General features: G+C 42.3%; 55 protein-coding genes, 1 tRNA gene and 2 pseudogenes (1 of these 58 running past the window's edge). 26 read left to right on the plus strand and 32 right to left on the minus strand.

Features of this window, described 5'->3' with window-relative positions:
• Positions 1-229: 229 nt before the first annotated feature.
• From ACM0OY_RS21540 to ACM0OY_RS21560, 5 genes are all read right to left on the minus strand, one after another.
• A complete protein-coding gene (locus ACM0OY_RS21540; protein WP_414570884.1) occupies positions 230-538 on the minus strand; it encodes a KGK domain-containing protein in 309 nt (102 codons plus the stop codon).
• Between the two features lie 162 nt (positions 539-700).
• A complete protein-coding gene (gene ccsB / locus ACM0OY_RS21545) occupies positions 701-1,762 on the minus strand; it encodes a c-type cytochrome biogenesis protein CcsB (protein WP_414570885.1) in 1,062 nt (353 codons plus the stop codon).
• Between the two features lie 302 nt (positions 1,763-2,064).
• On the minus strand, positions 2,065-3,780 hold the full coding sequence (locus ACM0OY_RS21550; protein WP_414570886.1) for a DUF3352 domain-containing protein: 1,716 nt from the start codon (positions 3,778-3,780) through the stop codon (positions 2,065-2,067).
• A 650-nt stretch (positions 3,781-4,430) separates the two neighbouring features.
• Positions 4,431-5,060 (minus strand): chorismate lyase, encoded by a 630-nt coding sequence (locus ACM0OY_RS21555; RefSeq protein WP_414570887.1) that lies wholly within the window; start codon positions 5,058-5,060, stop codon positions 4,431-4,433.
• A gap of 170 nt (positions 5,061-5,230) precedes the next feature.
• Positions 5,231-5,311, minus strand: a tRNA-Leu gene (locus ACM0OY_RS21560).
• Between the two features lie 438 nt (positions 5,312-5,749).
• Between ACM0OY_RS21560 and accC the strand changes: the two genes are divergently transcribed.
• Positions 5,750-7,093, plus strand: a complete 1,344-nt coding sequence (gene accC, locus ACM0OY_RS21565) for an acetyl-CoA carboxylase biotin carboxylase subunit (RefSeq protein ID WP_414570888.1) — start codon at positions 5,750-5,752, stop codon at positions 7,091-7,093.
• A 126-nt stretch (positions 7,094-7,219) separates the two neighbouring features.
• Here the strand turns inward: accC and ACM0OY_RS21570 are convergent, their stop codons facing one another.
• Positions 7,220-7,513, minus strand: a complete 294-nt coding sequence (locus ACM0OY_RS21570; protein WP_414570889.1) for a YggT family protein — start codon at positions 7,511-7,513, stop codon at positions 7,220-7,222.
• A 240-nt stretch (positions 7,514-7,753) separates the two neighbouring features.
• Between ACM0OY_RS21570 and psbX the strand changes: the two genes are divergently transcribed.
• The 4 genes from psbX (at position 7,754) to ACM0OY_RS21590 (ending at position 10,353) form a co-directional block, all read left to right on the plus strand.
• Entirely contained in the window at positions 7,754-7,873 is a 120-nt protein-coding gene (gene psbX / locus ACM0OY_RS21575) for a photosystem II reaction center protein PsbX (protein WP_414570890.1), read from the plus strand.
• Positions 7,874-8,122: 249 nt separating this feature from the next.
• Positions 8,123-9,046 carry a Ycf66 family protein gene (locus ACM0OY_RS21580; RefSeq protein ID WP_414570891.1) on the plus strand — a complete coding sequence of 308 codons (924 nt, stop codon included), beginning with the start codon at positions 8,123-8,125 and terminating at the stop codon, positions 9,044-9,046.
• A gap of 46 nt (positions 9,047-9,092) precedes the next feature.
• A complete protein-coding gene (locus tag ACM0OY_RS21585) occupies positions 9,093-9,650 on the plus strand; it encodes a TolB family protein (protein ID WP_414570892.1) in 558 nt (185 codons plus the stop codon).
• A gap of 178 nt (positions 9,651-9,828) precedes the next feature.
• Positions 9,829-10,353: a TolB family protein gene (locus ACM0OY_RS21590; protein ID WP_414570893.1), complete on the plus strand. Its 525-nt coding sequence runs from the start codon at positions 9,829-9,831 to the stop codon at positions 10,351-10,353.
• 105 nt (positions 10,354-10,458) lie between these two features.
• Here ACM0OY_RS21590 and ACM0OY_RS21595 read toward each other — a convergent pair whose 3' ends face one another.
• Positions 10,459-11,466: a succinate dehydrogenase/fumarate reductase iron-sulfur subunit gene (locus ACM0OY_RS21595; protein ID WP_414570943.1), complete on the minus strand. Its 1,008-nt coding sequence runs from the start codon at positions 11,464-11,466 to the stop codon at positions 10,459-10,461.
• Positions 11,467-13,005: 1,539 nt separating this feature from the next.
• Here ACM0OY_RS21595 and ACM0OY_RS21600 point away from each other — a divergent pair.
• Positions 13,006-13,449: an AbrB family transcriptional regulator gene (locus ACM0OY_RS21600; protein ID WP_096534519.1), complete on the plus strand. Its 444-nt coding sequence runs from the start codon at positions 13,006-13,008 to the stop codon at positions 13,447-13,449.
• 252 nt (positions 13,450-13,701) lie between these two features.
• Complete coding sequence (locus ACM0OY_RS21605) at positions 13,702-14,508, plus strand: lysostaphin resistance A-like protein (protein ID WP_414570944.1); 807 nt, start codon at positions 13,702-13,704, stop codon at positions 14,506-14,508.
• A 144-nt stretch (positions 14,509-14,652) separates the two neighbouring features.
• Here the strand turns inward: ACM0OY_RS21605 and ACM0OY_RS21610 are convergent, their stop codons facing one another.
• The gene (locus ACM0OY_RS21610; protein ID WP_414570894.1) at positions 14,653-15,780 is read right to left on the minus strand and encodes a succinylglutamate desuccinylase/aspartoacylase domain-containing protein; all 1,128 of its coding nucleotides are present in this window, start codon (positions 15,778-15,780) and stop codon (positions 14,653-14,655) included.
• A gap of 82 nt (positions 15,781-15,862) precedes the next feature.
• Between ACM0OY_RS21610 and ACM0OY_RS21615 the strand changes: the two genes are divergently transcribed.
• The 3 genes and pseudogenes from ACM0OY_RS21615 to ACM0OY_RS21625 all read left to right on the plus strand — a co-directional run.
• On the plus strand, positions 15,863-16,132 hold the full coding sequence (locus tag ACM0OY_RS21615; protein ID WP_414570895.1) for a hypothetical protein: 270 nt from the start codon (positions 15,863-15,865) through the stop codon (positions 16,130-16,132).
• 672 nt (positions 16,133-16,804) lie between these two features.
• Positions 16,805-17,011 (plus strand): hypothetical protein, encoded by a 207-nt coding sequence (locus tag ACM0OY_RS21620; protein ID WP_414570896.1) that lies wholly within the window; start codon positions 16,805-16,807, stop codon positions 17,009-17,011.
• Positions 16,974-17,210 (plus strand): annotated as a pseudogene (locus tag ACM0OY_RS21625) (hypothetical protein); the annotation flags it as partial. The gene ACM0OY_RS21620 and the pseudogene ACM0OY_RS21625, both read left to right, overlap by 38 nt.
• Positions 17,211-17,244: 34 nt before the next feature.
• Here the strand turns inward: ACM0OY_RS21625 and ACM0OY_RS21630 are convergent.
• The 5 genes from ACM0OY_RS21630 to ACM0OY_RS21650 form a co-directional block, all read right to left on the minus strand.
• Complete coding sequence (locus ACM0OY_RS21630) at positions 17,245-17,883, minus strand: histidine phosphatase family protein (RefSeq protein ID WP_414570897.1); 639 nt, start codon at positions 17,881-17,883, stop codon at positions 17,245-17,247.
• A 337-nt stretch (positions 17,884-18,220) separates the two neighbouring features.
• Complete coding sequence (locus ACM0OY_RS21635) at positions 18,221-18,742, minus strand: hypothetical protein (RefSeq protein ID WP_414570898.1); 522 nt, start codon at positions 18,740-18,742, stop codon at positions 18,221-18,223.
• A 106-nt stretch (positions 18,743-18,848) separates the two neighbouring features.
• Entirely contained in the window at positions 18,849-19,289 is a 441-nt protein-coding gene (locus tag ACM0OY_RS21640; protein ID WP_414570899.1) for a hypothetical protein, read from the minus strand.
• 311 nt (positions 19,290-19,600) lie between these two features.
• Positions 19,601-19,783, minus strand: a complete 183-nt coding sequence (locus ACM0OY_RS21645; protein WP_414570900.1) for a CsbD family protein — start codon at positions 19,781-19,783, stop codon at positions 19,601-19,603.
• Positions 19,784-20,127: 344 nt separating this feature from the next.
• Positions 20,128-20,595 carry a hypothetical protein gene (locus ACM0OY_RS21650; RefSeq protein ID WP_414570901.1) on the minus strand — a complete coding sequence of 156 codons (468 nt, stop codon included), beginning with the start codon at positions 20,593-20,595 and terminating at the stop codon, positions 20,128-20,130.
• 248 nt (positions 20,596-20,843) lie between these two features.
• Between ACM0OY_RS21650 and uvrB the strand changes: the two genes are divergently transcribed.
• On the plus strand, positions 20,844-22,841 hold the full coding sequence (uvrB, locus tag ACM0OY_RS21655; RefSeq protein ID WP_414570902.1) for an excinuclease ABC subunit UvrB: 1,998 nt from the start codon (positions 20,844-20,846) through the stop codon (positions 22,839-22,841).
• Between the two features lie 79 nt (positions 22,842-22,920).
• The gene (locus tag ACM0OY_RS21660) at positions 22,921-23,502 is read left to right on the plus strand and encodes a Uma2 family endonuclease (RefSeq protein ID WP_414570945.1); all 582 of its coding nucleotides are present in this window, start codon (positions 22,921-22,923) and stop codon (positions 23,500-23,502) included.
• A gap of 225 nt (positions 23,503-23,727) precedes the next feature.
• Here ACM0OY_RS21660 and ACM0OY_RS21665 read toward each other — a convergent pair whose 3' ends face one another.
• Both ACM0OY_RS21665 and ACM0OY_RS21670 read right to left on the minus strand, forming a co-directional pair.
• Complete coding sequence (locus ACM0OY_RS21665; protein ID WP_414570903.1) at positions 23,728-23,883, minus strand: hypothetical protein; 156 nt, start codon at positions 23,881-23,883, stop codon at positions 23,728-23,730.
• A 1-nt stretch (position 23,884) separates the two neighbouring features.
• A complete protein-coding gene (locus ACM0OY_RS21670) occupies positions 23,885-24,505 on the minus strand; it encodes a tetratricopeptide repeat protein (RefSeq protein WP_414570904.1) in 621 nt (206 codons plus the stop codon).
• Positions 24,506-24,547: 42 nt separating this feature from the next.
• Between ACM0OY_RS21670 and ACM0OY_RS21675 the strand changes: the two genes are divergently transcribed.
• The 4 genes from ACM0OY_RS21675 to ACM0OY_RS21690 all read left to right on the plus strand — a co-directional run bounded on the left by ACM0OY_RS21675 (position 24,548) and on the right by ACM0OY_RS21690 (position 26,681).
• Entirely contained in the window at positions 24,548-24,697 is a 150-nt protein-coding gene (locus ACM0OY_RS21675) for a hypothetical protein (protein ID WP_414570905.1), read from the plus strand.
• Positions 24,667-24,852: a hypothetical protein gene (locus ACM0OY_RS21680; RefSeq protein WP_414570946.1), complete on the plus strand. Its 186-nt coding sequence runs from the start codon at positions 24,667-24,669 to the stop codon at positions 24,850-24,852. Before ACM0OY_RS21675 ends, ACM0OY_RS21680 begins: the two co-directional genes overlap by 31 nt.
• Before the next feature lie 36 nt (positions 24,853-24,888).
• Positions 24,889-25,605, plus strand: a complete 717-nt coding sequence (locus tag ACM0OY_RS21685) for a rhomboid family intramembrane serine protease (protein ID WP_414570906.1) — start codon at positions 24,889-24,891, stop codon at positions 25,603-25,605.
• 404 nt (positions 25,606-26,009) lie between these two features.
• Entirely contained in the window at positions 26,010-26,681 is a 672-nt protein-coding gene (locus ACM0OY_RS21690; RefSeq protein WP_414570907.1) for a rhomboid family intramembrane serine protease, read from the plus strand.
• A 116-nt stretch (positions 26,682-26,797) separates the two neighbouring features.
• On the opposite strand, the gene ACM0OY_RS21695 is transcribed toward ACM0OY_RS21690, so the two are convergent.
• The 5 genes from ACM0OY_RS21695 to ACM0OY_RS21715 form a co-directional block, all read right to left on the minus strand.
• A complete protein-coding gene (locus ACM0OY_RS21695; RefSeq protein ID WP_414570908.1) occupies positions 26,798-28,966 on the minus strand; it encodes a GumC family protein in 2,169 nt (722 codons plus the stop codon).
• Between the two features lie 167 nt (positions 28,967-29,133).
• Positions 29,134-30,483 (minus strand): polysaccharide biosynthesis/export family protein, encoded by a 1,350-nt coding sequence (locus tag ACM0OY_RS21700; RefSeq protein ID WP_414570909.1) that lies wholly within the window; start codon positions 30,481-30,483, stop codon positions 29,134-29,136.
• A 236-nt stretch (positions 30,484-30,719) separates the two neighbouring features.
• The gene (locus ACM0OY_RS21705; protein WP_414570910.1) at positions 30,720-31,445 is read right to left on the minus strand and encodes a cyanoexosortase B system-associated protein; all 726 of its coding nucleotides are present in this window, start codon (positions 31,443-31,445) and stop codon (positions 30,720-30,722) included.
• Positions 31,446-31,584: 139 nt separating this feature from the next.
• Entirely contained in the window at positions 31,585-32,472 is an 888-nt protein-coding gene (gene crtB, locus ACM0OY_RS21710; protein ID WP_414570911.1) for a cyanoexosortase B, read from the minus strand.
• Positions 32,473-32,605: 133 nt separating this feature from the next.
• Positions 32,606-33,778, minus strand: coding sequence for a DegT/DnrJ/EryC1/StrS family aminotransferase (locus ACM0OY_RS21715; RefSeq protein WP_414570912.1), 1,173 nt, complete (start codon positions 33,776-33,778; stop codon positions 32,606-32,608).
• 857 nt (positions 33,779-34,635) lie between these two features.
• On the opposite strand from ACM0OY_RS21715, the gene ACM0OY_RS21720 reads away from it, so the two are divergent.
• Together ACM0OY_RS21720 and ACM0OY_RS21725 are read left to right on the plus strand one after the other, a co-directional pair.
• Entirely contained in the window at positions 34,636-36,183 is a 1,548-nt protein-coding gene (locus ACM0OY_RS21720; protein WP_414570913.1) for a histidine kinase dimerization/phospho-acceptor domain-containing protein, read from the plus strand.
• Between the two features lie 265 nt (positions 36,184-36,448).
• Complete coding sequence (locus tag ACM0OY_RS21725; protein WP_414570914.1) at positions 36,449-37,867, plus strand: IctB family putative bicarbonate transporter; 1,419 nt, start codon at positions 36,449-36,451, stop codon at positions 37,865-37,867.
• A 374-nt stretch (positions 37,868-38,241) separates the two neighbouring features.
• Here ACM0OY_RS21725 and ACM0OY_RS21730 read toward each other — a convergent pair whose 3' ends face one another.
• Positions 38,242-38,520, minus strand: coding sequence for a WGxxGxxG family protein (locus ACM0OY_RS21730; RefSeq protein ID WP_414570915.1), 279 nt, complete (start codon positions 38,518-38,520; stop codon positions 38,242-38,244).
• 179 nt (positions 38,521-38,699) lie between these two features.
• Positions 38,700-39,167 carry an SsrA-binding protein SmpB gene (gene smpB, locus ACM0OY_RS21735; protein ID WP_414570916.1) on the minus strand — a complete coding sequence of 156 codons (468 nt, stop codon included), beginning with the start codon at positions 39,165-39,167 and terminating at the stop codon, positions 38,700-38,702.
• Positions 39,168-40,032: 865 nt separating this feature from the next.
• Here smpB and ACM0OY_RS21740 point away from each other — a divergent pair.
• Positions 40,033-40,716 carry a response regulator transcription factor gene (locus ACM0OY_RS21740; protein ID WP_414570917.1) on the plus strand — a complete coding sequence of 228 codons (684 nt, stop codon included), beginning with the start codon at positions 40,033-40,035 and terminating at the stop codon, positions 40,714-40,716.
• 80 nt (positions 40,717-40,796) lie between these two features.
• On the opposite strand, the gene ACM0OY_RS21745 is transcribed toward ACM0OY_RS21740, so the two are convergent.
• From ACM0OY_RS21745 to murC, 4 genes are all read right to left on the minus strand, one after another.
• Entirely contained in the window at positions 40,797-41,282 is a 486-nt protein-coding gene (locus ACM0OY_RS21745; protein WP_414570947.1) for a low molecular weight protein-tyrosine-phosphatase, read from the minus strand.
• A gap of 205 nt (positions 41,283-41,487) precedes the next feature.
• Positions 41,488-41,838: a YbaB/EbfC family nucleoid-associated protein gene (locus ACM0OY_RS21750; RefSeq protein WP_073644781.1), complete on the minus strand. Its 351-nt coding sequence runs from the start codon at positions 41,836-41,838 to the stop codon at positions 41,488-41,490.
• Between the two features lie 217 nt (positions 41,839-42,055).
• A complete protein-coding gene (murB, locus tag ACM0OY_RS21755) occupies positions 42,056-43,057 on the minus strand; it encodes a UDP-N-acetylmuramate dehydrogenase (RefSeq protein ID WP_414570918.1) in 1,002 nt (333 codons plus the stop codon).
• 122 nt (positions 43,058-43,179) lie between these two features.
• On the minus strand, positions 43,180-44,640 hold the full coding sequence (murC, locus tag ACM0OY_RS21760) for a UDP-N-acetylmuramate--L-alanine ligase (RefSeq protein ID WP_414570919.1): 1,461 nt from the start codon (positions 44,638-44,640) through the stop codon (positions 43,180-43,182).
• Between the two features lie 405 nt (positions 44,641-45,045).
• On the opposite strand from murC, the gene nadD reads away from it, so the two are divergent.
• The gene (nadD, locus tag ACM0OY_RS21765; RefSeq protein ID WP_414570920.1) at positions 45,046-45,663 is read left to right on the plus strand and encodes a nicotinate (nicotinamide) nucleotide adenylyltransferase; all 618 of its coding nucleotides are present in this window, start codon (positions 45,046-45,048) and stop codon (positions 45,661-45,663) included.
• A gap of 126 nt (positions 45,664-45,789) precedes the next feature.
• Entirely contained in the window at positions 45,790-46,803 is a 1,014-nt protein-coding gene (locus ACM0OY_RS21770) for a type I glyceraldehyde-3-phosphate dehydrogenase (protein WP_414570921.1), read from the plus strand.
• A 52-nt stretch (positions 46,804-46,855) separates the two neighbouring features.
• Here the strand turns inward: ACM0OY_RS21770 and thiL are convergent, their stop codons facing one another.
• Positions 46,856-47,971: a thiamine-phosphate kinase gene (gene thiL / locus ACM0OY_RS21775; protein ID WP_414570922.1), complete on the minus strand. Its 1,116-nt coding sequence runs from the start codon at positions 47,969-47,971 to the stop codon at positions 46,856-46,858.
• Positions 47,972-48,298: 327 nt separating this feature from the next.
• Between thiL and ACM0OY_RS21780 the strand changes: the two are divergent.
• Positions 48,299-48,871 (plus strand): annotated as a pseudogene (locus ACM0OY_RS21780) (Uma2 family endonuclease).
• A gap of 126 nt (positions 48,872-48,997) precedes the next feature.
• On the opposite strand, the gene ACM0OY_RS21785 reads toward ACM0OY_RS21780, so the two are convergent.
• Positions 48,998-50,104 (minus strand): peptidylprolyl isomerase, encoded by a 1,107-nt coding sequence (locus tag ACM0OY_RS21785; protein ID WP_414570948.1) that lies wholly within the window; start codon positions 50,102-50,104, stop codon positions 48,998-49,000.
• A gap of 304 nt (positions 50,105-50,408) precedes the next feature.
• On the opposite strand from ACM0OY_RS21785, the gene efp reads away from it, so the two are divergent.
• The 3 genes from efp to ACM0OY_RS21800 all read left to right on the plus strand — a co-directional run bounded on the left by efp (position 50,409) and on the right by ACM0OY_RS21800 (position 52,045).
• The gene (gene efp, locus ACM0OY_RS21790; protein ID WP_414570923.1) at positions 50,409-50,966 is read left to right on the plus strand and encodes an elongation factor P; all 558 of its coding nucleotides are present in this window, start codon (positions 50,409-50,411) and stop codon (positions 50,964-50,966) included.
• A 109-nt stretch (positions 50,967-51,075) separates the two neighbouring features.
• Positions 51,076-51,633: an acetyl-CoA carboxylase biotin carboxyl carrier protein gene (accB, locus tag ACM0OY_RS21795; RefSeq protein ID WP_414570924.1), complete on the plus strand. Its 558-nt coding sequence runs from the start codon at positions 51,076-51,078 to the stop codon at positions 51,631-51,633.
• A 64-nt stretch (positions 51,634-51,697) separates the two neighbouring features.
• On the plus strand, positions 51,698-52,045 hold the full coding sequence (locus tag ACM0OY_RS21800; RefSeq protein ID WP_414570925.1) for an ArsR/SmtB family transcription factor: 348 nt from the start codon (positions 51,698-51,700) through the stop codon (positions 52,043-52,045).
• Positions 52,046-52,123: 78 nt separating this feature from the next.
• On the opposite strand, the gene ACM0OY_RS21805 is transcribed toward ACM0OY_RS21800, so the two are convergent.
• Both ACM0OY_RS21805 and ACM0OY_RS21810 read right to left on the minus strand, forming a co-directional pair.
• Positions 52,124-52,735 (minus strand): GerMN domain-containing protein, encoded by a 612-nt coding sequence (locus ACM0OY_RS21805; protein WP_414570926.1) that lies wholly within the window; start codon positions 52,733-52,735, stop codon positions 52,124-52,126.
• Positions 52,736-53,033: 298 nt separating this feature from the next.
• Entirely contained in the window at positions 53,034-54,854 is a 1,821-nt protein-coding gene (locus tag ACM0OY_RS21810) for a proline--tRNA ligase (protein WP_414570927.1), read from the minus strand.
• Positions 54,855-55,073: 219 nt separating this feature from the next.
• On the opposite strand from ACM0OY_RS21810, the gene ACM0OY_RS21815 reads away from it, so the two are divergent.
• The gene (locus ACM0OY_RS21815; protein WP_414570928.1) at positions 55,074-56,465 is read left to right on the plus strand and encodes a 1-acyl-sn-glycerol-3-phosphate acyltransferase; all 1,392 of its coding nucleotides are present in this window, start codon (positions 55,074-55,076) and stop codon (positions 56,463-56,465) included.
• Between the two features lie 37 nt (positions 56,466-56,502).
• Here ACM0OY_RS21815 and ACM0OY_RS21820 read toward each other — a convergent pair whose 3' ends face one another.
• Together ACM0OY_RS21820 and ACM0OY_RS21825 are read right to left on the minus strand one after the other, a co-directional pair.
• Positions 56,503-57,249, minus strand: coding sequence for a Uma2 family endonuclease (locus tag ACM0OY_RS21820; protein ID WP_414570929.1), 747 nt, complete (start codon positions 57,247-57,249; stop codon positions 56,503-56,505).
• Positions 57,250-57,429: 180 nt separating this feature from the next.
• Positions 57,430-57,521: the 3' end of a Uma2 family endonuclease gene (locus ACM0OY_RS21825; RefSeq protein WP_414570930.1), read on the minus strand. It continues 484 nt past the right edge of the window; only the last 92 of its 576 coding nucleotides appear in the window; the start codon falls outside the window, past its right edge; the stop codon is at positions 57,430-57,432.

Genomic DNA, 57,521 nt, shown 5'->3' on the forward strand with positions numbered 1-57,521 from the left:
TCCTAGCTTCCATGCTTTCAAAATGTCCTAACCTGTGTGACTACGGCTATAAAAGCTGATGAATCGTAATTTGGCATGATGAATTGACCGTTCTTCAGTTATTAGTACATCTTTATTTTATTAATTAATTTTGATACGAACTCAGCACATCCTATTTTTATTTGTAAACATCAAGAGGCAAAGAAACCCGACTTATTTAATAAATCGGGGATCTTTTGCTCATTGGGTATTAGTTTTCCACTTGTTTGAGCTTTTGAAAAATTTCATCAAGTGGTGATTCAGAACCCTCAGGACAAAATTCTAAAGCAAGTCTGACTTTTCCTTTTTTCCATCCCTGAGTACTAAATTGCAAAACCTCGCAATTTAATCCTTGAGTATACAAATTTACTTCATCTGTATCTTCTGCTCCAATATATTCCTTAATTGCTGTAATCAAATCACGAACTTTAAAAGTTTTAGCAATATTTAGCTTATTAAAAGTGTCTGGTTCTATAGACACAACCTCATCGTGATTTAGTGTCTCAAATCCATCTTCCATAAAAATCTCCTATCACTAAATCTATACTTTCCAAAGATTTAGCAGTTCATCCGAAATAAAATAATGATTTTATGGATTTAGTGGTTGTAATAAGTTACGAGTTACAAGTGCTAAGTGATGAGTAAAAAATACTTAACACTTAGCACTATTTTGGTGAGGTTCTTAGAAAAACCAACCGTAAGAATGTAATCCTTTACCCAAAAGATTTACACCGAGATAGCAAACCCAAACAACGACAAAGCCGGTGGCGGCTAGAATTGCCGGACGACGACCTTGCCAACCGCGAGTAATTCTGGCGTGGAGGTAGGCTGCAAAAACTAACCAGGTGATTAATGCCCAAGTTTCTTTGGGGTCCCAACTCCAGTAAGAACCCCAAGCTTCGTTAGCCCAAACACCACCGGCAATAATGCCAATTGTCAGCAGGGGAAATCCTAGTCCGATAATTCGATAGCTGATATTGTCGAGAGTTTCGGCAAGGCTAAGGCGCTGCGGTGAAAGAGGTTCGGCAGATGCTACGGTTTGAGCTTCAGAAGTAGTTACTAAATTCAAAACAGCGGTGTTAGCGTTACCGTTGCCGTTGCTACTACTTTCAAAACGAGCAAAGCCGTTATTTTCGGCAGAAGGGGCTGGTGGTTGAGAAACTAGTTCAGATGCTTTGTGCAAGCGGTAGCCGTTGCTGCGATAACCACCTGTACCGACCGAACTGCCTTGTAGTTGGATGTTTTGACCGCGAGTGACGATTAAGAAAGCGATCGCTAATAATGCACCCACCATCAAAGCAGAATAACTCAACATCATGACGCTGACATGCATCATCAGCCAATTTGACTTCAAGGCAGGTACTAGGGGTTCCGACAGTTGCATCTGAGATGGTAATGTCAGGGTAGCAAAAGCCACAATTGCCATTGCCACTGGAGCTGTAGCAACTCCAACTAAGCGGCTACGGCTGCTATTTTCAGCAATTAGATGAACTGTAGTAATTCCCCAAGTTAAGAAAAACAGAGATTCATACAAATTGCTCAGGGGAAAATAACCAGCTTCTATCCATCGTGCCCCTAATAGTGTAGCTATACACAAATTAGCGATCGCCATCCCAGCTGTCCCCAAAGCGGCTAGATAAGGCAGATTCGGAAAAGCCGCACCTCCCCAATACACCAGCATTGTCAGGAATAATACGGCAAAGGAAGCATTGTCCAGCCAGTTCTGGAGTACAACCAGATTCATAAAGTCTTCTCTCCGTGGATTCTTTAAAATATCGATTCTGACTGTTCTGATCCTATCTGCTTAAATGGCAATGGGGAATGGGGAATGTGGAATAGGGCATGAAGTATGGGACATTGTGGGTGTGGGAGGAGTGGAAAGCTTTTTTATAAGGGAACCCCAAAAAATAAATTATTCCAATTTCTGGACTCAACACAACTGTTTTTCTCCCCTGCCCCCTGCTCCCTGCCCACACAATGATGGAATATTTTTTTACTTGGAAGTCCCTAATCTCCCCCATTCCCCACTCCCCATTCCCCACTCCCCTATCTATTCACTTTTTTGAGTGCTATAAAAATGTCGTAACGGTTACTACGACTGTCGCTGACAGCAGATGTCATACCAATTGAGCGCGTTGCACCTAGCAAACTTTGTTGATTAGGGATCAGAGTTGGTAAGGGAAAATTTTTCGCAGTTCGTTCCACATCCAGGAAAAATTGACCATTTGTCGGATTGGGTTCTGTGGGAACTGTTTGCTGAAAAGGAAGAGTATTAGCTAGTGTGTTATTTGGTTTGGGAACAATTTTATCAGTGATGGGAGCGCCCACTACAAAGAAAGCGATATCTCCATCTAACCAGCCGTGGGTGGCGGTTAAAGTACCATAAGGTGATACCCAGTTAACAACGGGTTGACCTGCAACTTTCCCCGGTTGGACTTGGAACTGATATTGATTTGCCATCACTTCATCCAGCTGACTCATAGTTGCTTGGGCTGATTTGCGTAGGCTTTGCCCGCCGTAGGCATCGCTTGTCTGTACCATGAACAGTAAACCAGCACGAAAATTATCTGGTGAACCTTCTTTTGGCGTATTAGGTATTACTGATAACGAAAACTCACCTTTCATCCAACTGAGCAAATCTTTATCTAAATCGAGATCGGTAAGAGATTTTACACCACCTCGGAGTTGTTCTGGTGCGATGGGTGAGAAGGGATTTCCCTGAGATGTTAAAACATATTCTCCCCACAACCGCTGTAAGTTTCCACCAGAAAGCATCATTAAGGTTTCTGCTGGTACACGACTTTGCATTTTCCCGGCTTTGTTTTCTACCGCCAGCACGCGTTGACTATTAGGATTGAGCCAAGAAACTCCTTTTAAGCGGATTCCTTCTGGCTCTAAAATCATTGTTGCCGCTAAACCTTGGTTATTTTGCAGTTGGGCTAAAACTTGAGCTGGTAAAGGACGGTTTGGAGAAGCCGCGGCTATTTTGGCTGCTGTTGGTACATTGACGTAAAACTGGGCAAAGGGTTGTTTATTGGCGATTTTCGGGAAATTTTCCGCAAAGCCGCCTGTGGTTGCTAGGGATGTTTGACTTTTATAGGCATCAATCGCTCTTTCTGTGGCTTTCGGACTATCAGTTATCACTAAGAAACGCCCATCTAGCAAGGCGGCTGAAAAATTTTCTCCTGGTTGTCCCTGATTTTGTTTGATGGCGATTCCTTGATAAGTGCGGTCAACCCATTTGCCTTGTTTGAGGCTTTTGGGTTGTGCGAAGATGCTTTTGGCTATTTCTGGGTTTTTTACTGGCAATACCATTACCATCGACTGCTGATCCCCAGTTACATCTTCATTGGTGGTAACTGGTTTGGGTGCAGATTTACTCACTGTTTTTGGTGCGAGAATCGCAATTGTAACGTTATTGCCTACCCAAGGGGCAATATCTTTCTGGAAATCGTAACCATTATTAGTGAGAAAGCGATCGCGCAACTGTACTAAATTTTTATCTAGTTCTGCTTGGGTTTCTTTTGTCCCAAACTCCCGTAATTTCTGCCATTGCTGGGGATCTGTTGTTAAGGAAACCGCAAACAGAGCATCACTAGGAATAATATTTGCACCTACTAGCAAATCGTTCCAAGATGGTTGTCTTTGCAACCAATATGCTGCACTCCCCGCAGCAATTAATAACCCAGCAGACGATAGCGTCAGCGCCAGAGACGGTTTCTTATTTTTCTTCATGGGAACAGACACAAGAGGCGGTGCCATTGAAACCTAATACCTCATACTTGCCAACTCATTACTTGCTTGATTGGTTCAGTCAACCAAAAAGTTTCTCGTTATTTAGGGTAGCTAAGTGCATAAATTTTTCCACCCTAAATATTGATAATATTTCCGTAATCAATTTTGCTACTGTTTCAAAAGCGCTGTTTTAGTAGTTAGTTACCTTTTTTAACACGCTTTGTTGAATTTCGCAGGACACTTCCTTTGAACGGATGCCTCTGCGGAAAGTCTTCGATAGTCCAATCTGTGATTTCAGGCACTTCGAGGATATAACTAAGTTGCCAAAGCTGCAAGTCATCAGCAACCTACACTACCTTATACTTACAGAACTACTATCTGTTGTCTTAACTTTATCTAACTTAGAATAATTCAGTATTCAGGATTTTATATTGCTTACCAATCGTTGAACTCACATATATTGTTAAATTATAATTTTTCTTAGCTTGTATTATTTAGAGCCAAAATGTTGTTATTTTTGCTGAGAACCAACAGCTAATTTCTTAAATCAAAAGCTAAATAATTGGAATTTAATCACGCTTTTGGCGTTAAATAATCTCCAAATTAGCAGTATTTTAGTAGAGACACAAAATTCTGCGTTTCTACCATAATTTGCCCAAATCCTCGCTTTTTCGCCACTATACCTCACCATTCACAGTACTCAGCTGCATAGGCCCCAAATATTTGGTTAAATAAGGCGAAAAAACTTCATAAATCAAGGTAAGTGGCTCTCCATGATGCCAAAACAAGTAGTGGCGACCCCAAAAAGGCCCGGTTACGTTAAAACCTGACTGTAGCGCCGGAGAGTAACCGTAATAAATTCCTCGCACATCCCGATACAACTCTGTGCGGAGACGAGCTAAACTCGCCCAAATTGGTAATGAGCGATTTTGCAAATACTCATCCACATGGCTGGCTTCCCACCACGAAGTAGCATAGGCTAATCGCTGACCAGAAGCGGTACGCAGCCACACTTGTCGCCGTAGTCGCGGCCCTGGCACAGCTTGGATTAAGTCAGGGGCATTATCCAAGTCCATACCAATTAATGACATATCAATGACATCTACTTCTGTAGGCTCACCTGTAAGCAATTCTAAGTGACGTGTTGGCGAACCGTCCCCCAAAAGTAGTAGTTGCCAAGCTGGTGCAAGCTGAGTGTGAGGCAAACTTCGTTGAATTACTTCCTCCCCTCCTTGCCAAATCGGAGTTAGGCGATGCCAAGACCCTGGCAATGTTAAGTTGTTCGTTGGCGTAAAAGTAATAGTCAATGTTTTTTACAAAACTTCACCTATTTCTATAAAAGCATAAAAAACCATAGAGTCATTAGTGATTAGTCATTAGTCTTTTGCTAATACCCCATACCCATATAGGTTTAAGGGTCAACAGTCTCAGGTGTTTCGACCCTTTGACTATTGACCCTTGACTAATAACCAAAAAATGCGGATGGCGAGACTCGAACTCGCAAGGCAAAGCCACACGCACCTCAAGCGTGCGCGTATACCAATTCCGCCACATCCGCGTAGGTTGTCTAAATATAGACTATAGCATAAGAAAATAATTATAGTAAGGTGAGTTCTCAGTTGCAGTTCGGCAAAATTTCAGTGTGCGGTTTTATAAATTTCCTCAAGGCGGTATCAGGCTGACAGAAATGTCGCAGATGCACAAGTGATATTAAAAGGGTTAGAGCTACTGTAAGAGGCACAATGGGGGACAAAAGCTGTCGTTTAAAGGGTGATGCCTTTTGAGCGAAAAAACTAATTTGGGAAACTGGCCAAGATTGGCAACAACAATGTTGTTAATCTAGTTAAGCTCCATAGAGACAGCAAGCCCAATTCTTGACTTTGGTGAAGATGAAGGTTGGGAATCTCCTGTCATAATTTGAAATAACGCCAAAGCGTTGTTGCACATCAGATGGGAGAAAATGTCAATCTACTGGTACTAATATCGAAACTCCAAAATGAAGTTTGACAAAATATTAATTGCCAATCGGGGAGAAATCGCCCTTCGCATTCTCCGCGCCTGTGAAGAAATGGGAATTGCGACAGTTGCGGTTCACTCCAGTGTTGACCGTAATGCTCTCCACGTTCAACTTGCTGATGAAGCGGTTTGCATTGGCGAACCTGCTAGCAGTAAAAGTTATTTGAATATTCCCAATATCATTGCTGCTGCATTGACCCGCAATGCAACTGCCATTCATCCAGGTTATGGATTTTTAGCAGAAAACGCCAAATTTGCAGAAATCTGTGCTGCCCATGACATTGCTTTTATCGGCCCAACTCCTGAAGCTATCAGGTTGATGGGGGATAAATCCACTGCCAAAGAAACCATGCAAAAAGCTGGAGTTCCGACAGTACCGGGTAGTAATGGCTTGGTAGAATCCGAGCAAGAAGGATTACAATTCGCTAAGGATATCGGCTATCCGGTGATGATTAAAGCCACAGCAGGTGGCGGTGGCCGGGGTATGCGCCTGGTGCGTTCTGAAGACGAATTTGTCAAACTTTTTCTAGCAGCCCAAGGGGAAGCAGGAGCAGCTTTTGGTAATTCTGGCGTTTACATAGAAAAATTTATTGAACGTCCTCGGCACATTGAATTTCAAGTTTTGGCAGATAACTACGGTAATGTCATCCACTTAGGTGAACGAGATTGCTCAATTCAGCGGCGAAATCAAAAGCTACTAGAAGAAGCTCCTAGTCCGGCTCTCGATTCAGACCTGCGTGAGAAAATGGGACAAGCTGCTGTCAAAGCTGCCCAATTTATTAACTACACTGGGGCAGGCACTATCGAGTTTCTCTTGGATAAATCCGGTAAGTTTTACTTTATGGAAATGAACACCCGGATTCAAGTCGAACATCCTGTAACAGAGATGATTACTGGAGTAGATTTGGTTGTGGAACAAATCCGCATTGCCCAAGGGGAAAGACTCAAACTTACCCAAGACCAAGTAGTTTTGCGTGGTCATGCCATCGAATGCCGGATTAACGCTGAAGACCCAGATCATGATTTTCGCCCATCTCCGGGACGGATCAGCGGCTATCTCCCCCCTGGAGGCCCCGGTGTTCGCATTGATTCCCACGTCTACACAGATTACCAAATTCCCCCTTATTACGATTCCTTGATTGGCAAGTTAATTGTTTGGGGACCAGATCGCCCTACTGCTATTAACCGCATGAAACGCGCATTACGAGAATGTGCCATTACGGGATTACCTACCACCATTGGGTTTCATCAAAAAATCATGGAAACTCCACAGTTTTTGCAGGGTAATGTGTATACAAATTTTGTGCAGGAGATGAACGGCTAGGGGAGTGGGGATTGGGGACTGGGGACATGAGAAGATGAGAGAGAATAATAACTCATAACTCCTGACTCAGCACTCAGCATGAGCTAACAGCCCCGCTTTTGCTAACAGCACTCCCAATGCCCAGATCTAACTCACATGAGCCAGCATAGTTAATAATCCTTGCTGGCCTAAGAGAATTTCTCGCACCAGGCTAAAAATACCAACCCAAATAATGGGGGTAATGTCCACTCCGCCGATGGGTGGCACGAGTTTTCGTAAAGGGATTAAAAATGGTTCAGTGGGCCAAGCTATTAGATTAAAGGGCAAACGATTCAGATCGACTTGGGGATACCAAGTGAGAATAATGCGAAATATAAATAAAAATGTCATCAGCCCTAACACCGGGCCAAGAATCCAAGCAGTCAGGTCAACACCAGTCATCGGTTTAAGCAACTATCTGTGAATAAACAAAACACTTGGGCGATCGTCAGCAAATTTGAAGCTTTGTAAAGCACTCTCATTACAATTTTATTTCAATAGAGAGGAACTCAGCACTGAATTTAGTAAGCACTGCTTGAGAAAGAGCAATCATCAAGTTTGACAGTTCCTGCCCAAACGCTTCTCAAGAAACTACTACACCATTAAAATTAGGATGAAGTGTGTAAAAAAAGGTTGAGAAGTATGACGCCCGCTTTAGCAAATTTTCTTTGGAGTCTCTTTTGGGGTGGTGTAGCTATTGTGATCCCCATTACAGTAGCTTTGATCTTCATTAGCCAAAAAGATAAAATTCAGCGTTCATAATGCTTTGGACTGTCGAATAGACTTTCACAAGCGATGGTTTCTCAGCTATCTACTTAAATAATTGCACCACAAGCAGCAGTTTTAGCTGCTCGGGCACTTGTAGCTGAGAAAAACATTTTTCTTACTTTTCGGTGAACAGCTTCAGAGCTTCTGTGCCAGAGGCTTTGAAGCTTCAATATATGATGACTAATTAGAGTAGTGATTTTAATTGTGAGTCGCTAACATAGATTTGATATTGGGAAAACAGCAATGATAAATTTTGGGCTGAACTCAGCCAGTATTCTGGCTCAGGTAAATTTTGGGGCAAACTCAGCCAGTATTCTAGGAATTTTCCTGGCTGTGGCTGGGGCAGCACTGTATTTTCTCCGCACTGTACGTCCGGAACTGTCACGAGATCAAGATATCTTTTTTGCGGCAGTTGGTTTGCTATGCGGCTTCATTCTCATCTTCCAAGGATGGCGGTTAGACCCGATTCTCCAATTTGGTCAACTGCTTTTAGTCGGCACGACTGTGTTTTTTGCGGTTGAAAGTATTCGACTCAGAAGTATAGCTACCCAGCAAGCTAAACGCAACACTCCTATTGTGGATGATGAGCGAGAGGTAAGCGGAAATTATCAGTACAAGCGCAGTCGCAAGAACTATGAAGCTCAGATGGATGCAGATTTAGAGCCGCTGCCTTATGAAGACGAAGAGGAACGCCCCGTGCGTGCCCGAATTCGCGGTAGCAGAGATGAGATTTCAACTCGTGATGACTACTACGAGGATCAACCCCCCCGTCGTTCAGAACGTCGCAACAGCAACAACACTAATGAAAGGCAGAGTCCAAGCGATAGAACGCGGCGGCGTAGTTCCGGGCGTCCAGCGAGTCGTCCTTCTCAAAGCTTTGAAGATGAAAATTGGGGTTCTTCATCCAAGGAAGTTGATGATTGGGAGAGTTCCAGTGGGGAAGCGAGAAAACCCTCTCGCCGCAGTAATAACGGGACTGGGCGACCAGAAAGCCGCGAAGATGATGTAGCTCCCAGACCAAGAAGGCGTCGTCCACCCACTGATTCGGCTCCTCGAAGACCCCGCGAAGACGATGACGCGATCCCAACTGAATATGTACCATACAACCCCATTGAAAAGCCTAATGAGGGGCCAGATAATTCAACGGATTTTGATGACGATGTTTAAAACAGCTGGTGTGAGGTAGATTTAGGGGCAATGGAAAACACTTGAGGTGAAAAAATTTACGCCTAGATTCTGGCTCCAAAGACCAATTCATTGGAGCCTGGTTTTTGGTTTTACAAGTTTGCTTATATCTTGTGGTTCTAACGATATTCCTATTGGGCCTACTTCCCTCAACAGTCGCTACACTGAGGAGCAACCTGCTTTGAGCGGAAATGGGCGCTTTTTAGCGTTTGTATCTAATCGTAATGGCAATCAGCAGCTACTGGTGTACGATTTGGAAAGGCAAATATTTATTCCCACACCCGGTATAAACCGACAGGAAACCATTGCTGAAAGTCCTAGCTTGAGCTACACCGGACGTTACATCGCTTATATTACTAGTGACCAAGGTAGACCAGTAGTAGCGCTTTACGATCGCGCTACGCAACAGTCGCAAATCCTCACGCCAATCTATCGCGGTTGGGTCAGAAAGCCCAATATTAGCCCAGATGGCCGTTATCTTGTCTTTGAAAGCGCCAGCCGTGGTCAGTGGGATATTGAAGTCCTAGACCGGGGGCCGAATGTAGAGTTAGATATTCCAAATGGTGCAACTGTAACGCCTCCGTAGAGAGTGGAGCAGAGGGGCAGGGGAGGCAGGGGAAGCAGGGGGAGAATAATAACTCCTCAGTTAACAGTCAAGGCTTCGACTCCGCTCAGCCTTGACCCTTCGACTCCGCTCAGCCTTGACCCTTCGACTCCGCTCAGGGTCAACAATCAGCACTCTCAAAGCCTCATGCCCAATTATTATGAAACGAATTCTTTTTATACCTGTATTTATATGCTTAAGTTTATTGACTGGGTGTTTTGGCTACCCTCGGATTTTGAATTATCCTTTTGATTCGGGGGGGCGCAGTCTCAATAGTCTCGCTTCGGAATTAGATCCGCAAATATCTGGAAGATACATTGTTTTTGTTACCGACCGACGGGGTAGCCAAGATGTTTATATGTTTGATACGCTAACTCGTGATTTGGTTGATTTACCAGGTTTAAATTCATTTGATGCGATCGCCAATCATCCCAGCGTTTCCCAAGATGGTCGTTTTGTTGTGTTCGCAGCTAGTCGCCAAGGGCGATCGGCTATTTTTCTCTACGATCGAGATACACGCCAATCACGTAATTTGACTTCTAACTTGCAAGCAGAAGTCCGCAACCCGACAATTAGTGCTGATGGTAATCGAATTGCTTTTGAGTCCAGTAACAACGGGCAGTGGGATGTTTTAGTATACGACCGTTATGGACGACCGTTGAATATACCTCAGGAACCGCGTTAGAGATGGGGACTGGGAAAAGGCAGGGGGCAGGGGGCAGGGGGCAAGGGGGAAAATGAAACATTACCTCTTTCCCCTCTGCTCCCTTCTTCCTGCTCGCCTGCCTTCTCATCTCCCCACTGCCTCTTCTTCCTGCACAGATTCAATGAGCGATCGCACTTGTTGTGTCCCCTGAGAAGCTTCAAATGATAAGGGGAATTTCCCTCGAGATAACATTCGCAGTCCTAAAGGTGCAAGGCTGAGTAGTCCTTTGAGGTCGCGAAAATAATTACCGACTACTTGTAAACCAAATTGACGCTCATCAATCCAACCACCTTGTTTGACTAAATCGACTAATACTTTGCGGTGGCGAATTGAGCGACTGTCACTGGCTTGTTTTTCGCTGAGAATTTCTTGTTTAATTTTGGTGATTTGTTCTAGTGGTGCAACTTCCATTGGACAAACGCTATCGCAGTACAAACAACGCGTACAACCCCACACACCTTTAGTACCTTCGTTGTAACTTGCTAAGCGATTTTCGGTATCGCTATCTCGTGAGTCTGCTACCATGCGGTAAGCTTTGGCAAGGGCATGGGGACCAAAGAAATCTGGATTCACTTCGCGGGCATTGCACTCAGAGTAACAGGCACCGCACATAATACAGTTGCCAGTTTGATCGAGGCGCGATCGCTCTTCTGGTGTTTGCAAAAATTCTCTTTCTGGTACTTGTCGTGCTGCCGTACTTACATAAGGAGCAACTGCTTCTAAATTGTTCCAGAAACTGCTCATATCTACAACCAAATCCTTAATCACGGGCATATTGCCGAGAGGGGCGATGGTGATTTCACCAATGGCATTTACTTTGCTTTCGGATGATGGTATTTGTTGTAATCTGGCGAGTTCACTGCCAATATTTTCCTTACAAGCTAAAGCCGAACGCCCATTAATTCGCATAGCACAACTACCACAAATTGTATTGCGGCAGTTTTTGCGAAATGCCAAAGTCCCATCTTGCTCCCACTTAATATGATTGAGGCAATCGAGGATTGTATTACCAGGTTGAGCCTCCACAATATAGGTTTGTACAACAGGGGAGGAATTTTGTTGCTGTCGAATCACCTTAAAAATAACTTCCATTGCTTCTAACCAAAATTTTAAAATTGCTTTACCAGCCTCAAAAATCATCAGTCAAGGCAGGTACTCGTCAAAAGTGAGCCATATTCTTTTTACCCTGAATTCTAAGTCTGATGTTAATAAGCTGACGATAAAAGAGCAACTGATTCTAGTTTAAGGATAACCATTAAAGTTTTACTTGTAGCACTGCTGTAGGGCAGTCCTAAATGAATTGTAAACAAATCTACTGCCTATTCTCTACTCCCTATTCCCTGCCTGCACGAGTAGTTTATAAATCAAATAGGATTGCTATAGAACAGATTTACGCCTACTTTTGAGCTAAAACACCAAAATTGTCATTCCAGCTTTGCATTTAATTTACCTGTTTGCAAGTGTCAAGCAAAGGTGGTTTGCCTGAAGAGTGACTCTTGTTCATCTCCTACGTAGCGATAATATCCAAATTAAATGTATGTCAAGTTGTGTTAAAGCAACTAGCTATCAAAATCCGTTAAGCAGTGGCAAAGGCAGAATCTTTTGATTATATAGAAGTGTGAAAGCGCACGATCAACATATGCTGGGAAAATCGCAGGCTAAGCATATGTTAAGAGATTTATTCTTCCCATAGACAGACGTGCAGAATCCTCTGACCACTTTTTACTTGACGGTAATAAACCCAGAAAAATTTTTCTGGACTTTCAAATAAAAGTTCTTGTACCGGGAAACCTAGATACGCGAGAGTTTTGCTTTTTGCTTCCTCTGAATCAAAAAATCTTGGATTTCAGTCATTGGTCAAAACTACTCGTCTAAATTAGATAAATTTTTATAAAAGCCATTGGACAATGCTCACGCTTGCAATCAAGGGTTAGAAAAATCGTCACTGGTTTTTTCTCGCTGAAGTCCAGTGATTTAAATAAAAATTTACCAGCAAGTTTAATTCAAAATTAAACAAGTATTTTGCTATTATTAGTCCATGCTAGTATTTAATATAAAATTACGAAGTCACAAAACCAGAATCAATAGCCGTATCAGCGCGGCTAATACTGCTTTGTTGATTCGTAATGTAGAGACAAGAAAATTCGCGTCTCTACTCGCAGGACAAAAGGGTGTATACCCATAGGACTCTATTGAAATACTATGCTGTCATCAGCTGGAGAGGATAAGTAGAGAAATTTCTACAACTCAAAAGCAAGAAAGGCAAGCACTGAAAGTGAAAAACCTGCAATTTTTTGGGTCTACGACACATTTGTAGTAGAACCTACCCAATTTGTAAAGGTGGCTGAAAATTACACCCCTACAGTAGCGCCAAAAGAGAAAATAGTTTCCTTTTTAATGGCGAATAATGGTTAAAAATACCGTAAAATCACCAAAATAAATCTCTTTGGTAACTATGACCTCTAATAGGTTGTGAACAACCATAATAGAAGTGCTTTTGGCTCCGTTCAGCAGGAATTCACCCGTTACACTAGAGTCCTAAGTAGCTTTATGCAAATGCTAAAAAGCCGAATACTGGCATGAAACTACATCGTTTATCAGTTTGGAGAGAGTAAGGAAAAATTGAGCATAATGAGTGAAACTGCAACCGCGCCATTAACCGGAAAAGCGTTACTTGCTAAAGTAAAAGAACTTTCCACTTTACCACGCCGAGAAAGAGCTAAGCAGTGCGGCTATTACACTGTTACTAAGAATAATCAGGTTCGCGTCAATCTCACAGATTTTTATGATGCTTTGCTATCAGCTAGGGGAATTCCTCTTAGTCCTGAAGCACCAAAAGATGGTCGCGGTCGTGAACCGACGTATCGCGTTAGCGTCCATCAAAATGGTCAAATTGTCATTGGTGCTACATACACCAAAGCAATGGGCTTAAAGCCTGGAGATGAGTTTGAAATTAGGTTGGGATACAAGCATATTCACCTGATTCAACTTGGTGAAAGTGATAAAAAACTAACCTCACCAGATATAGACGACGTTGACGACGAATCAGACGAAGATTTAGACGAAGAAGAGTAAATAAAGCTGGTGGTAGGGATAAGTTTCAGGTGAATACTTGATAACTTTTCCTTACCGCGACAGCTAACTGGTAGCCCTGTTGAGAGAATTTTGTCGAGGTAAAAAATACGATTAGACCCCTTGCCGGAGTCAGTAAGTTTGGTAGAGTCTTGATTAATTAACAGGAAATCTATAGTGCAAGAAGTCTATCGTGTTTTTTTGTTTGTGTTGACAAATTTTTTTGAGCTTTCGGTCAACGCCTTACTGGGATTTATGGAAAATGCACCTGCACTAGTTGTAGTGATGGTGTTCCTAATTTGCTGGGTAGGGTGTTGGTTACCAGTGGTAACAATATCAGGGATATTGCTCAATTGGCAACCTAGCAAATTTTTGCAGCCAGAGCAAAAAATGCCGTTGTTGGTGTCACTTTACCTATTAGCTCCCCTAATTCTCTGGGGAGTTAGTTTGTTAGTGAATAGGTCTTTCTTAGATTACGGACTTGTTGTCAATCTTTCGATTCTAAATTCTTTAGCACTAGGTTTCGGCTTAGGAGTGCTGAGCCTAGCTATTGTATTTAGTGGGCAATTTGCGTTAGGTTGGTCTTCTTTTCAAAACTCGAATATTAAGTTACTACTACCCATCTTGCTACCGATTTTCTTTATAGCTTTGTTAGTTGGTGGGATAGAAGAGTTAGTTTTTCGGGGTTTTTTGTTGACTGAATTATTGCAGGATTATCCGGTTTGGTTAGCAGCAATAATCTCTAGCTTGATTTTTGCCTTCTTACATCTGGTTTGGGAGCAACGCGAAACTGTACCTCAACTCCCTGGATTGTGGCTGATGGGAATGGTATTGGTATTGGCGCGGTTTGCCTCTAGCGGTAATTTGGGTTTAGCTTGGGGATTGCACGCCGGATGGGTATGGGCGATCGCTACTATAGACACAGCAGAACTAATTACTTACACAGGTAAAGTCTCTGACTGGTTCACAGGTAAGAACAAAAAACCTCTAGCCGGCTTTGCAGGAATTATTTGTGTAGTGGGAACTGGAATAATTGTCTGGTTGCTGGCTAAGTATTTTTGACTAGATGTATGAAATAATAAAGACGCGATAAATAATAAAGACGCGATAAATAATAAAGACGCGATAAATAATAAAGACGCGATAAATCGCGTCTCTACAAGGGAATGATTATTGTACAGACGGCGATTTATCGCGTCTCTTGTCTTAACTAATAACTCCTAATACAAATTCACCTTCATTCACAGATTGATTAGTTGCAACATCATAAACTAATCCATCTTGTTGAGCGCAGACATCAATTAGAGTAGGTAACTTACCTTCTTTATTAAAACTGAGAATTTGATACAGTTTTTCTCCAGCTTTGACAGTGCTACCTAGTTCGATTCTTTCTTGAATCATACCACCAGCGATCGCATAATATTTCTTCCTGTTGCGGCTGCATACAAAATTCATTTCATGACTTTTTGTTTCAGATGAGCGATGGGAAATTTGCAGTACACCTTTTTGTGCTAAATAGTTTTTCATTCCCCGTACACCTTTGGCAACTGAATTAGAGTTGATTTGCATTCCCGCCCCTAATTCCAGTGTCCAAGCTTCGATATCAAACTTGATTTCTCTACCAAACTCTTGAAAACAAGCTTCCAGTGCTAACCAAGGTTTGATAAAAGCTTCATCAAAAGCATCACCATCATATTTATCGAGTAAGATTCCGAAATCAAGTAGGAAGCATTTGGCACTTTCTTCTCGATTTCGGAAGTAATAAACGTAGTCTAAAGCTTGATTGGTAGAGCTATGCAAATCAATTAAATAATCTGCGTCTAAACTGAGACTTTGTAATTTGTAGCGAAAAAGCTCAGTATAGGGCACAGCACTAGGAGAGTTAATTTTTTCTAAAATTTTTGCGAATTGTTGCTTAATTATAGTTAGATAATTTTGTCGAACGACCTCTAGATCATTATGAAGTTGAGATTTAGTAAAAGCTACTAAATCATCAGCTTCTTTCTCGTAATCCCAAAATATGCGATTCCAGTCTTTAGCTTCGTAAAGGCAGTAACGCCCAGGAGAAAAATGGTGAGCGCGTTCATTTGTTCCTATTGGATTACAAACAGGAACAAGCCAGATTTCCCCACTTAAATTTGTATGATTGATTGTTAATAAAAACTCAATTAACTGGTGAATAACGGCATTGCCAGCGATTTCTGCACCGTGCAAATTAGATTGAATGTAAACCTTTTTACCAGGTTCAGCGCCGATGAATTTGTAAACTTGTAAAAAAAGGCGATCGCCCGAAGCCATTTGACGTAAAGGAATAGTCTCAATAACTGGCAGCATAAAATAATTCGCTGATAATTTGAGTACATTATCGCTGTATCTGTACTGAATTAAAACTCAATCTTCCTCTGAGTGCCTCTGCGTGAATTACCCAAATAAGCTAGCATCAAGTTACCCAGTAACCAGCACAGCAGGAATGGCAACAAATTGGTTGCGAATCACCCATCAAAGCGAAACAATCCAACTTTCTTGGCAACGCGGATATGAAAATCGTCGCTTAGCCCCAGCAGTGTCCTTTCAACAACTCTTCGATGAAGAAAATGCGGCTGAATTGCGCTGGTATTTGGAAGATTATTTAAGTGAATCACAAAATTGCTGCTGTTTATCACCAACTGGGCAGCGTAGCAGATAACACTATGCAAGCTGACGCAAGCTGACAAACTGAAGGATAAAATCCAATACGCTTGGTATTAAGCACAAAAGTAGTAGCGCGGCAAGCTTAATTTATTGGGTTGAGTAATCACATAACAGTTTCATTTTGGATTTTCTAGGTTGTTTAAACCCAACGTTTTAAGCTTGCCGCGCTACTACATCAGTTTTAGTTTTTAGCCTTAACTTAACCGTATTGAGATAAAATCGACGCACATGGTAACAAGCACGATATTTTTTAGAGTGCTTTCCATTCATCTTTACTGATTTGTGCTTGTTTTAATATTTTTGCTACTAAACCTTTGCTAATGTCTCCTTTGTGCTGATTAGGAATGATTAATTCCAGGTCATCCTTAAGTTTTGTTTAAGTGTTGTTAGCGATCGCATAAGCTTTTGTCAAAATATTGTAACTCCAAGGCTTAATTTTGTAACTGTAAGGCTTATTGCTATAACTTTAAGTCTTAATCTCGTAACTTTAAGTCTTAATCTCGTAACTTTAAGCCTTAATCTCGTAACTTTAAGCCTTAATGTCGTAACCTTAAGGCTTAATGTTGTAATGTTGGTGACGACAAGACATTCACTTATAACTGCAATCGTTGATTCAAGAACTAATAAATTCTCCCTAGGCTAGGTAATTTTCTAGGAGATGGCTATTATGGTAAATCTCAATACTTCCAATAATGCCGGCAATGATTTTATGGGTGCAGTTCCCATGAAAGTTAAACTAACAAATGCCATAGACGAAGCACTTGTGAGTCGAGGAATGCTTAACCCCAATATGTTGCGGGTATATGAAACCGAAGCACTGGTGCATACTGTGTTTACGGGGCAAAATCACGGAATATACCAAAAACCCTGGTAGCGCTTCTTTGTTTAATAGTGTTATTGGTTCACTGGTGATTGTTACTGCTGCACATGGAATACCGATTGATGGAGCGTAGGCGTAGCCCGTCGTAGACATCGCCACAATCGTCGTATTATATATTCTAAAAATCGGCATCAACGTTTTATGCAAATACACCGAACCAGAAACTCAGAACCAACAAAACGATAATAAATAACTTTTCCCCCATTCTCCTCGTCCCCGCCTCCTCTTCACGTTCCTGGCAAATTTCGCAAACGTTCATCTAAATGAGTACGGTCTGCCAAAAATTTTAACAACGGCCCGTGTGAGCTAAATTCTACTACGCTGACCGACCCCACAGGACATCCCAAACGAAAGCGGAAACGTCCAACATCAATTCCTAGTAAATTACACAGAATAATTCTGATAGTTGCTTTGTGGGAAACTACTAAAACATTGCCACTACTGTAATTTTGCTTGATTTCTTCAATTACTTGCATGGCGCGAGAAGCAATTGTAACTGCCATTTCTCCACCATTTGGCGCATTCCAAGCCGGATCTGCTGACCAGCGAATATAATCATCGTGATATTCACGACTAATTACTTCTGGGGTTTTTCCTTCCCAGATGCCATAATTAATTTCCTTCAAACCATCCCTAAGTTGTGGTTCCATCCCTAGAGCTTGATATAAAGGTTTTGCGGTCTCCACAGTTCGCCGCATTGGACTACAAAAGATTTCTGTCCAAGCTGTGGAACTGTATGCAGCGGCAAAGGCTTTTGCCATTTCCAAGCCTTCTGGGGTAAGTTCTGAGTCTATAGAACCACAAAAGGAATTATTACGACTACATTCTGTCTGTCCGTGACGAAGAAAATAAAGAGTTAGGCTCATGGTATATTCTCATGGATTATAAATTCAAGAGCGCTAACAATCACATGTAATTGAAGATAGTTAATGCCTGTGGTATATTACTATCATTTTTGATTGATAGAGCAAAATTTACTAGCCAGAATAGAGAAGAGAATTAGGCAAAAAAGAAAGGTGAGCTATGCCCACCATACTTTGTTACGCAACACAACAAATTACTCTCTTCCCGCCATAAGATTACCTATCCTATTTCTTCCTTTGCGATCTTTGCATCCTACCCTGCGGGAAGCCGCTCTGAGTTTATGCGGTTCGTTAAAAAATTAGGTATTCTTTGAGCAGGAAGGGAGTAAGAACTCAAAATTTATTTGCGACTACCTAACCACTTAGCAGCAGCAATCCCAAGAATACCTGCCACTACAGGATTACTGAGAAATTTGATAATCCCTGGTTGCTCCGCCAGCACTTCGCGGAAAATGTCTGGGTGGTTGTGGTAGACGAAGGACGCAAGTTTGCTAACATCATCAGCACTCATGCGGCTAGGGTGATGTGTAGAAAGGCCCAACTGTTGTTCTAAATGGCGATCGTCTAGTCCTCTTTCCTTCAAATGTTTGAAAAAGGCGCGTGCTACATCATCCCGTTCATTGGGTTTAATTTGGGCGATCGCCTGTTGTAATTCAGGCTCCATTTGGCTAGTAGGAATTTTATCTGGATGCAAAGATCGACCAAACAACTGGCGACGTTGATCTGGTGTTGTACGTTGGGCAAAATCATCAAAATTTTGATATTCAGTTGTTGAATTGGCTGTAGGCTCATCCAGAGATTCAACATTTCCCCCAGCCAAATCTTTCATTATTTGCCGTCTATATTCTTCATTACTTGTCATTGTACTCATCTCCTTTTTTACGGCTAAATTTTCCTATTTATTGCTTACAGACAGGATTAATTGCATCTCTATCTGCTCCCCCTTTTCTTCACGGGAAATTCAGCAACTAGGTATACTTGACTTGATTAGTCTGAACGTCATATTCAGTAGTCAAAATCAATTGCTTGTTAGGGCTATAAACTAAAACTTTCAAGTCTTGATTTGGGAAATTCTTACGAAAACCTTGAACTAAAGATTTTGCTAATGGTCGCACTTCGTTAGGACGCACTTGAGGAGAAATCACAACGCCTAATTTGTTGTTATCACGAACATAGGCATCTTTAATTAATCCTCGAGACGTTTGCACAACCCAGTTACCAAAAGTTTGTCCTCCTGGGGTATTGCCACGCTCTAACTCTGCATAAGCTACATCTCGACCAATTGCTGGCGGGGTTGTTGTGCGGTCAATTTCTGACACTGTACCACCAGCACAAGCAGTAGTTATCATCAGCACCAATATTAAAACGAAAGTCGCCAATATTTTGCGACTTTGTTGAAGTAGGATCATTTTTTCCTCCTATTTTAAGATACATTCAATAAGAAATTAAACGGCTGATAAATTACAACCAGTGAATTTTCTAAAGTTTTAATTTTTTTACAGATGTAAACTGAAAATGGTATATGAAGTGTAAAGACGTTATTAATAACGTCTTTACATAATTTATCCAACTCAAGTTTCTAACCTGTTATATACCTTGTCTAAGGTATAGAAAATGGGTTTAGCTTGGCTCTTGAACACATCACAATTTATTTTGCAAAAATGGCATACACCCTGCTGAAATTTCTAGAAATTCTAGAAATTTTGTCAAAATATGTACTTTAGTCAATCTTCTTCTTGATATTCTCTTTCACGTCTTCGATGCCATGACGTACTTCGCTTTCAGCTTGCTTTGCTTTGCCTTCGGCTTTATCTTCTGGATCTCCAGTTATATTTCCTGCTGCTTCTTGGGCTTTACCTTCAATATTTTTACCAGCAGCTTTAGCCCGATCTTCTAAGCTCATTTGATACTCCTATTTATTTTATGAAAAGTTTATTTCAAAGCTGTAAACTAACTTTGAAATCCTTTGTTATTACCTTTACAGCCTAACTTAAGATTTTTGCTAAAGCCTTCCACCACAAGGTATATTCAAAAATTTAGAATTCAAAATTCAGATTTCAGAATTCAGAACAGTAATTATAGTAAGCATCCTAGCTATTGTTTGAAGCTAAAATCAAATAATTAAAGCTTAGTTACCTATGCTAAAAGACATAGAATAAATACAAATATTTTCGGAGTGTTGAAATTAAAAAAACCCAGTTTTGTAGAGAAACTGGGTTAATGAAAGTTATGAGGATATTTTTTGGTTTAATCTAGAAAACCCATGAGGTTTGCAGAATCGTCTATATCATTTGATGCTATTGGACGGTTACCAAATACTGAATAGCTTTCGGCTACTACTAATGAACTTGAACTAACTGGACGAATACCAGAGAGGTTAATACTTTCAACGACTTTGAATGTGTGAGCACCAATTGGACGAATACCCATTGCGTTATAGGTTTCCACAACTTCCAAGGTACTGGTACTAACAGGACGAATTCCAGAAATTGAAAGTTTTTCAGCAACTTCCAAGTCGCTGCTACCTATGGGACGAACTCCAGCAATGGCGAGTGTTCCACGAGTATCTGGTGCTGACTGTTCGCTACCTTCCTCGACTTGATCTTTATTCACGTTCTGGCCTTGGTGATTTTCAACTTCCACTGTAGTTTCCCCTTTCAGTTTTGCGTACTTCTGCCGAGGACCGATCGCTTTAGCACCACTGCTAATAGCCATAACTGAATACCTCTGGTTTATTAATTGAATTTTACAATAATTAAGGAAAGATGAATTTTTCCTATGTATCAAAGTTTAACCTTAAAAATCCTCACATAGATATAAGAATCTTTAAAACTTACACATAAGTAAATCCGAATAGTAAAAATTTGTAAAGTATTATTGCTATTTACTGGCTTGCTTAGCCAGCTACAATAGATAGAGTGTGAAATCGTCACCATCAGACAGGGTATTTTCAGCAAAACTGTATGACAGAATTTTGTCTTCAAGCTCCCTTTAGTCCGACAGGCGATCAACCGCAAGCGATCGCTCAACTCAGTGCAAGTATCCAAGATGGCAATCGTTACCAAACATTGCTAGGTGCTACAGGAACAGGCAAGACATTTTCAGTAGCAGCAGTGATTGAAAAAATTGGCAAGCCTACTTTAGTCCTAGCGCACAACAAAACCCTAGCTGCACAACTTTGTAACGAACTACGAGAGTTCTTTCCCAACAATGCAGTCGAGTATTTCGTCAGCTACTACGATTATTATCAGCCGGAAGCATATATTCCCGTCACCGATACTTATATTGAAAAAACGGCGGCAATTAATGATGAGATAGATATGTTGCGGCATTCAGCAACGCGATCGCTCTTTGAACGCCGTGATGTGATTGTCGTTGCTTCCATCAGTTGCATCTACGGTTTAGGAATGCCAGCAGAATATCTCAAAGCTGCCATCCCTCTCCAGATAGGTATGGAAGTAAATCAACGTCAAATTTTACGGGATTTGACAAATGTTCAATATAGCCGTAATGACGTAGAAATGGGTCGGGGAAAATTTCGCGTCCGGGGTGATGTTTTAGAAATTGGCCCAGCTTATGAAGACCGGATTATTCGTGTCGAATTTTTTGGTGATGAAATAGATGCGATTCGTTATATCGACCCCGTAACGGGTGAAATTCTTAAAAGTTTAGAAGCCGTAAATGTTTATCCTGCACGTCACTTTGTCACCCCAGAAGAACGGCTAGAAATAGCCTGTCAAGATATTGCTGCCGAATTAAAACAGCAAAAAGCCGACTTAGAACAAGCCGGAAAATTATTAGAAGCGCAACGCATAGATCAGCGGACACGTTACGACTTAGAAATGTTGCGGGAAGTGGGTTATTGTAATGGCGTAGAGAACTATTCCCGCCACTTAGCAGGAAGACAGGCTGGAGAACCACCAGAATGTTTAATTGATTATTTTCCCAAAGATTGGCTATTAGTTATCGATGAATCTCACGTTACCGTCCCCCAAATTCGGGGTATGTATAACGGCGACCAAGCGAGAAAAAAAGTTTTAATCGATCATGGATTTCGGCTTCCCAGTGCTGCTGATAATCGTCCTTTGAAAGCAGAAGAATTCTGGCAAAAAGTGAACCAGTGTATTTTTGTTTCAGCAACTCCAGGAAATTGGGAATTAGAAATTTCTGAAGGTCGTATAGTAGAACAGGTAATTCGACCAACTGGGGTGATTGACCCAGAAATTTCTGTGCGTCCGACAGAAGGACAAATTGATGATTTATTAGGAGAAATTAAAGACAGAGTTGACCGCCACGAACGAGTGCTGATTACCACATTAACTAAGCGCATGGCGGAAGATTTAACCGAATATCTGGAAGACCACAGTATTCGAGTGCGGTATTTACATTCTGAGATTAATTCAATTGAGCGAATTGAAATTTTGCAGAACTTACGCGAAGGGAACTTCGATGTCTTAGTGGGAGTAAACTTGCTGCGGGAAGGTTTGGATTTACCCGAAGTTTCCCTAGTAGTAATTATGGACGCAGACAAAGAAGGTTTCTTGCGAGCCGAACGTTCTTTAATTCAAACTATTGGTAGAGCAGCACGTCACATTCGGGGACAAGCGATTTTGTATGCTGATAATCTAACCGACAGCATGATTAAAGCCATTGATGAAACAGACAGGCGGCGTGGTATTCAAACGGCACATAATCGACTACATGGAATTACACCGCAACCGATAGTGAAAAAGTCAAGTAATGCGATTTTGTCTTTTTTAGATGTATCTCGGCGGTTGAATGCAACTGATTTAAAAATTGTAGATGAACATATAGATGAACTACCTCTAGAACAGATTCCAGAATTGATTACTCTGTTAGAAACACAGATGAAAGAAGCAGCGAAAAAATTGGAATTTGAAGAAGCCGCAAAACTGCGCGATCGCATTAAACATTTGCGAGATAAAATGCTCGGACGTTAATACTTAGTCAGGATAGCAATAAAGAAAATGCTCTTTTTTCGCTATCCTAGAAAAAGTAAATTATTTACTGATCGCACCGATAGTTGCTTTACCCGATCGCATTTTGATGAGTGCTGAAGAATATCTAGTTTGGGAACCCACCCAAGAGCAACGCTACGAGTACTGGGATGGCAAAGTTGTAGCGATGAGTGGTGGTACGCGCAACCATAATCGAGTTTCTTTCAATTTCTCGAAGCTCTTAGATGATGCTCTAGTTGACCGCTCCTGTGAAGTATACATTGTAGATGTGAAGGTGCAGGTAGAACTAGGGCAAAAGTATTTTTATCCGGATGTAGTGGTGACTTGCGATGAGCGTGATACCGATCCACAATTGGTACAATTTCCCTGTCTAATTATCGAAGTGCTATCGCCTTCAACAGAAGCAGTTGATAGAGGGAAAAAGTTTGCCAAATATCGCCAATCTCCAACCTTGGAAGAATATGTTTTAGTACAAGTAGATCAACCGAGTGTGGAAGTGTTTCGGCGCAGTGAACAGGGAAAATGGGTGCTGTCTGAGTATAATTTAGATGAAATATTGCGGCTAGAATCGGTGGATGTGGAGATAGCGATCGCTCATTTGTACCGCCAAGTGGAGTTTGAAGCCGAAACCACGGAAAATTGAAACATAGTCAATACCAGTTAGCGATCGCAAGTCCCGTAACTCTCGAAAATTCTTTGACATTGTGAGTGACAAGAGTCGCTGGAAGTGCGATCGCTATCAATATAGCAGAAGGCAGAAGGCAGGAGGCAGGAGGCAGGAGGTAAAAGTATTACTATTCCTAGCTTCCATGCTTTCAAAATGTCCTAACCTGTGTGACTACGGCTATACTGCTCGCTTTGTGCATTTTTAACTCGGCATTGGATTTGGGGAAAAGGTTAATGGTTCGACAAGCTCACCAACCGGGTAAAGGTTAAAGGTTTTTTCTTTCCCCCTTTCCCCTTCCCCTTTTCCCCAAAACCCGACAAGTATTGCGATCGCTATTCCTGCAATCAAAATATCCAAATCAAAACCATCCTCGTAGCTTTTTATGTACCTGCGCCAAATACCACATATAATCATCAATTTTGTAATTATCAGCAGCTTTAACTATATATTCCTGAGCCAAATCAAGATTATTTTCAGCTTCATAATATAATCCCAAATAAAGATGACTGTAAAAATTTCCATTTATGCCTTGCGATCGCCCAACATTTAAAACATCATCTGGCGTACAATTTCCTGCATACAAATCATATACGCGCTGCATCACACGCCGAGGGTCATTTTTTACAGTTAGTAAAGAATTACGTGCCTCTTCAACACCTGACATCCGAGCTATGCAGAGATATCGCCATACTGTTTCTTCCACATCTTGAGCATTCACAGTCAAATCTATTTCAAATTGTTGAGCGCCCTGGGCAAATCTTTCTGCATAATAGTACGATAATCCACGTTGCCAGAGGTAGGGTTTGATGCGGATATCCAATTGCTCTGCTGTATCAAAATCTTCAATAGATTCATCAATTTTAGCTAGCTGAAAGTTAACCATACCTCGGTGAATGTAAGCATTGGGATTTTTTGGTTGATTGCGAATGGTTTCGTTCCAGTGCTGGAGTTTATTTTCTAATGAATTTGAAAAAAACATAAATTAGAACTTTGGGAGCTTTCTTCGGAAGAATTTACCACAATGCCTTCTCGAAAATCTGCTGAAGAAGTGCAGCAAGAACGCGATCGCCAAAAGCAGCAGCTAAAAGATTTAGCCATTTTTCTTGTCTGTGGATTACCAGCACTGGCAAACGCTTTAAAATCAAAGATGGTATTCTCTGGAATCTTCTAGATAAAGACAATCAGTTTTATGGTCAAGCAGCACTATACTCTAAATGTACTTATGTCAGATCAGTGCTGCCTCATCGATATCAAGTACTAATTATTCACTTAGTTAAAGCGAGATCTATCCACGAGGTAGAAGAAACTACTTGCACAAATCAGTAATGTAGAGTTTGTGTCTTCAAGTCAGGAAAAGCGCCCGTGGTTCCAATTAGAGATAATAATCCTACAAAAATTACCCCTTATGTGACTTATGGACTGGTTGCTGCCAACGTCCTCGCATTTATTTATGAATCAAGTCTTCCCCCACAAGCATTAAATGGGTTTTTACACCTTGCGGCTGTAGTTCCGCGTGAACTCACCTTGAGCTTTGCTGGTATTTCTGTACATCAACCAGTGCCAGAGTGGGCAACTTTGATTACCTCACAATTTTTGCACGGCGGTTTGTTGCACTTAGCCGGCAATATGTTGTTTCTCTGGATTTTTGGTAATAACGTTGAAGATAAATTAGGTCATGCCAAATATTTATTGTTCTATTTATCTTGCGGCGTTTTAGCATCATTAACCCAGTGGTACTTTGGTCAAGATTCTAGCATTCCTTCATTGGGTGCGAGTGGTGCGATCGCAGGTGTCATGGGAGCCTACATTCTTCGCTTTCCCAAAGCTGAAGTTATTGGTGTTGTACCCTTAGGGTTTTTCTTCCCGACTTTCCGCGTCCCAGCATACTTCTTTCTAGGATTCTGGTTTCTCGAACAAGCCTTCTACGGACTTGTTAGCCTCGAAACACCCACCAACATCGGTATGGAAAGCGGCGGTATTGCCTACTGGGCCCATGCAGGCGGTTTTATCTTTGGGGCAATTCTTGGCCCACTGTTAGGTTTATTTAGCGATAAATCCCCAGAAGAATCTTGGTCATAGTAGTTATAGCAGAAGGCAGAAGGCAGGAGGCAGGAGGTAAAAGTATTACTATTCCTAGCTTCCATGCTTTCAAAATGTCCTAACCTGTGTGACTACGGCTATATCAGCAGTTTTCATTTTTAAGCTTATCCCACTCCTAAAAAGGGTGGGATTTTGCATTATTTGTTATTTTTCCTTTGGGATGATTGCGGAGATACAGCAGATTTCAAGTTACTGAACTATACTATCTAGCTCTCAAAGCTAAGCACAGAGACTATTTTAATTCTGGATTCCGAATTCAGAATTCTGACTCCTGAATTATGCTGTATTGTTGTCAAATTACTCTGAGTTAAAATACTTAAACTCAACAACTGCGGGTAATACAAGCTATATTGCAGTTAGTCAATAATTTAGGAAAAACACCTGTGTTTCCTCTCTACGATGAAAATCCCACGCGTATTACCCCGTATTTCACCTACGGGTTAATTGGCATGAATATTTTAGTTTTTCTTCATGAGGTGACCCTGCCGAATGCACAATTAAATCAATTTTTAAGTCAGTATGCAGTAGTTCCTCAAGAATTAACCACCAATTTATCTGGGGAATGGATAACGTTATTTACCTCACAATTCTTACACGGCGGATGGTGGCACTTAATCTCAAATATGGTGTTTCTCTGGGTTTTTGGCAACAATATTGAAGATCGTTTAGGTCATTTTAAATATTTAATTTTTTATTTGACATGTGGTGCTTTAGCTGCATCGTGCCAATGGTTTATTAGCATCAATTCTGAGATTCCTTCCTTGGGAGCAAGTGGCGCTATCTCTGGGGTTTTAGGTGCGTACATTATTCGCTTTCCTCAGGCTAGAGTGATGACTTTAGTCTTTTTGGGGATTTTCATCACCACTATCCGAGTTCCAGCGTTAGTAATAATTGGGCTTTTCTTTGTACAAAATGTAATATCCGGTCTTGCAAGCTTGCAAACAGCCGCTAACATGAGTGTACAAACTGGTGGAGTTGCCTACTGGGCACACATCGGTGGTTTTGTTTTTGGAATGATTCTTGCTCCCTTGTTTGGGTTGTTTAGACGTGATTAATTGGGATTGGGCATGGGAAGAGGACAAGGGGACAAGGAGAAAGATTTATTGCAAATTTTCTACCTATCTCAAGAGTTCCCTTGTCCCCTTGTCTCCCCATCTCCCCCAGTCCCCATTCAATTCGCACCTGCTGAAACTTCTTCTGATTCTTCAACATTTTCTGGTTCTACTTCAGATGAAAACGGTGGGGGAGGTAGAGAAACGACGATATCAGCACCATTAATAATTGCTCCTAATAACCCTAGTTCCGATTCCACTAATTGATCGATCGCCTCACCTAACATGTTCTCCTCTGTATAATGTGGTCGCGCCACTATTACCATGCCATCGCTGTAGGGTTGGATTAATAACGGGTCATTGGATAAACTTAAAGGACTAGTATCTAAAATCACTAAATCAAAACGTTCGCGGACATCATCCATCAGCCGTCGCATTTCGCTAGATTCAAGAATAGCAGCAGATTGCCGCACGGGGCCGGGGCTGGGAAGAATGTATAAATTTTCTACATCAGGAACTAAACGAATACATTCACTCAAGTCAGCATAATAACGCAGGGGTTCAATGGTGGCGTCGGGATCGGGAATTACTTTTAGGGATGTACAACGCGAAGGCGATCGCAAATCTGTTTCAATAATCAAAGTTCTTTTACCAGCACGCGCAGAAGCAATACCCAAGTTATATGCACTTGCTGTTTTACCCTCTAGGCTACTAGTACTAGTAATTAACACCACCTTCAAGTTTTTACCACCAATCCGCCGCAGATTACTACGGAACTTTTCATAAAATTCTAAATAGGAAGAATCTGGAGAAAGTACCACTGGCACAGCTTCTCGATCTAAATCATCAACTAGCATTAAAGGCAACTCTCCCAACAGTGCCACTTCCCGCTGCTTGAGACTCTCGCGAATATCTTCTCTGGTTTTGAAAGTTCCTTCCAGCGATCCCAATAAAAATATCACTCCACCACCAACTAACACACCCAAGAAACCACCCACAGCTAGGGTAATAGGTACACTCTTAGGCGGCTTGATGTCGGGAGCAACTGTCGGGCGTCTGGCAACACTGAGACTACTGGTTGTTTCTGCCTCTGCGGTTTTAGCATCTGTTAGCTTGACCTGCATTTGGTCATAGATGGCTTTTTTGAGTGCAACCTCCTGTTCTAAACGCGATCGCTCTAATTGCTTATTGGGTATCAAAGAATACTCTTTTCGTAAGCGTGCTTCTTGTTGGATTTCTTGAGTTAGTTGTTGTTGGAGTGTCTCCCTTTGGGTTTGTAAAGACACCATTTGGTTTGCCAACTGTTGGCGTGCTGGATCTAAACTACTTTGGGTGCGAATATTGGCAATATCACCCCGCAGTGGAGCCGCCACACCATTACCACCTAACACTTCAGCTGCACGTTGTTGGAGTAATTCTTCAGCAGCTTGTTTTTGACGCAGCAGCTGAATCATAGTTGGGTGTTCAAGTCGTAAATCTTTCTTTAGTAAGGCAATTTGCGACTCAACTTGATAAATTTGCGATCGCAAGTTGCCAATAATGGGATCGGCACTTAAAGCAGACGAGATATAAGCCTGTCCGACTGTTAAGCCTAACTTATTTTGTAAACTGCGAATTTGACCATCAACTCCAGAAATAGTTAATTGAATTTGCCGTTGGAGATTTTGGCTGGAAGTAACGGCGGCAAGCAAACTACCATTTTCAGCTGCTAATATTGCTGTACGCTCGATGCGATCGTACTGTTCCAATCTCTTTTCAGCAATTTGCAATTCGCGTTTAGCTTGTGGTAGGCGCTCGTTAATTTTTTGAATAATTGCTTGTAATCGTCCAGTATTGATGTCACTGCTCAATTTGACCATTGATTGCATCAATTCTGCCAATACTTCTATAGCTCGTTTGGGGTCACTATCTACATATTTCAGTTCAAAAGTAGTAGTTTCAAAATCTCCAGTCCTGGGGTTTTTTTTAGGTAGAGAAAGGACAATACTTGCACCGAGTTGTTTCGGTTTAAGATTCACTTTCTCTGCCACTGCTACAATTATCTGATTTGATAGTAAAACTTCCTCATTTAGTTCCTTTCCCTGCTGTTGGATTTCAGTACCAGTTGCAGAGAAAGAAACGGGCGGGCCACTATATGTAAGTGCGGCGGATGCTATGTAGCTAGCAGGTGGATCTGGTTGCATAGCCACCACTGTTGACCCCGCTATAACTAAACCAAAACTAGCTAGTCCAATCCACTTGTATTTTTCAAAAGCAATAAGATAGCGCTTAACAATTGGTGGGGTCATGGCAGGGGCATATAGTTAGTCATTTGGCATTAGTCATTAGTCATTGTCACTTGTACTGAGCGACTTGTGCTGAGCGAAGTTGAGGTAAGCCGAAGTATTAGTCATTAGTCATTAGTTATCCCTCTTTATCTCCCTACATTCTCCACACTCCCTTATCTCCCCCCTGCCTAATCCGAACCGCCGCCGAAGTTATCAAAAAATCGGAGAAAAGATTGTACATTAAAGAAGGGTTGGGTAATGGTACTCAGTAAATTAGTAATTCTACCGACGAGGTTCCGACCAACAACAATAACATCATTATCTTGGAGTGGCACGTTTTGAGATGCATCCCCGCCCAGAGCTTTTTTAGCATCGAGCTTTTGGGTAACGGCTTTACCTCGTTCAGGATCGAACCGAACCAAGGCGATACTTCGGAGATTAGCAGTGTCGAGATTTACTCCTCCCAAAGCATCTACAAATGTACTGCCATTAGGCAGCGCCTGGGTGGAAATACCTCCCGCAGCGTAGTTTAAAACTCGGACTCTAATCTGTGGTGTAGCTAAGGATGAACGTGCTACCAAATTGCGGTCATAACCATCATCATTGCCGACTTCACGACGAGGCACAACGATCGCATCTCCGTCTTGTAAGCGTAAATTAGGGATTGAACCACCATTTTGCAGCGCTGCATACAAGTCAATAGTTTGCGAAACCACTGAGCCATCCACTAACTTGCGGCGTATTTGCACTTGTCGCAGGTCTGCATTCAACGTTGAACCACCAGATATTAATAAAGCATCAGCAACGCGGGGCGTTGGCGAATTAATCGGATAAATTCCTGGTCGAAATATTTCCCCGCTAATGGTAACTTGGACTGGTCGCGTTCCTATCAAGGATACTACCACGATGGGATCTGGTAAAATTCGACTCAAACCCAAGCGAATTTTTTCTTGAGCTTCTTCCAAAGTTAAACCTTGTAATGACACTGTTCCCACTTGTGGCACTACAACGTTGCCTTCTGGACTAATTAAAGCTTGAAAAACAAAGTCTTGACGCTGGCTTGCTAGGGCTAAAACTATTACTGGATCGACAACATAACGATTTAAACCCAAGCGAATTTTTTCTTGAGCTTCCTCTAGAGTTAGACCTTGCAAGGAAACTGTTCCCAGTAGCGGTACTACAATGTTACCTTCTGGATTGATTACAGCCTGAAAGCTTAACTCTGGAAAGCGCTGAACCGAAACGCTAATTCCATCTCCGATTCCTAAACGATAGGGACCAGGAGGACGCTGAAGCACAACGCCAATAGCATCTCCTGGCCCCAAAAGGTAGCGGCTGAGTTGAGGCGAAATTTCGTCATTTGCACTTGGAGGTACAACGTCCTCAGTACCTGGTACAGGCGAAGGGGGTTGCCCTTGAGATGGGAAAGGTTGAGCAATAACAAGCTGGATAGGTGCTGTTAAAAAAACCCCTACTTGAAGACTGACAAAACACAGGGCGCTGAATGCACGCATATAAGAACTGGGAGTTATCAACATCGGTGCAGGAAAACTATGTAATAATTAGTCGCGCCGACTCGTTATTTTACCCTAAAAATATCCTCAATGTCTCTTTTCTCTACAAGTATTTACCAGGAAAAAGAGGAAAAATTGTGTCAATTCTAATTCTAACTTCATATTTGAAACATCTTTTAACTGAGTTTCAGCCACAGAGCGATCGCACAAATATTTTTCTATTTTTCTAAATCTCTGCACAAATGTAGCTGTAACATAGTCTAAATAGCGTTTGCCATCAATGCACCTTGCACTGTTTCCCCAATAGACTGGGCTAGAGGCCAAGATTTTTCTACTTGCCCTAAGGGTTCCATTGGAATCAGAATGCTCACGGCTACCCAAGGAGTACGCTGCTTACGCCATTGTGCCAATTGGTCAGCCACGAACCAGTTTAATGGCGATGTATTTCCACCGTTTGGCATAGCGTACCATTGCAAGACAGCAAAGGTTTGTTGTGGTGTTGAGGCGCGAAAGAACCTAGCTTCTACTTTCGTTTCAATGTTAGAAGCTAACTTAACAGACGGTTTGACAGTAAATTCAGCACTACGATATTGAGCTACATCCCACTTTCCCCAGCGTGACCTTCCCCAACCGTTAACCTCTGTCCACTCTACCTCTGGTTGATCCATAGGGCCGTTTTGCGGTAGTAAAAGTAAAATTGCCTGAGTATCCTCGGAGCCTTCTTTTTTAATTACCTGCAAAGACCATTTGTGTTCGCCAATTTGCTGTTCTGCTTGTTCAATAGTTTGCCAACCAGGAACAGTTAACCCAGCCTTGCGGATTTGTTTTAATTCCTTGAGACTAGCCACAGGTGGTGGCTGTTTCCATTGCCAGTGTCCTGTTAGGTATCCAGGAACCCCTCCCATCGCCAACAGCAGTAGCAATAACAAAAGTGCTGCTACCCGACTCAATTGGTTTTCTTTGAAAAACTTAGAGAAGGAAATCATCAGTAAAATTTGGAATACTTAGGCAAAATTTTACTTTAAAAATTCCCACTATGAGTTCAGTAATATTTAGGACTTAAGTAGGGAGTGGGGGAGATGAGGAGATGGAGAGATGAAGTCAAGCGTCAACCCTCAACACTCCCTATGCGCCATCCTCAATTTCTGGAGATGCCGACAAATAGTTATTAATCCAATTCAGCAAGGGCACTAAGGACACGAGCATACAAGCAGAATAAAGGTCACCACCCCAACCATCATGGAGCCATTTAAAAGCCGCTTCTTTACCTGTGCCGTGAAAGAAGGTTAGTAAAGTATTACGAATAATATTGGCAGTAGTACTAATTATGACAGCAATGGATAAAAATGATAAGGTTGTGCGGCGTGAAGATAACGCACCTGTCCAATAAAGCAACATCAAACCTACGTAGAGAGTAGTGAACAACATTTTCAGCCCTGCACAATAGGGGGCAACTTCCACAATCCGTCCTCCCACGTAGAGATTTATCTCATCCACGGTTACTTCCATACCAAATTGATTCAGTATGAAGCCTGCGGTGCCAGCGATGAAGCTTTGAAGAGGCAAGGTATAAGGAGCAATCAGGTAGGGTACTGATGTTGGAGTTGCTAAAAATATCAGTAGGAGAGGAAATGCTTGCGATCGCAAACCTGATATTCCCTTAAACCACAAGCACAGCCCCGCTAGTATAACAGGCAGCGAAAGGTTAACCCACTCGCTAACACCGCTAAGATAAAATACTCCCCCCAATAACAAGAAAACACCGCCCAAAGGATGAATAGTATCTGGCAAACGTGCCCACTGTTTCCGGTTCAGCCAGCCCAAATAAGCAGCAAATGGCAAACCAATAATCCCGTGGCTGAAATATTCGTGTTCTGTACTAATATTTTTGTGCAGCCAACCATCCAGCCAATGTAGCAATATAGGAGCATAAAGCAGCAGCAAAATGCCTAAAATGGCTAAATTTAACAAACCTGACACGTTTCTGTTTTTAATCTGTTGCTGGAGTGCCATGATTTTAATTAATTATTGGGCATGGGGTATTGGGCACTTGTACTGAGCGACTTGTGCTGAGCAAAGCCGTTGGCACAGCCTCTCGTAGAGAAGGAAGTTGAGGTAAGCCGAAGTATTGGACATTAGTTTTAGATTAATGACTAATGACTAATGACTGCTGAGAATTTGTTAAGACTGCATTGGCGATCGCAGCTACAACTTCTTTGATTTGGCTACTACTCAAACCAGGATACATAGGTAATGATAATATTTGCTTTGCTAACTTTTCTGCTTGGGGAAAATCTCCAGGCTGATAGCCTAAGTAGGCCAATGCTGGCTGGAGATGGCAAGGAATTGGATAATGAATACCAGTTTGAATTCCTGCTGCTGTTAGTTGTTCTTGGAGTTGCTGACGTTCTATAGGGCAAGAATCATCAACTTTAATCACATAAAGATGATAAACGTGTCCTGTACCACTTTGGTTTTCCATCGGGATAATGCCAGCAGTTGCTAAAGGTGCTAACTCATCGTCATATTCCTGGGCAATAGTCAAGCGATCGCGATTCCACTCGGGTAAATGTGGCAGTTTCTGGTGCAAGATAGCTGCTTGTAAAGTATCTAAGCGGCTATTTGTACCTGATTCAGTGTGAAAATATTTTTGCGATGCGCCATAATTTCGCAAGCGTACCATCTTTTGGGCTACATCAGAATTTCGTGTCAGTAGCATTCCCCCATCCCCAAATGCCCCCAAATTTTTGCTGGGATAGAAACTAAAAGCTGCTGCTATTCCTACTGAACCAGCGTGATATCCGTCTCTTTGGGCGAGGTGTGCTTGTGCTGCATCTTCAAAAATTAGTAATTTGTAGGTATCAGCAAAGTCCAATAAATCCTCTGATGATACCATTTGACCATAGAGATGCACAGGAATAATTGCTTTAGTATGAGGCGTAATTGCCTTTGCTGCTGCTTCTAAGTCAATTAAAGCTGTTTGGCGATCGCAATCTACTAAAATTGGCTTTGCGCCAGCGCGTAAAACTCCAATTAAGGTTGCAATAAAAGTGTTTGCTGGTAAGATCACTTCATCGCCAGCACCAATATTACACGCTTGCAATCCCAAAGCGATCGCATCTGTTCCTGATGCCACACCAACTCCATATTCTGCCCCAGACGCTGCTGCAAATGCCGCTTCAAAATCTGCAAGTGCTTGGCCTAAAACAAAATCCCCTTGTTCCAAAACAGATTGGATTGCATTTTGCAGTTGCCCTTGAATTGGTTCGTGTTGTAACTTCAAGTCTACAAAAGGAACTCTAATAGCCATTTTATTCATGATTCAGTTCTCCTCTAATTTGCCGTTTATTTGTGGATTGTTAGAAAATAAAATTAAATTTTCTCATTTAATTTTTTCTTTTAATTTGCTGCTGTTGTTTACCACAACAACCAATCATTTTTATCGAAAAATTTAAAATAACGCACAGTTTTGCCCATTAAATTGTAATAGGTTTCATCTATTTTATGGAAGCTATTTTGTATTGTTTGGTATAAATAACCCTCTCCAAAAAAGCGTCAGATTTTTGAAATTTGCAGACAGTCTGTGCTTGCTCAAAGTAGGGTAGGTTAGTTTCTAAATATCTCAGATACCACTTGCTTTGAGCTCAAAGACTAGATGTTGATCGCTCCTTTGTGGAACCCCAAAAAACCTTGCTGGCTCTCCAATACAGTGCCTCAACTTTCCCACATAAATTTTGAATTTTGAATTCGGAGCAGTAGTAGTGACTTTAATCAGTAAGTTTTGCTAACAAAAATTACACTTATTTAGCTATTTTTAAGTAAAATTACGCTAAATATACTAACAGAAATTTTCCCTTCTGTACATCAATAATCATAGACCCTTTGCTGTATCCTTAAGGTTAGGTTACCCTGGCTGAATCAAAATCTAACGCTGTCTGATTGCTAAATCTGAAGTAATAGAGACTACACGAGCGATCGATAGAGAACATTCACTAGCAGTAAATAGTAACTGGCGCAGACTCCGTAGCCGACTTAATGGAAGAGGTAAAAATTTTTTGCCTCAAACTTGTTTGTCAGAGGCAAAATTAGGGAATGCTTAAAAATAGCAATTGATAACCCAGAAATAGGGCATATATCAATTTACAGTATCGAGAAATTATTAAGGTAGCAGTGGCAATGGTAGAGCCTGAAAACAAATTATTTGCCTTAAAGGATGGTTGGACTTCTCAGGAAACAAGAGAACAACAACGTCTTAAAGCTTTGTCAGATCTAGGTTTACGGCAACCAGAAACAATTCCGGTTTTTGAAGAAGCCACTCAAACTGCTGCCCACTTTTTGGAAGCACCAATTTCCATTTTGGGATTTGTAGATCAAGAACGCCACTGGTTTAAGTCGGCAGTGGGCTTATCTAGACTGGGACTAATGAATCATTTAGCACAAAGTCGTCAACTCTCACGTAGAGAATCTTTTTGCACTCAAGTAGTGGAGAATTATCAAATATTTGTAATTAATGATACACATAAACTTGCAGATACAATATTGGCTAGCAGCAAGTTAGTGCAGGATTATGGTATCCGCGCTTACCTGGGAGCACCGCTGATTGATGCTTCAGGACATTGTTTAGGTGCATTAGCGGTGATGGATTTAGTACCGCGCAATTTTACAAACCGAGACATTGAGTTTTTACAAATCATAGCTCGTTGGAGCATGAGTGAATTTGAGCGTAACCGACTCCTGCAAGGGAAACTTGAATCAAGCACTCCTGTAGCTCCTATATTTTCACTCAACGACGAACGCAACACCGAGATTAAAATCGCGGCATCTAGTTTAGAAAGTGACTCTGTTTCTAGTAAGCAACTGAAACTGCAACTTTTGGAGCAGCTAACTCAGGAGTTACGCACCCCTTTAACATCCGTACTTGGCATGGCTAGTGTTCTAGGACGTGAAATTTATGGGCCTTTGACGAGTAAACAGAGAGAATATTTGGAAATTATCCAACACAGTGGTCGCTATTTACTTTCTCTAGTAAATGAAATTACTGAACTGGGAACTATAGATGACAACTCAACTGTGCTAAATTTAGCACCTGTAGATATTGAAATGCTCTGTCAGCAAGCTATCAATACTCTAGAAGAAGCAGCTAATCGTCGAGACCAGGATATTCGCCTGTCTATTGAACCGGGACGCAATCGTATTTGGCCTTTAGATAAAGACAAGGTGCGGCAAATCCTGTATCACCTGATTTTTAGTGTGATTCAACTTTCGGCTACAGGTAGTGTTGTTCGCATTCATGTCTCTTATAAGGAAGATACCCTCAATGTTACTATTTGGGTTTCTCATCCCTGGCTGGGAGATGGTATTACTGAGGTTGATCCCTACTTCCGCCTGAATTCTTTGTCATTACTGGAGCTGACAGGTGAAGTAGCAAGCTATAATACCCGCAAAGAAAGCCAAGAACAACCAGATATTTCACCAGTAGCAGTGGACAAGTTAAAAAACTTGAGCGATTCCCACTCAAATTTATTTGCTCCAAATTCAGATATTTTAGCTAAAGGAAATGGAAGTCTTTCTCGTGAAAGCTTGGGTCTGTTGCTAAGCTGTCAGTTGGCAGAGTTGCATGGTGGACAAATTTTGGTTCAAGGTTCATCAGAATCAGGATATCGTTATGTGCTTTCGTTGCCATTACAACTAGCAGCTTCCCCACAAGCAATTAGTGATGTTTAATTTCAATCCAAGAGGATTCTGGACTGGAAATTGGAAGAAAATATTTCCAATCATATTGATTGTCTATGAAATAAATGAAGGGTTAATCAACAGTTGTCTTTTTTAGTATTAATTGAAGTGTTTTGGAATTAAAGGTGAAACTGATGGCTATGAATAAAAGCGCCATCACTAATTTGTAATCTACGTTATTACCTTTTTATCACTATACGCATTATGATCGATTCCAAGTTCTGCGTAGGCAGGCTAATTGATCGCAATGTTTTTTATGAATTTAGTCTGGCAACGATTTACCTTATCATCTTTTCCGGTCAAAGAATATCTCGCTAGCAGTTACGTACACCGTTCTCTGGTGGGGCTGTTGGGTTCTTGGCGGCAAACCAGCGTCTTGATACAGTGGGGAGATGCGATCGCAGCTACTTTACTGTGTTTGGTGTATGCCCTTGCACCTTTTACTTCGAGTACGTTAGTCGGTTTGTTGCTGATAGCTTGTGCAGGATTTTGGCTGCTGTTGACTTTATCTGATGAACCAACAACAACAAATGTTTCGTCAGTTACTCCCATTCACTTGTTGGTATTGCTCTACTGGGCAATTGCCGCAGTAGCAACAGCCTTATCACCAGTCAAAAAGGCAGCCTTTACCGATTTGACAACCTTGAGCCTGTATTTGCTACTATTTGCCCTTTGTGCCAGGGTCTTGAGGTCGCCTCGCCTCCGGTCTGGGATTATCATCCTTTACTTGCATGTTTCGTTAATTGTCAGTGTGTATGGTTTGCGCCAATGGTTTTTTGGAGCCACAGCACTAGCAACTTGGGTTGACCCTGAATCTCCTTTGTCTAAGACTACGAGGGTCTACAGTTATTTAGGCAATCCCAACTTGTTGGCTGGATACCTCCTACCAGCAGTAATTTTTAGCTTAGTGGCAATTTTTGCATGGCAAAGCTGGATTAAAAAAGCTTTAGCATTAACAATGTTTATTGTCAACACTGCTTGTTTAGTTCTGACTTTTAGTCGTGGTGGTTGGATTGGACTTGTGGTAGCAATTTTAGCTGCAATGGCATTGCTAGTTTATTGGAAAAGTATAGAAATGCCACGTTTTTGGCGTACATGGTCGCTACCGATTGTCTTAGGAGGTTTGATAGGGTTATTGCTGCTAGCAGTAATATTTGTAGAGCCAGTGCGTCTGCGGGTATTTAGTATTTTTGCTGACCGCCAAGATAGCAGTAATAATTTTCGCCGCAATGTGTGGGATGCTGTTTTTGAGATGATTGCCGATCGCCCGATTCTCGGTATTGGGCCTGGTCACAACTCTTTTAATAAAGTTTACCCGCTTTATCAACGCCCTCGTTACACTGCTTTGAGTGCTTATTCAATTGTGCTTGAAGTGGCTGTAGAAACTGGATTTCTTGGTTTAGCCTGTTTTCTCTGGCTAATAATCGTGGCATTTAATACAGCATTTTTGCAAATTCGACGATTACGACAGCTCAGAAATGTGGAGGGATTTTGGTTAATTGGAGCGATCGCTATTTTGTTGGGTATGCTAGCTCACGGCACTGTAGATACTGTCTGGTATCGTCCCGAAGTTAATACCATCTGGTGGCTGATAGTTGGCTTAATTGCTAGCTATTGGACACCTTTAACTCAAAACCAGACAAATTCATCTAACTCAGAATTGGCTGCAAACTAACATATAGCAGAATTCAGAATTTAGGAGTAAAACAGGCTTTCTACCTGGTAACCAGGCAAATTGTTGTGTACTTCAGTTTCCTTGAAATCTGCTGTAAATAAGTTGTCAGTTGTTTTCCTTATAACAACTGACAACTGAAAATTTGTGAATTTTTTAGACCGATAGCAATTTACCAAAGGTATTTTGAGTTGCTTGTAGCAATTTGAAAAATTATTCCCACAGATGGATTTAGAAAACCGAGAGGTAGAAGATAGTTCCCAATCAAAAATCCTATTAAGCTGTTCAACATCTAGTTTGCATATCTAAATTTAATACAACTCTTGTGGGGTGGGCATCTTGCCCGCCCTCATTATACAAGTTAAATGTGGAACACCTTAGTCCCTGTAGGTAGTAGCTCCAGGAGCATTGGGGTCACGATAACGGGCTGGTTCGTCGTCACGCTTTTTCCCAGCTAAACCAGCTAGACCGAATAGACCAATTAATCCCAACCAACCCCAATCAAAATCGTTGCGTTCATAAGTGGTCGTCCTTGGAGCAGTAGTAGCTCCAGGATCGGTAGTTGTTTGAGCTTGTGCAGATAGACTTAAAGGCAAAATTCCCATACTTAAGGTGAGAACGCCAGCGCCAACAGCTGTAATGAAATTACTTTTCATAATTGTCAAAATTCCTGATGCCATCCAAAGTTACTCACCAATGTATCGAGTCCCGACATTGGCAGAATCAATCTGCGGCTAGAAACTAAGCATTTTCACAACTCACGCTGTAGGTATACAACATGCTTGTTGCAGCAATGGATTTATCACTCTGATGTAGTAGTTTGGCAAACTGACTGTTAATAGTTTTTCATCGCTCGTTGTATGTCACGCTGGTCTTGGCGACGTTTGAGGTCTTCTCGCTTATCATGCAACTTTTTACCCTTGCCAAGGGCTATACTCACTTTTACCCAGCCTCGTTTGAGATACATTTTCAAAGGGACTAAAGTTAAACCCTGCTGTTCTACTTTGCCAATTAGCTTGCGGAGTTCTTGACGATGCAGCAACAACTTGCGTGTACGGCGTGGTTCATGATTAAAATATTGTCCACTAGCACTATAAGGTGAAATATGGACATTGATTAACCATGCTTCGCCGTCACGAAGCAAAGCATAGCCATCTTGGAGATTGACTTTACCCGCACGAATCGACTTCACCTCAGTTCCTGTCAACTGAATTCCAGCTTCGTAAGTTTCCAGAATTTCATACAAATAACGGGCTTGACGGTTGTCGCTAATAACTTTGTAACCTTCGTTCTTGTCACTCATTGATAATTTGTGTACTTTAAATGTACCGAAAAAATTGTTTGGATTGGTTTATAAATTATAAGGTGTATTTTATAACCTCAATAAATGCTAAACTGTATATTACTAATTTAGCTTTTATAACTTTGTAATTAAAAATTTTCTAGTAACTTTAAATTACCTAGATTTTACTTATTAATCATTGGTCATTGGACAAAGGACAAACACACAAGTATGAGGGTCGGCTTCCTGGACGCGAAACTGCTCTTAAGGGAGACGCTGTTGCTAACTTGCTCCCCCATAGGGGGAAGGTGACAAATAACTATTGACAAAGCGCAAAGTCTCAGATGAGGCTTCCTTAGATCGGACGCCACTGAAGGAGCCGGGAGATCCGTCGAAGGCAGTGGATCGACGGCAGTTCCTTTAAGCTGGGGAACCCCCGAACTTATGATGGTCGCAAACCTCAGATTCAGAGTTCTCTTTGCCAACGGACTGCCTCAACGTTAGTTCCTTTAAACAGGGAAACCCTGCCAACGGACTGCCTGAACTTTGTAAGTGAGGACAAAGGATATTTATGATCGCTACCGAAAAATTATTGTTGAAATCAATATTAATTTACCCAATGGTGAGCATTCACTCTAAGTTATTGATGAGTTGTTACAAATTACAAAGCTGTCTATGCCTCGTAAATATAGAAAATCGAAGCTGAGTTACACTTCGTTAACTCTTCCTAAGGTTTAATACTTTCTTTATAAATCAACCCTGAGGCAGTCATTAGCTGGTAATCCTGTCATAGTATGAAACATAAGAACACTATTACTGCCTGTGTTCACTGATGCAGCTGTAAAAGCAAATTTCTGAGTAAAAAAATGCTAGGGGTGTACTGTCCATGCCCTTGAAGATCCTTGTAGTGGATGATGATCTGGGCACTCGTTTGTCTGTTAGCGACTATCTTGAACTGTCTGGCTACTCTGTGATTACGGCTAATGACGGTCAAGAGGCTTTGCTTATGGTGGATGAGTATCATCCTGATTTGATTGTTACGGATATCGTCATGCCACAGATGAACGGCTATGAACTAGTGCGCCGGGTGCGTCAACAACCTATGTTCCGTCTATTGCCTGTAATTTTATTAACAGCACGAACTAAGACCCAAGAAAGAATTTTGGGTTATCAGTCAGGATGCGATTTATACTTGCCCAAGCCTTTTGAACTGGAAGAATTAGCAGCAGCAATCCGCAATCTTTTGGAGCGATCGCAAATTATCCAATCAGAGTACCGCTTTTCTCATAAAGACAGCTTGGAAATTTCCCCTTCTACAAAAACGGTAGACGCTCATAATTCTCTTTCCACTCAAATTCAAAAACCCCACTTATTTTCATCTCTAACTCATAGAGAACAGGAAGTTTTAGAACTCTTAACTCATGGTCTTTCTAATGCCGAAATGGGTCATCAGCTACATCTGAGTCCTCGAACAGTGGAAAAGTACGTTAGCAGCTTATTGAGAAAAACTTCAACCAGCAACCGAGCAGAATTAGTCCGTTTTGCAATTAAGCATGGCCTAGTGGAATAAAAGTGAGGAGTTAAGAGTTAAAAACGAGTAGTAAGTAGTAAAAAATTTAACTTTTAACTCTTAACTCTTAACTCTTAACTTTAGATTATTGTTTTTTGGCTGGTAACGTAGCTGAGCAGACCTTCACAAGCATCAATCAGTAAATCAATCACCTGATTGAATCCCTCTTGGCCGCCATAATAAGGATCTGGAACTTCCTTGAGGTTGTGTCGAGAGCAAAAATCGCACATCAAACGCACTTTGTGATGATACTGCCCAGTTGGGTCAAGAGTAAGAATATCCTGATAATTCTCTTGATCCATCGCCAAAATAAAATCAAAGTCTTGAAAGTCTGATTTTTGAAATTGGCGTGTGCGACCACGCAGTTGAATTCCTAACTTTGTAGCAGCCGCAGCACTCATACGTCTATCGGGTGGACTACCAATGTGATAGCTAGATGTACCAGCAGAGTCACAGAGGATATGTTTGCTCAAGTCAGCCTGCTCAATTAGATGATTCATAATATTTTCTGCCGATGGCGATCGGCAGATGTTACCTAAGCAGACAAACAAAAGTTTGTAAGACATAAATATTTGTTGCCCTTTGTCAATAGTCATTTGTCCTCTCTTGCAAAGCTCTGTTCGCCGGAAATCGGCGCACGCTGCGGGATTTTGCTACAGACTTTGTGCTTTGTCGTTTGCCCTTTATCTTTAATCATTTGTCGATTATCTAAAACTAATGACCAATGACTAATGACCAATGACCAATGACCAATGACTAATGACTACTAACTTATTGAAATCCAGGAAGCTCAAGCCCACTGGTCAAGTCTTCCATGCGTTCCCGCATTGTTGTTGTGGACTTGTTGTAGGCTTCTTTCATTGCTGCTGTTACAAGATCGGAAAGTACTTCTGCGCCTTCCCCTAAAGCATCTGGCGAAATTTCCACCCGCTTGGGTTCTTGGTTACCACTGACAATTACCTTGACCAGGCCACCGCCAGACTCTCCTTGAATTTCCATTTGCTCCAATTCTTCTTGGAGTCGCTTTGCGCCTTCTTGAACTTGCTGTGCTTTCTTAAAAGCTTCAGCTAATTCTTTCATTTTTCCCAAGCCAAAGCCGAATCCTTGTCCTTTACCTGTCATAATTGGTTTTACGCGTGTGCGTTGAATAACAAATCAAATTCAATTATAGATGCGGTAAGTAATTTGCCTCTTTTTTTACCAATAATTAATGCATTAGGGAATAGGGCATGGGGTATGGGGCATGGAAAAGAGGCAGAGGGGTTGGAGGGCACACACAAAACACTTACTGTAACTTACCTTGTGCTCCTCTGCTCCTCTGCTCCCTGCTCCCTGCTCCCTATACACAAGCAGCTTGAAACTCTCCGAGCATTTTGACTTCTGGCTCTAACCGAATAGACCAACGTTCTTGTACTTGATGTTGGATGTGACGAATCAGACAGAAGATATCACTAGCTTTTGCTCCACCACGGTTAACGATGAAGTTAGCATGGAGTTGTGCTACTTGCGCTCCACCAATTTGGTAGCCTTTGAGACCAGTTTGTTCAATTAACCAGCCAGCGCTGTAAGGTTTGGGATTCCGGAACACACTACCACAACTGGGGAAGTTATATGGTTGAGTGCTTAGCCGATGCTTTTTGTGTTCCTTGGTGATTGCTACAACTTGTGCTGGGTCTGCACCCGGTGTAAGTTGTAAGGTAGCTTGGGTGACTATGCGATCGCCACCTTGCAATAATGAAGTCCGGTAGCTATAACCTAGTCGGTCGGGGGTGAGAGTTTCCAGTGTTCCGTCGGGTGAAAGCACCTGGGCGCTAACTAACATATCTGCGATACAGCTATTATGTGCCCCTGCATTCATCACCACAGCCCCTCCGACTGTGCCAGGAATGCCAACAGCCCACTCTAATCCTTGCCATCCTAATGATGCGGCTTCCCATGCTAAGCTGGGAATTGATTCTCCAGCAGCAACAGTTAATTGCCCTGTTTCGTGGTCAAAGTGGCTGAAGCGGAGATGACGAGTGGCAATCACTAAGCCTGATATCCCACGATCACTCACCAGCAAGTTAGAACCTGCTCCTAGTGTTGTCACTCTTAAATCGCGTTCTTTTGCGTATTTAAGACTTGCTTGCAGTGCTTCTATGTTTCGAGGGGCAACATACAATTGGGCTGCTCCCCCAACCCTATAGGAAGTAAATGCTGACAAGTAAGCCTGGGACTTGATGGCACAATCAGTATTGGGTAAGTAAATTACCTCGTTCTCCACCGAATTAGCTGTTTGTTGTTTCTTTGTATTCAAAGCAGAAGCTGTGCAGACTTTTCCTACTGCCTGGGAAATGGTCATTTTTACTTTTTATTGGTAAATTTTTTACATTTATTTACCGTAAAACTACGGTATTAGACTTAAAATCAAACCGTTACGAAAGGGGTGCTTTGGTCAGAAATGGAACTTCGCAATGTCCCCACTCACGATGTGGCTTTAGCAGGCTCACGCAGTGTTGCAATCATTTCAGGAATGACTTGATTTAAGTTCCCAGCGCCCAAAAACAGCGCCAAGTCTCCTGGACGCAGTGTTTGTAGCAGAAACTCACGTACTGAGGATAAAGATGGTTGATAAACTACCTGGGAATGTTGCTTGGCAATTTCCGCTGTTAGATGTTCACCAGTGATTTGCCCTAAATTGGGTTCGCCTGCACTGTAAATATCAGTCAGCACAACCAAATCAGCATGGCTAAAGGACTGGGCAAATTCTTCTAAAAAGGTAAGTGTACGGCTATAGCGATGGGGCTGGAAGATGGCGACCACTCTTTGTCCTGGTCTTGCCTGTAAACGTGCAGCGGCCAGAGTAGCACGAATCTCAGTGGGATGATGAGCATAGTCATCGATGAAGGTAATACCATCGACTTCACCCCGAAACTCAAAACGGCGTCTCGATCCTTCAAAGGTGGCAATTCCTTTGGCAATTTCTCCAAACTCTAAGCCCAAAACACGACCAACAGCCACTGCTGCTAGGGCATTACTGAGATTGTGCCGACTCAACAGGCGCAAGTTCAACACACCTAAGGCTTTGCCTCTTTCCCAAACTAAAGCTGTGGTGCCATCGGCACGATAATCAATATTAGTAACAGTGTAGTCAGCGTCAGTATCTGAGTGTAAGCTGTAGCTGATTGTTGGTTGCAAGCGATCGCGAACTGTAGCACAGTCAATACTACCTACCAAAGTTTTGCAACCTTTGGCAAATGTCCGGAAGGTGTCAACTACTTCTTCTAATGTATCGTAGTGGTCAGGATGATCGAGTTCAATATTGGTAATGATGCCAATTTCTGGAGCGTGTTTTACTAAAGAACCATCTGATTCATCTGCTTCGGCTACCAAATATTGGCTTTGTCCCAGTCGAGCATTGCCTTCCCAAGCATTGACTTCACCACCTACTAAAATCGTTGGGTCTAGTCCTGCTTGCAGCAACATATAACCAATCATGCTACTGGTTGTAGTTTTGCCGTGGGTTCCTGCTACTGCAATACTATAATAATCAGCAATCAAGGCTGCTAGTACATCTGAACGATGTAAAATTGGACAACCTAATTCCAGAGCTGCTTTATATTCTAAATTATTCGTGTTAATTGCTGTTGAACAAATAACTTGAGGTAGTTTTGAGTTAGTAGTAGCAGCTAATTTTTCAGGTGAATTTAATGCTACGACCTGAGATTCCTGAGGGCGAAATAATTCGAGATTACTTGCCTCTTGTTTACCAAAAATATGAGCGCCGATAGATTCCAACTTGTGCGTAATGTGGTTTGGACGTAGATCCGAACCTGATACTGGAAATTGACGTTTAGCGAGAACGTATGCCAGAGCAGACATACCTATACCGCCGATGCCAATGAAATGAAATGGTCTACCACTAAAATCTACAGAATTACTCATTTATTGCTCCTCTTACACCACACCACACCATAAATCACAAATGACACGCGTATCATAACAGGAATTTGATTTTTACCATAATTACTCCTGCGTTATATTCATGCCTGATACCCGGATGAGTTTTCTGCTCTGGTTTTGCGAGTTCAGAATGATTTTACCTTGGTTGGAGGTTTTTGCTATTTCTGAACTGTTCTTAAGATTATTCGCAAAATTTTGGTCGCGTCGGGACAGAAATTCTTGTAATGACAAATACATATTTTTGGCTACCTTACTGTAATTGACTACGATAGTACATTGTTAGTGAAACTGATTTTAAATTGCATCAAGTCTACTTTGAGAATTGAGTACAATAGTACATTGGTAATGAAACTATTTTTCAATTGCATAAAACCCACGCATAACTAGATGCAGGAACTAGCAATTTTTGGTGGCACATTCGATCCAATTCATTGGGGACACCTGCTCGTAGCCGAGACAGCTTTGCATCAAGTATCCCTTGAAAAGGTAATTTGGGTGCCATCTTTAAATCCTCCTCACAAAGAAGCAGCTTTGTTTGAGCATCGTGTAGAAATGCTGCAATTAGCTACAAAAGATAACCCAGCGTTTACTGTCTCACTAGTGGAGGGAAAACGCTCTGGGACTTCTTATGCCATTAGCACCCTGATCGATTTATCTGCTTGTTACCCAAATACTCACTGGTACTGGATTGTGGGCTTGGATACTTTCCAAACCTTACCTCATTGGTACCGTGGACACGAACTAGCACAAATGTGTGATTGGTTAATCGCACCCCGACTGCTAGGTGGTGAGACTATAACTCAAAGCGAGTTAATCTGCAAGCAAGTTGAAGAACAACTAAGCCAACACTCACTAACCATTCATTGGCAATTCCTGAATATACCTTTAGTAGGAGTTTCGTCAAGTCTAATTCGGAAATTTTGCCGTGCTCACCACTCAATTCGTTATCTAGTCCCGGAATCAGTCAGATCTTATATTGCCAACAATAATCTTTACTCCAAATAAATCTGAATAAATTATGTGTTTTTTTATTGATCTAACACTTTATGGTTATAAGTGATCCCCCCCTTTGCGATATGATTGGGGTCAACGATATCAACATATAGGCATAAATACAGAGGGCAAGACACTGTGATTAGAGTTGCAATCAACGGTTTCGGGCGTATTGGACGTAACTTTGCGCGTTGCTGGGTGGGTAGAAAGAATAGCAATATCGACCTTGTAGCTATCAATGACACATCAGACCCTAGAACCAATGCTCACCTGCTAAAGTACGACTCGATGCTAGGGAAGTTAAAGGATGTTGACATTACTGCCGATGATAACTCCATCATCATTAACGGTAAAACCGTTAAGTGCGTATCCGATCGCAACCCAGAAAACTTGCCCTGGAAAGATTGGGGAATTGACCTAATTATCGAAGCAACAGGGGTATTTACCAGCAAAGAAGGAGCGCTCAAGCATGTGAATGCTGGAGCCAAGAAAGTTCTGATCACCGCTCCTGGTAAAAATGAGGATGGCACCTTTGTGGTTGGCGTGAATCATCATGACTATGACCACAACGTACACCACATTATCAGTAACGCCAGCTGTACTACCAACTGCTTGGCTCCTATTGCCAAAGTGTTGAACGACAAGTTCGGCATTATCAAAGGCACGATGACTACTACCCATAGCTACACAGGTGACCAGCGTTTACTAGACGCTTCTCACCGTGATTTGCGACGGGCAAGAGCCGCAGCCATCAACATTGTACCCACCTCCACTGGTGCAGCAAAAGCGGTGGCGCTGGTAATTCCAGAACTCAAAGGCAAGCTGAATGGCGTTGCCTTGCGTGTACCGACCCCGAACGTTTCAATGGTAGATTTCGTAGTTCAAGTTGAGAAGCGTACTATTACTGAAGAAGTTAATCAAGCCCTTAAAGATGCCTCTGAAGGTTCACTCAAAGGCATTTTGGACTACAGCGAACTACAACTAGTTTCGTCAGATTATCAAGGTACTGATGCCTCGTCAATTGTTGATGCTAGCTTGACTTTGGTTATGGGCAATGACCTAGTAAAAGTCATGGCTTGGTATGACAACGAGTGGGGCTACAGCCAACGAGTCTTGGATTTAGCTGAATTGGTAGCCGAGAAGTGGGTTTAATTAAAAAGTTAGGAGTTAGGAGTTAAGAGTTAGGAATTAAAACTCATAACTCCTAACTCTTGAAATGTTGAAATCCCTGGCTAAGAGTGAGAACTTGGTCGGGGAATTTTTTTTGTTCATCGTGCAATAGTATTGTTGAACCTGGTGTAATTCTGCCAACGATCGCAGCACCTTCACCAAGATGTTTCACTAAAGCTGATGCTGACTTTTGTGGTAAACACAGCACTAATTCAAAGTCTTCGCCGCCATATAGAGCATATTGGAGAGCTTGCTCTGGTGTCAGCCAATGGTTAAAAGCCATTGGTAAGCAAATTTGTCTGAGTTCTAAGACCGCGCCAACGCCGCTGGCGCGACAAATTTGGATGACAGCATCTGCTAAACCGTCACTGCTATCCATACCAGCAATGGGCATGGGGCATATGGCACTTGTACTGAGCGTACTTCGACTCCGCTCAGTACAAGTTCGCGTAGCGTCTTGTAGAGAAGGCGTTGGCGCAGCTTCTCGTAGAGAAGTATTGGGCATTAGGCATGGGGATGGCAAGATTTTCTCAAGGATCGGTAAGACATCTAATCGTGGCTGGGGACGCTGATGTGCAATGATTAGAGCCGTCTTCTCTTCGTCTTTGAGGTTTTGTCCTCGTTGGGGATGCAAGAGCAATTCTAAGCCAGCGTGGGAAGCTCCGTGAACACCTGTAACGACGATCGCATCGCCGATAACAGCAGCAGAACGGCGGATAATTCGACTGGGGTGAACTTGACCAAAAGCGGTAATTGCCAAAGTAGTCACAGGCGATCGCACCACATCACCGCCGACAATTGGGGTATTGTACTTTTGCAGGCATTCTGTCATTCCCTGGTATAACTTTTCAACCCAATTCACACTCAAATCCCCAGGAAGTCCGAGTCCGACAGCGATCCCCAGTGGGGAAGCACCCATCGCTGCTAAGTCTGACAAGTTAGCAGCCGCCGCACGCCAACCTGCATCTTCTGGGGAAGTAGTTACGTTGCTAAAATGCACACCATCAACCAGCACATCTGTAGTGATGACTAAAGATTGTTCTGGTTCCGTCACCAATACTGCTGCATCATCACCAATCATTTCTGGGGGACAGAAACGGTGTAATCTTTCTAGAAGACCTTGTTCGCCAATATCTTTGATTTTAGTCATTGGTTATAGGGCATTGGGCATTAAAAAGTCAAAAGTCAAAAGTCAAAAGATTCTTTGGCATTGCTGAGTAGAAATATGAATTTGTATCACGCAGAGGCGCACAGACAAGTCGGAGCGGCGGCTTTTGCCGATCTGAACTTCGGTGGTCGCTCCAGAGTAAGAGTTGAGAAGAGTTGATTTTTAAATTTCATATTCAAATTCAGCAACACCGATTCTTTTCTTTTTAATGAGTGGCTTTTACCTTTTGACTTCCTGTTCCCCACTCCCCACTCCCTACTCTCCACTGCCCAAAGTTACGATAAAGTTATAGTCTAGGGGGATGTTGGAATGGTCTCTACACCAGTAACAAAGCTCACATTTGAAGAGTACTTAACTTATGATGATGGCAGTGGTTTTCACTACGAGCTAGTAGATGGCAGGCTGGAATTAATAAATCCCCCTACAATTCAACATTTCTTGATTGTCGCTTTTTTAGATACCGCATTCATAGCGGAAATTCAGCGCTTGAGTTTACCTTGGTTAACTTTTCGGGAAACTGGGACGAGGACAGGGAAAAATAAGTCTAGGTTAACTGACTTGTCTGTAGTGACGCAGGAGCAAGCAAGATAATTGATCAATCTATCAGCGGTCTTTGAGTCACCACCATTATTAGTTGTAGAGGTAGTCAGTCCAGATTCTATCAAGTGGGACTATCATTATAAGCGGTCTGAATATGCGGCGGTTGAAGTACCAGAATATTGGATTGTAGACCCACTAAAAGAAAAGATTTCTGTGCTGTGGCTGGAAGAAGGATTTTACGAAGAGACGGTGTTTACTGGCGACCAGCAAATTGTATCACGGACTTTTCCAGAAATGGCGATCGCAGTGAATCGGGTATTCAGCGCTGGTCATCTCAGTTAAAAAAGTGGGGACTGGTTACTGGGTATTGGGAGTGTTGTTAGCCCAAGCGGGGCGTTGAGCCAGTGCTCAGTTAGGAGTTAAGAATTATTCTCCTTGTCTCCCCAGTCCCCAGTCCCTCATCTTTACCTACGCTGCTTGCGGTTCAACGAGATTTTCTATTCCTTGGACTACTGTTGCTGATTCAATTTTGTCACCAGCCTTGAGTTGATCCAAAACTTCTTTGCCTTCAGTGAGATAGCCAAAAACGGCATAGCGGCCATCTAATAGGTTCCGTCCGGCGGGAGTCAGTTCTGGTTCAAAGAGAAAGAAGAAAAATTGCGAAGAACCTCCATTCACTTCACTTTCGGGACGAGCCATAACTACTGCGCCAAAAGCAGAAAAAGGTAGAACTGGCATATCAATGTAACGGCCAGCTTCTTCTAAGGTAATGCCATAGGTAGGCTCCTTATCACCTTCAACCAAGATTTCTAAAGGGATAGCGCGGTATTTGCCTGTATTCGGGTCAATGAAACCTACTTCTTTTCCAGCTGGGTCTCCAGTTTGCAGAAAGTAAGATTCTTCAGAACGGGTAAATTCTAAGCCATTATAAAAACCCCTCTGCACTAAATCTATAAAATTACCAGCAGTCACAGGAGCGCTGTAACCATCTACTACAAGAGTGAGGTTGCCTTTGTTGGTTTTTAATTCCACAGTGGCACGACCTTTAAGTTGTGGCAGGTTACTATACTCAGCAGGCACTTCAAAAGGAAATTCCTTTACCATCGACTCTTCTAGCTGAGTGATGAGATTCAGCAGTTTAGTTCTCTGTTGCAAAATTTCTTGTTTATCTTTGCTGTTCGCCAATTCTTGTAGGTTAACCACACCAGATTTCAACTCGTTAATCCAAGCTTCTGCTTGGGGTTGGCGTTCTTGGGGAACACTTGCTAGGATTTGGGAGGGTTTATCGAGAATGCGAGATGCTTGGCTGATATCTTTGGAAACAGCACCCCAGCGCCGATTTGCCCGCAGCTGGCTAGAAATGTCCTCTAAGCTGGCTTGTAGTTGCCGTACAGGTTTGTTATCTATCGGGAGTGCATACCGCAACAAAGCATTACCGTCGGTAATTGCGTTGCCAGCTGGCAGCGCGGCGCTACTAGAGGGAGTCCACCCAGCTGTAGTTATGCCTAAAAATATTGTTACCAGCAGTATTGCCATTAGGCTGTTCTTCAGCCAGGATTTTAATAAGTTAAGCATGGAATAACTCAAATGCAGCATTGATATTGTTGACTGGACGTAACCCATCAATAATCTTCCCACAGTAGGAGTGCCCATTGCCCAGTGCTGAGTTTTGAGTAAAAAAATGGGGGAGTGGGGAGATGAGGGAATGTGGGGAGATTAGAAAACAGCTTCCTAATCTTTCCACATCTCCCATCCCTCCCACACTCCCTGTTTGCCCCATGCCCTATCCCTAATGACTAAATAGCTAATAATGGATGACTAATTACTCCGCTTGAAGGGTACAATAAATGCCGATTGTCTTCCAAAACTTGAAAGTTTCATGATCTCCAGCAACGATTTTCGACCTGGTGTCTCAATTGTATTAGATGGATCTGTATGGCGAGTGGTGGAATTCCTCCACGTTAAGCCAGGAAAAGGTTCTGCCTTTGTACGAACCAAACTGAAAAATGTTCAGAATGGGAGTGTGGTGGAAAAAACCTTCCGGGCAGGGGAAACAGTACCCCAAGCCACTTTAGAAAAAAGCACAATGCAGCATACCTATAAAGAAGGCGATGAGTTTGTCTTTATGGATATGGAAACCTATGAAGAAGGCAGATTGAGTGCATCACAAATTGGCGATCGCGTAAAATATCTCAAAGAAGGTATGGAAGCTAACGTCATTCGTTGGGGTGAACAAGTTCTAGAAGTGGAACTGCCCAACTCTGTGGTTTTAGAAGTGGTGCAAACAGATCCAGGCGTAAAAGGTGACACTGCTACAGGTGGTACTAAGCCAGCTACTCTTGAAACTGGTGCAACTGTGATGGTTCCCTTGTTTATTTCCCAAGGAGAACGCATCAAAATTGATACCCGTGATGATAAATATTTAGGCAGGGAATAAGTTTGGATTTCAATCTCAAACAAATCCCGATTTCAATCCCTATTTAGGGATTAAATCCCTGCCACACTTAAAAATGCTAATTTACGGATAGGTCGAGGTAATAAAAACTGTGCCATTGGACTTTAATGAAATCCGCCAACTACTGGCAACTATTGCACAAACTGACATTGCAGAAGTCACGCTCAAAAGCGATGACTTTGAACTAACAGTTCGTAAAGCTGTGAGCATCAGCAATCATATGTTGTCGGTAGGTCAAGCGACCTTAGGCGGTGTGGTAGGTTCGGGCTTGTCATCGGGTTTACCTACGGCAAACCAGGTGGCTACAAGTCAGGTAACAGAGGTGGCGACAGGTCGCTTGTTTGAGAATACTGCAACTGGAACGCAATTACAGCTGTCAGTCAATCCCCCCTCAACCATTGACCAGAGATTAGTAGAGGTGCCTTCTCCTATGGTGGGAACATTTTATCGCGCTCCTGCACCGGGTGAAGCACCATTCGTGGAAGTGGGCGATCGCGTCCGCAAAGGTCAAACAGTCTGTATCATTGAGGCTATGAAGCTGATGAATGAAATCGAAGCCGAAGTCTCCGGGCAAGTGATGGAAATTCTCCTCCAAAATGGCGATCCAGTAGAATATGGTCAACCTTTGATGCGAATTAACCCTGATTAAGTATTAATCTATATTTATGAAGTGAGTCATTGTTAAAACTTTCAATCCTTGCGGGTTAATCCTGATGAAACAAACGTTGCCTTTACCACCAGAAGTGGTGCAACAAGTAGCTGAATACTTCGGCCTGTTAAGTGAGCCAATGCGCCTACGGCTGCTACACTTACTGCGGGATGAAGAGAAATGCGTGCAAGAGTTGGTAGAGGCAACACAGACTTCTCAGGCAAATGTGTCAAAGCACCTGAAGATAATGTGGCAAGCAGGAATCCTTAGCCGCCGCAGTGAAGGAACTTGCGCCTATTACAGGGTAGAAGATCAAATGATTTTTGAGTTGTGTAATCGGGTTTGCGATCGCCTCGCCACAAGGTTAGAACAGCAAGCCCGTAATTTTCGCATTTTGAATACCAAGCTGTAAGTCAGTTGTCATTTGTCATTTGTCCTTCGTCGTTTGTCCTTTGTCTAAAACTAATGACCAATGACTAATGACTAATGACTAAAGCGGATAGTTTTTCTCGAAGCTTTCACGAGTTAGTGGTTGTTGTAACTCTATACCCTCACCGCCCAAAACATCCAAAGGTTTACCATTCACGTCAATGTACACTTTGGCTTTTGGATTTAAAGTTGTCGCAGTATAAACAACTTGTCCCACACGACCTATCATTGAGGCACTACCGCCACCGCTGGTAAATTGTTCAGATAAATTAACGCGAACTTCATCATTTTCTGCGTTCAGCCCCAATAATTTGGTTCCCTTGGGAATAGTTGTAGAATCTGTCCCTTCTGTTGGGCCTGCTAACAAGCTTTGGAAAGCTGCTTCTAAAGCTTGGTTGGGTCGTACAGCTGCTACCCTCACAGGCTGGGGAACCAAAGCAATATTTTTATCCTTTGGTCTCAGCCAATAAACGTTAGCAGTTTGCTCATTACCTTGCTGCGTAGTTGATGACTGTGCTGGCTGATCAACACGTTGAGAGGGTTTTGACGGTGTAGGAGTATTATTAGATTGTGCAGTTAACCAAGCCACACCGCCACCTACCGCTACAACTGCTGCTGTGACAGCTGCAATTACACCTGAAGAAATACGATTAGATCCTTGTTGGTCTTTCATGTTCAAAACCTTCCTGACTGAGGGCTGAGATGGTAGTTATGTGAGGAGCAGCCTGGTTAAAGACGATACTTACAAGTGGAGAGTTTCCTACAATTTAGAGGAGGCTTAGTGCCTCGAAATCCGATTATTTTTAATCCTGCAAGTCCCTAATTCAATTTTAGAATTTGCACTTCTAGTCCGTCACTGTCCAATTATGTAAATTTTGGGAAGTGGGGAGATGAAGGAGTGCGGGGAGTGTGGGGGGAAAGAGAATTTATGCCCCCCTCTCTTCCCACACCTCCCACACTTCCAGCTTGCCCTATGCCCTATGCCCCATACCTATTGCCTCTTCAACCCACTGTTTGAGTGTGGTTGTCAGTTCATCAATGGCGATTTCTTGGGATTTACGGGTTGCTCTTTCTACAACTTCGACTTTGCCGTTGGCGATCGCTCGTCCGGTTACAATTCTGTATGGGATGCCTATCAAGTCTGCATCTTTGAATTTGACTCCGGCTCGTTCGTCGCGGTCATCGAGTAAGGTTTCAATTCCGGCTTGATTGAGTTGGGTGTAAAGTTTTTGGGCGATTTCGACTTGTTGAGCATCATTAATGTTAGGAATTGTGACGATCGCGTGATAAGGTGCGATCGCTACTGGCCAAATAATTCCGTCTTTGTCGTAAGATTGCTCTACGGCAGCTTGGGCTAAACGCGATACCCCTACACCAAAACAACCCATGACTAGCGGTTTTTCTTCACCCTGTTCATTGGTATAAGTTGCTCCCATTGCTTGGGAATATTTAGTGCCTAATTGGAATATGTGACCTGCTTCAATTCCCCTGGCGCTTTGTAACAGTTGTTCTGGGTTGTGGACGGCGCGATCGCCTGGTCTAGCTTTCCGCACATCTACTACACGTTCTGGTAACTTAAATTGCTCACCCCAGTTAGCACCAACTACGTGATAGCCAGTTTCATTCGCCCCTGTGACAAAGTTTTTTAAATCAACGGCTGTTTGATCCACCAAACGCAAAAACTTGGGATGGATTTGTTTATTGGCGATAATATACTCATCTGCGATGTCTGGTGCTATGTAGCCTAAAGGCAGAGATTTCGCTGTCCATGTTTGCTGCGCTTCAGAATTCGGTACGCTCAAATTAATAATAGTTGTAGCACCATACAAAGGCGCTAATTTGGTCAATTCATTTTGCAATTTGACCTCATTAACTTCCTGATCGCCTCGGATGTTCACCAAAACCAACACCGTCATCCCATTGTTATAAACTGTTTGGTAAAGGACGTTTTTCACCACTTGGGTGGGAGAACATTTGAGTAGTTGACATACTGTTTCAATCGTTTCTGTTCCAGGTGTATCGCGTTTTTCGTAGGTTGTAAACCGTGAGGGTTCGATATCAGCTGGTAAAGAAACAGCCTTTTCTACGTTAGCGGCGTATTTACCATCCTCAGTGTAGAGAACCTCGTCTTCGCCAGCTTCCGCTAACACCATAAATTCTGTGGAACCAGAACCACCAATTGCACCAGAATCAGCTTCCACTGCGCGAAAGGCTAAACCAGAACGCCGCAACATATTGCTGTAGGCTTGATACATATCCTGGTAAGTTTTTTTGAGGCTAGCTTCATCGACGTGGAAAGAGTAGCCGTCTTTCATGATGAATTCTCGTCCGCGCATCAAACCAAAGCGGGGACGAATTTCATCGCGGAATTTGGTCTGAATTTGGTAGAGATGCAGAGGTAGTTGGCGATAGGAACGAATCATATCACGAGCGATCGTTGTGATCACTTCTTCATGAGTTGGGCCTAATCCTAATTGTTGATCGCGGCGGTCAATGAGGGAAAACATGATTCCCTCAGCTTTGGTGTAAGTATCCCAACGTCCCGATTCTTTCCATAAATTAGCGGGTTGTAATTGCGGTAAAAGACATTCTTGTGCGCCTGTAGCGTTCATTTCTTCGCGCACAATTTGGGAAACCTTTTGCAGTACCCGCCACATCAAGGGGAGATAAGCATAGACACCGCTACCGATGCGACGAATGTAACCTGCACGGAGTAATAATTTATGGCTAGGAATCTCAGCATCAGCTGGATCATCCCGGAGTGTAACGAATAACATTTGTGATAGTCGCATCGTTTATTACCTTTCCAAAATCGCTAAATTCTATGTCAACTAAAGTATGAATTATCAAGGATGAAGTAAAAAGGGACTGGGGATTGGGCATCGATGGGGCAAAGGGGAAAGGGGAAGGGGGAAAGGAAAGATCTCTCTTTTCCCTTTAACCTTTAACCTTTTCCCCTTGCGAAGCCATGTCCCCAATCCCTTCCCCACTCATTTCAGGAGAAAACAACCTTGTCTAATGTAATTTATCAAGCACAGCCACCTTTAGAATTTATTCCTCCAGCGTTCAACCCCTTATTTCTACGAGTTGTGCATTTGTTGTTACCCAGTTGGATCAACTGGCAAACACCTATTACCAAAATTGAAGCAGACAACGTAGAAGTTCTGGTAGATCTCTATCGCCAGTTCCAAGAGGGTAAGATCCGTTTTTTGCTGGCTTTTCGCCATCCTAAAACCGACGATCCCTTTGGTTTGGGCTACTTGCTGTCTCAACTCGTGCCAAAGGTAGCACGATCGCAAGGCACAGTGCTAGAACTTCCGATTCACGCTCATTTTATCTACGATCGCGGCATTCCTCTATGGGCTGGTTCTCACGTTGGCTGGATTATGTCTCAGTTGGGTGGTACTCCAATTCAGCGGGGTAAGGCTGACTGGACGGGGTTACGTTCCGCGCGTGACTTGTTTGCTAATGGGAAGTTTCCTATGGCTGCGGCGCCAGAAGGTGCTACCAATGGTTTGTCAGAGATTATCAGCCCCTTGGAACCTGGTATTGCCCAGTTAGGCTTTTGGTGTGCTGAGGATTTGCAAAAAGCTGGACGCGATCAACAGGTTTTAATTGTACCAGTTGGGATTAAGTATAGTTATGTTGATGCTCCTTGGGATGCGATCGCTAATCTTTTAAGTGAATTAGAAGCGGCTAGTGGTTTATCTGTGAATCCAGCACAATCAGGGAATGTTGCTGCTGTGGAAACGCTTTATCCGCGGTTATTAACTTTGGCGGAGCATTTACTTTCGCTGATGGAAATATTCTACACGCGTTTCTATCATCAAAAACTGCCAGATGCCAAGATTGTTGCTGAGCAAATTCCAGATAGAAATCAAGCATTAGCAGTTCGTTTACAAGCTTTGTTAAATGCAGCACTATTAATATCAGAACAGTATTTTGATTTACAGTCCAAAGGCTCTTTAACTGACCGCTGTCGGCGAGTAGAACAAGCTGGTTGGAATTATATATTTAGAGAAGAATTTAAGGATGTTAAAGGAGTATCTGCTGTTGAAAAAGCGTTGGGCGATCGCGTTGCTGAAGAAGCGAATGCGCGGATGTGGCACATGCGCTTAGTAGAAAGTTTTGTAGCGGTTTCTGGTAATTATATTAAAGAAAAACCAACAGTAGAAAGGTTTGCTGAAACAGCTCTAATTTTATGGAAAATGATTGCTAAAATTCAAGGCAATAAAGCTGTTCAGCGTCCGGTATTAGGCAAGGAAAAGATAAAAATTACTATTGGCGAACCAATATCTATTTCTGAGCGTTACCCAGCATATAAAGAGAATCGTTTGGGTGCTAGACAAGCTGTTGCTGATGTGACGAACGATTTGCAGCACGCGTTGGAAGGATTGATTTGAAACAAACAAAACAAGAAGACTGAATTTCGTGAGTTATCTATCCAGGTAATTCGCCAAAGCGTTCCCGATAACGCTGTAAAAGTTGTTCTGCTAATTCTCGCTGCTGTCGTTCCTGTTGGGCACGAATACTTTCCTGTTCTGCACGAATACTTGCTTGTTGTGCAAGTTCTTCTGGAGTGGGAAATCTATTCCCTTGCTCATCAAACCAGTATAGCCACTCGCGCTGCCATCCTTCATGGATACCTTGACCTCTAGCAATTCCCAAGCCTATTTCTGGCATCCATGTTGGTTCACCAGGCTGGCGCATATATTCGCCATTTTCTAAGCGATAAACTTCAAAAGGTTCATGTTTGTCACTCTGATAATAATCAGGGTTGTAAGTAACATAATACAATACACCTAATTGGGTATAAGCAACCATTTTTTTGTCGTATTCTCCCCCGTAAGTTTGGGAAACAACTTCCAATACCAATACAGGAGAAACGTTATTTTCTTCTAATAAAACATAGCTTAAGCGTCCCTTGGGATCATTCTTGCGGCGTGGTACTCCTATGCTGAGGAAACCATCAGGAATTATGGGAGTTCGCCGAATTTGACCTGTGCGGTCATAAATGCCCATATCAACCCCAAAAAACCAGTCCCATCGGTCTTGCCAAATTAAGGCTAAGATTGCTTTTAATAAGTTGGGAATCAGATTTTGTAGCTCATTATCCACAGGGGTATCGTCGGAGCAAGGTAACTCTTCTGAGGAAGGAAGATACTCAGGTGTGTTGTAGTCTAGCATGACGATTTATAGGGAAAATCCGTAAAAAAGTATTTGCTGACTTCACCTTCAAGAAGGATACCAATATCAGCATCAAATGGCAACAAAACAAAATTTTATTACTTATATTTATTACTTATATATATAGCATAATGCCATGTAAACATGGCATATAGACGTTAAGCGATCGCCTCTTACATACTAACCTGGAAACACCTGAGATAAATCCAGAACTAAATCAGGGAAAGATGGCAGGTTAACTGATTCATTTGGGAGATAAATAAACTTGCGAC

Origin of the sequence: Nostoc sp. CCY 9925, assembly GCF_963920935.1 — a bacterium.
GTDB lineage: Bacteria > Cyanobacteriota > Cyanobacteriia > Cyanobacteriales > Nostocaceae > Nostoc.

Coding starts and splice junctions, on each gene's coding strand:
- ACM0OY_RS21540 (WP_414570884.1), bottom strand. CDS start 538: ATGGAAGATGGATTTGAGACACTAAATCACGATGAGGTTGTGTCTATA.
- ccsB (WP_414570885.1), bottom strand. CDS start 1,762: ATGAATCTGGTTGTACTCCAGAACTGGCTGGACAATGCTTCCTTTGCC.
- ACM0OY_RS21550 (WP_414570886.1), bottom strand. CDS start 3,780: ATGGCACCGCCTCTTGTGTCTGTTCCCATGAAGAAAAATAAGAAACCG.
- accC (WP_414570888.1), top strand. CDS start 5,750: ATGAAGTTTGACAAAATATTAATTGCCAATCGGGGAGAAATCGCCCTT.
- ACM0OY_RS21570 (WP_414570889.1), bottom strand. CDS start 7,513: ATGACTGGTGTTGACCTGACTGCTTGGATTCTTGGCCCGGTGTTAGGG.
- psbX (WP_414570890.1), top strand. CDS start 7,754: ATGACGCCCGCTTTAGCAAATTTTCTTTGGAGTCTCTTTTGGGGTGGT.
- ACM0OY_RS21580 (WP_414570891.1), top strand. CDS start 8,123: ATGATAAATTTTGGGCTGAACTCAGCCAGTATTCTGGCTCAGGTAAAT.
- ACM0OY_RS21590 (WP_414570893.1), top strand. CDS start 9,829: ATGAAACGAATTCTTTTTATACCTGTATTTATATGCTTAAGTTTATTG.
- ACM0OY_RS21595 (WP_414570943.1), bottom strand. CDS start 11,466: ATGGAAGTTATTTTTAAGGTGATTCGACAGCAACAAAATTCCTCCCCT.
- ACM0OY_RS21600 (WP_096534519.1), top strand. CDS start 13,006: ATGAGTGAAACTGCAACCGCGCCATTAACCGGAAAAGCGTTACTTGCT.
- ACM0OY_RS21605 (WP_414570944.1), top strand. CDS start 13,702: ATGGAAAATGCACCTGCACTAGTTGTAGTGATGGTGTTCCTAATTTGC.
- ACM0OY_RS21610 (WP_414570894.1), bottom strand. CDS start 15,780: ATGCTGCCAGTTATTGAGACTATTCCTTTACGTCAAATGGCTTCGGGC.
- ACM0OY_RS21620 (WP_414570896.1), top strand. CDS start 16,805: ATGGTAAATCTCAATACTTCCAATAATGCCGGCAATGATTTTATGGGT.
- ACM0OY_RS21630 (WP_414570897.1), bottom strand. CDS start 17,883: ATGAGCCTAACTCTTTATTTTCTTCGTCACGGACAGACAGAATGTAGT.
- ACM0OY_RS21635 (WP_414570898.1), bottom strand. CDS start 18,742: ATGACAAGTAATGAAGAATATAGACGGCAAATAATGAAAGATTTGGCT.
- ACM0OY_RS21640 (WP_414570899.1), bottom strand. CDS start 19,289: ATGATCCTACTTCAACAAAGTCGCAAAATATTGGCGACTTTCGTTTTA.
- ACM0OY_RS21645 (WP_414570900.1), bottom strand. CDS start 19,783: ATGAGCTTAGAAGATCGGGCTAAAGCTGCTGGTAAAAATATTGAAGGT.
- ACM0OY_RS21650 (WP_414570901.1), bottom strand. CDS start 20,595: ATGGCTATTAGCAGTGGTGCTAAAGCGATCGGTCCTCGGCAGAAGTAC.
- uvrB (WP_414570902.1), top strand. CDS start 20,844: ATGACAGAATTTTGTCTTCAAGCTCCCTTTAGTCCGACAGGCGATCAA.
- ACM0OY_RS21670 (WP_414570904.1), bottom strand. CDS start 24,505: ATGTTTTTTTCAAATTCATTAGAAAATAAACTCCAGCACTGGAACGAA.
- ACM0OY_RS21675 (WP_414570905.1), top strand. CDS start 24,548: ATGCCTTCTCGAAAATCTGCTGAAGAAGTGCAGCAAGAACGCGATCGC.
- ACM0OY_RS21695 (WP_414570908.1), bottom strand. CDS start 28,966: ATGACCCCACCAATTGTTAAGCGCTATCTTATTGCTTTTGAAAAATAC.
- ACM0OY_RS21700 (WP_414570909.1), bottom strand. CDS start 30,483: ATGTTGATAACTCCCAGTTCTTATATGCGTGCATTCAGCGCCCTGTGT.
- ACM0OY_RS21705 (WP_414570910.1), bottom strand. CDS start 31,445: ATGATTTCCTTCTCTAAGTTTTTCAAAGAAAACCAATTGAGTCGGGTA.
- crtB (WP_414570911.1), bottom strand. CDS start 32,472: ATGGCACTCCAGCAACAGATTAAAAACAGAAACGTGTCAGGTTTGTTA.
- ACM0OY_RS21715 (WP_414570912.1), bottom strand. CDS start 33,778: ATGAATAAAATGGCTATTAGAGTTCCTTTTGTAGACTTGAAGTTACAA.
- ACM0OY_RS21720 (WP_414570913.1), top strand. CDS start 34,636: ATGGTAGAGCCTGAAAACAAATTATTTGCCTTAAAGGATGGTTGGACT.
- ACM0OY_RS21725 (WP_414570914.1), top strand. CDS start 36,449: ATGAATTTAGTCTGGCAACGATTTACCTTATCATCTTTTCCGGTCAAA.
- ACM0OY_RS21730 (WP_414570915.1), bottom strand. CDS start 38,520: ATGAAAAGTAATTTCATTACAGCTGTTGGCGCTGGCGTTCTCACCTTA.
- smpB (WP_414570916.1), bottom strand. CDS start 39,167: ATGAGTGACAAGAACGAAGGTTACAAAGTTATTAGCGACAACCGTCAA.
- ACM0OY_RS21740 (WP_414570917.1), top strand. CDS start 40,033: ATGCCCTTGAAGATCCTTGTAGTGGATGATGATCTGGGCACTCGTTTG.
- ACM0OY_RS21745 (WP_414570947.1), bottom strand. CDS start 41,282: ATGTCTTACAAACTTTTGTTTGTCTGCTTAGGTAACATCTGCCGATCG.
- ACM0OY_RS21750 (WP_073644781.1), bottom strand. CDS start 41,838: ATGACAGGTAAAGGACAAGGATTCGGCTTTGGCTTGGGAAAAATGAAA.
- murB (WP_414570918.1), bottom strand. CDS start 43,057: ATGACCATTTCCCAGGCAGTAGGAAAAGTCTGCACAGCTTCTGCTTTG.
- murC (WP_414570919.1), bottom strand. CDS start 44,640: ATGAGTAATTCTGTAGATTTTAGTGGTAGACCATTTCATTTCATTGGC.
- nadD (WP_414570920.1), top strand. CDS start 45,046: ATGCAGGAACTAGCAATTTTTGGTGGCACATTCGATCCAATTCATTGG.
- thiL (WP_414570922.1), bottom strand. CDS start 47,971: ATGACTAAAATCAAAGATATTGGCGAACAAGGTCTTCTAGAAAGATTA.
- ACM0OY_RS21785 (WP_414570948.1), bottom strand. CDS start 50,104: ATGCTTAACTTATTAAAATCCTGGCTGAAGAACAGCCTAATGGCAATA.
- efp (WP_414570923.1), top strand. CDS start 50,409: ATGATCTCCAGCAACGATTTTCGACCTGGTGTCTCAATTGTATTAGAT.
- ACM0OY_RS21800 (WP_414570925.1), top strand. CDS start 51,698: ATGAAACAAACGTTGCCTTTACCACCAGAAGTGGTGCAACAAGTAGCT.
- ACM0OY_RS21805 (WP_414570926.1), bottom strand. CDS start 52,735: ATGAAAGACCAACAAGGATCTAATCGTATTTCTTCAGGTGTAATTGCA.
- ACM0OY_RS21810 (WP_414570927.1), bottom strand. CDS start 54,854: ATGCGACTATCACAAATGTTATTCGTTACACTCCGGGATGATCCAGCT.
- ACM0OY_RS21820 (WP_414570929.1), bottom strand. CDS start 57,249: ATGCTAGACTACAACACACCTGAGTATCTTCCTTCCTCAGAAGAGTTA.